The sequence below is a fragment of the Microbacterium oleivorans genome, from assembly GCF_001691565.1.
Lineage (GTDB): Bacteria > Actinomycetota > Actinomycetes > Actinomycetales > Microbacteriaceae > Microbacterium > Microbacterium oleivorans_B.
On the sequence record NZ_MAYO01000003.1, the window covers coordinates 1,947,559 to 2,002,723 of the forward strand.

At 70.5% G+C, this 55,165-nt stretch carries 62 protein-coding genes and 1 tRNA gene (1 of these 63 cut by a window edge); 41 read left to right on the forward strand and 22 right to left on the reverse strand.

What is annotated here, in order from left to right:
* The 4 genes from BBA86_RS14700 to BBA86_RS12070 all read left to right on the forward strand — a co-directional run.
* On the forward strand, positions 1-834 hold an 834-nt coding region (locus BBA86_RS14700; protein WP_223247087.1), incomplete at its 5' end, for an alpha-galactosidase.
* 50 nt (positions 835-884) lie between these two features.
* On the forward strand, positions 885-1,478 hold the full coding sequence (locus BBA86_RS12060) for a molybdopterin-dependent oxidoreductase (RefSeq protein ID WP_065571786.1): 594 nt from the start codon (positions 885-887) through the stop codon (positions 1,476-1,478).
* Positions 1,475-2,209 carry an FAD-binding oxidoreductase gene (locus BBA86_RS12065; protein WP_317614751.1) on the forward strand — a complete coding sequence of 245 codons (735 nt, stop codon included), beginning with the start codon at positions 1,475-1,477 and terminating at the stop codon, positions 2,207-2,209. The genes BBA86_RS12060 and BBA86_RS12065 overlap by 4 nt, the downstream gene beginning before the upstream one ends.
* Positions 2,206-2,493, forward strand: coding sequence for a DUF6510 family protein (locus tag BBA86_RS12070; RefSeq protein WP_065571787.1), 288 nt, complete (start codon positions 2,206-2,208; stop codon positions 2,491-2,493). The genes BBA86_RS12065 and BBA86_RS12070 overlap by 4 nt, the downstream gene beginning before the upstream one ends.
* Here the strand turns inward: BBA86_RS12070 and BBA86_RS12075 are convergent.
* Positions 2,462-2,890 carry a BLUF domain-containing protein gene (locus BBA86_RS12075; RefSeq protein ID WP_065571788.1) on the reverse strand — a complete coding sequence of 143 codons (429 nt, stop codon included), beginning with the start codon at positions 2,888-2,890 and terminating at the stop codon, positions 2,462-2,464. The two genes, BBA86_RS12070 and BBA86_RS12075, sit on opposite strands and share 32 nt — an antisense overlap.
* Positions 2,891-3,027: 137 nt before the next feature.
* On the opposite strand from BBA86_RS12075, the gene BBA86_RS12080 reads away from it, so the two are divergent.
* The 14 genes from BBA86_RS12080 (at position 3,028) to BBA86_RS12145 (ending at position 12,790) form a co-directional block, all read left to right on the forward strand.
* Positions 3,028-3,360 carry a DUF3140 domain-containing protein gene (locus tag BBA86_RS12080; protein WP_065571789.1) on the forward strand — a complete coding sequence of 111 codons (333 nt, stop codon included), beginning with the start codon at positions 3,028-3,030 and terminating at the stop codon, positions 3,358-3,360.
* Between the two features lie 71 nt (positions 3,361-3,431).
* Positions 3,432-4,427 carry a metal ABC transporter solute-binding protein, Zn/Mn family gene (locus tag BBA86_RS12085; RefSeq protein WP_189318463.1) on the forward strand — a complete coding sequence of 332 codons (996 nt, stop codon included), beginning with the start codon at positions 3,432-3,434 and terminating at the stop codon, positions 4,425-4,427.
* Positions 4,424-5,236: a metal ABC transporter ATP-binding protein gene (locus tag BBA86_RS12090; RefSeq protein ID WP_065571790.1), complete on the forward strand. Its 813-nt coding sequence runs from the start codon at positions 4,424-4,426 to the stop codon at positions 5,234-5,236. The genes BBA86_RS12085 and BBA86_RS12090 overlap by 4 nt, the downstream gene beginning before the upstream one ends.
* The gene (locus BBA86_RS12095) at positions 5,233-6,132 is read left to right on the forward strand and encodes a metal ABC transporter permease (protein WP_065571791.1); all 900 of its coding nucleotides are present in this window, start codon (positions 5,233-5,235) and stop codon (positions 6,130-6,132) included. Before BBA86_RS12090 ends, BBA86_RS12095 begins: the two co-directional genes overlap by 4 nt.
* Positions 6,133-6,142: 10 nt before the next feature.
* Positions 6,143-6,571, forward strand: a complete 429-nt coding sequence (locus BBA86_RS12100) for a Fur family transcriptional regulator (RefSeq protein ID WP_065571792.1) — start codon at positions 6,143-6,145, stop codon at positions 6,569-6,571.
* The gene (locus tag BBA86_RS12105; RefSeq protein WP_065571793.1) at positions 6,561-7,592 is read left to right on the forward strand and encodes a permease; all 1,032 of its coding nucleotides are present in this window, start codon (positions 6,561-6,563) and stop codon (positions 7,590-7,592) included. The genes BBA86_RS12100 and BBA86_RS12105 overlap by 11 nt, the downstream gene beginning before the upstream one ends.
* A 4-nt stretch (positions 7,593-7,596) precedes the next feature.
* On the forward strand, positions 7,597-8,355 hold the full coding sequence (locus BBA86_RS12110) for a TIGR03943 family putative permease subunit (RefSeq protein WP_065571794.1): 759 nt from the start codon (positions 7,597-7,599) through the stop codon (positions 8,353-8,355).
* Positions 8,345-9,733 carry a hypothetical protein gene (locus BBA86_RS12115; RefSeq protein WP_223247088.1) on the forward strand — a complete coding sequence of 463 codons (1,389 nt, stop codon included), beginning with the start codon at positions 8,345-8,347 and terminating at the stop codon, positions 9,731-9,733. The genes BBA86_RS12110 and BBA86_RS12115 overlap by 11 nt, the downstream gene beginning before the upstream one ends.
* Positions 9,730-10,395 carry a DNA-3-methyladenine glycosylase gene (locus BBA86_RS12120; RefSeq protein ID WP_065572294.1) on the forward strand — a complete coding sequence of 222 codons (666 nt, stop codon included), beginning with the start codon at positions 9,730-9,732 and terminating at the stop codon, positions 10,393-10,395. Before BBA86_RS12115 ends, BBA86_RS12120 begins: the two co-directional genes overlap by 4 nt.
* A gap of 96 nt (positions 10,396-10,491) precedes the next feature.
* Positions 10,492-11,118 carry a HEAT repeat domain-containing protein gene (locus BBA86_RS12125; protein WP_065571795.1) on the forward strand — a complete coding sequence of 209 codons (627 nt, stop codon included), beginning with the start codon at positions 10,492-10,494 and terminating at the stop codon, positions 11,116-11,118.
* A gap of 177 nt (positions 11,119-11,295) precedes the next feature.
* Positions 11,296-11,532: a 50S ribosomal protein L28 gene (rpmB, locus tag BBA86_RS12130; protein WP_018187658.1), complete on the forward strand. Its 237-nt coding sequence runs from the start codon at positions 11,296-11,298 to the stop codon at positions 11,530-11,532.
* Positions 11,532-11,702: a 50S ribosomal protein L33 gene (gene rpmG / locus BBA86_RS12135; protein WP_005051772.1), complete on the forward strand. Its 171-nt coding sequence runs from the start codon at positions 11,532-11,534 to the stop codon at positions 11,700-11,702. The genes rpmB and rpmG overlap by 1 nt, the downstream gene beginning before the upstream one ends.
* A 4-nt stretch (positions 11,703-11,706) precedes the next feature.
* Positions 11,707-12,012 (forward strand): 30S ribosomal protein S14, encoded by a 306-nt coding sequence (gene rpsN / locus BBA86_RS12140; RefSeq protein WP_018187657.1) that lies wholly within the window; start codon positions 11,707-11,709, stop codon positions 12,010-12,012.
* A 190-nt stretch (positions 12,013-12,202) separates the two neighbouring features.
* Positions 12,203-12,790 (forward strand): GrpB family protein, encoded by a 588-nt coding sequence (locus BBA86_RS12145; RefSeq protein WP_065571796.1) that lies wholly within the window; start codon positions 12,203-12,205, stop codon positions 12,788-12,790.
* A 39-nt stretch (positions 12,791-12,829) separates the two neighbouring features.
* Here BBA86_RS12145 and BBA86_RS12150 read toward each other — a convergent pair whose 3' ends face one another.
* Together BBA86_RS12150 and BBA86_RS12155 are read right to left on the reverse strand one after the other, a co-directional pair.
* Complete coding sequence (locus BBA86_RS12150; RefSeq protein WP_065571797.1) at positions 12,830-14,044, reverse strand: MFS transporter; 1,215 nt, start codon at positions 14,042-14,044, stop codon at positions 12,830-12,832.
* On the reverse strand, positions 14,041-14,640 hold the full coding sequence (locus tag BBA86_RS12155; RefSeq protein ID WP_317614752.1) for a winged helix-turn-helix domain-containing protein: 600 nt from the start codon (positions 14,638-14,640) through the stop codon (positions 14,041-14,043). The genes BBA86_RS12150 and BBA86_RS12155 overlap by 4 nt, the downstream gene beginning before the upstream one ends.
* 102 nt (positions 14,641-14,742) lie before the next feature.
* Here BBA86_RS12155 and BBA86_RS14325 point away from each other — a divergent pair, with 102 nt between their 5' ends.
* The 5 genes from BBA86_RS14325 to BBA86_RS12175 all read left to right on the forward strand — a co-directional run bounded on the left by BBA86_RS14325 (position 14,743) and on the right by BBA86_RS12175 (position 20,761).
* Positions 14,743-15,048, forward strand: a complete 306-nt coding sequence (locus tag BBA86_RS14325; RefSeq protein WP_083199649.1) for a biopolymer transporter Tol — start codon at positions 14,743-14,745, stop codon at positions 15,046-15,048.
* 917 nt (positions 15,049-15,965) lie between these two features.
* A complete protein-coding gene (locus BBA86_RS12160) occupies positions 15,966-17,000 on the forward strand; it encodes an alpha/beta hydrolase (protein WP_065571799.1) in 1,035 nt (344 codons plus the stop codon).
* 133 nt (positions 17,001-17,133) lie between these two features.
* Positions 17,134-18,069, forward strand: coding sequence for an alpha/beta fold hydrolase (locus tag BBA86_RS12165; RefSeq protein WP_317614753.1), 936 nt, complete (start codon positions 17,134-17,136; stop codon positions 18,067-18,069).
* A 339-nt stretch (positions 18,070-18,408) separates the two neighbouring features.
* Positions 18,409-18,687: an HU family DNA-binding protein gene (locus BBA86_RS12170; RefSeq protein ID WP_018187642.1), complete on the forward strand. Its 279-nt coding sequence runs from the start codon at positions 18,409-18,411 to the stop codon at positions 18,685-18,687.
* Positions 18,688-18,769: 82 nt separating this feature from the next.
* Positions 18,770-20,761: a cytochrome c oxidase assembly protein gene (locus BBA86_RS12175; RefSeq protein WP_065571800.1), complete on the forward strand. Its 1,992-nt coding sequence runs from the start codon at positions 18,770-18,772 to the stop codon at positions 20,759-20,761.
* A gap of 6 nt (positions 20,762-20,767) precedes the next feature.
* Here the strand turns inward: BBA86_RS12175 and BBA86_RS12180 are convergent, their stop codons facing one another.
* Positions 20,768-21,892 carry a hypothetical protein gene (locus BBA86_RS12180; RefSeq protein WP_065571801.1) on the reverse strand — a complete coding sequence of 375 codons (1,125 nt, stop codon included), beginning with the start codon at positions 21,890-21,892 and terminating at the stop codon, positions 20,768-20,770.
* A 35-nt stretch (positions 21,893-21,927) separates the two neighbouring features.
* On the opposite strand from BBA86_RS12180, the gene BBA86_RS12185 reads away from it, so the two are divergent.
* The 3 genes from BBA86_RS12185 to BBA86_RS12195 all read left to right on the forward strand — a co-directional run bounded on the left by BBA86_RS12185 (position 21,928) and on the right by BBA86_RS12195 (position 25,536).
* Positions 21,928-23,319: an ATP-dependent RecD-like DNA helicase gene (locus BBA86_RS12185; RefSeq protein WP_065571802.1), complete on the forward strand. Its 1,392-nt coding sequence runs from the start codon at positions 21,928-21,930 to the stop codon at positions 23,317-23,319.
* 91 nt (positions 23,320-23,410) lie between these two features.
* Complete coding sequence (locus tag BBA86_RS12190; RefSeq protein ID WP_223247089.1) at positions 23,411-24,664, forward strand: serine hydrolase domain-containing protein; 1,254 nt, start codon at positions 23,411-23,413, stop codon at positions 24,662-24,664.
* Positions 24,661-25,536, forward strand: a complete 876-nt coding sequence (locus BBA86_RS12195; protein ID WP_083199574.1) for an EamA family transporter — start codon at positions 24,661-24,663, stop codon at positions 25,534-25,536. Before BBA86_RS12190 ends, BBA86_RS12195 begins: the two co-directional genes overlap by 4 nt.
* Before the next feature lie 19 nt (positions 25,537-25,555).
* Here the strand turns inward: BBA86_RS12195 and BBA86_RS12200 are convergent, their stop codons facing one another.
* From BBA86_RS12200 to BBA86_RS12230, 7 genes are all read right to left on the reverse strand, one after another.
* Positions 25,556-26,251, reverse strand: a complete 696-nt coding sequence (locus BBA86_RS12200; protein WP_065571804.1) for a sirohydrochlorin chelatase — start codon at positions 26,249-26,251, stop codon at positions 25,556-25,558.
* A complete protein-coding gene (locus BBA86_RS12205) occupies positions 26,248-27,396 on the reverse strand; it encodes a uroporphyrinogen-III synthase (RefSeq protein ID WP_065571805.1) in 1,149 nt (382 codons plus the stop codon). Before BBA86_RS12205 ends, BBA86_RS12200 begins: the two co-directional genes overlap by 4 nt.
* A complete protein-coding gene (gene cobA, locus BBA86_RS12210; RefSeq protein ID WP_065571806.1) occupies positions 27,393-28,628 on the reverse strand; it encodes a uroporphyrinogen-III C-methyltransferase in 1,236 nt (411 codons plus the stop codon). Before cobA ends, BBA86_RS12205 begins: the two co-directional genes overlap by 4 nt.
* Complete coding sequence (gene nirD, locus BBA86_RS12215; protein WP_065571807.1) at positions 28,625-29,005, reverse strand: nitrite reductase small subunit NirD; 381 nt, start codon at positions 29,003-29,005, stop codon at positions 28,625-28,627. Before nirD ends, cobA begins: the two co-directional genes overlap by 4 nt.
* A complete protein-coding gene (nirB, locus tag BBA86_RS12220) occupies positions 29,002-31,578 on the reverse strand; it encodes a nitrite reductase large subunit NirB (protein WP_189318464.1) in 2,577 nt (858 codons plus the stop codon). The genes nirD and nirB overlap by 4 nt, the downstream gene beginning before the upstream one ends.
* A 74-nt stretch (positions 31,579-31,652) precedes the next feature.
* Positions 31,653-32,525 (reverse strand): formate/nitrite transporter family protein, encoded by an 873-nt coding sequence (locus BBA86_RS12225; protein WP_065571809.1) that lies wholly within the window; start codon positions 32,523-32,525, stop codon positions 31,653-31,655.
* Positions 32,526-32,668: 143 nt separating this feature from the next.
* Positions 32,669-32,998, reverse strand: coding sequence for a hypothetical protein (locus BBA86_RS12230; protein WP_065571810.1), 330 nt, complete (start codon positions 32,996-32,998; stop codon positions 32,669-32,671).
* Positions 32,999-33,130: 132 nt separating this feature from the next.
* Between BBA86_RS12230 and BBA86_RS12235 the strand changes: the two genes are divergently transcribed.
* The 4 genes from BBA86_RS12235 (at position 33,131) to BBA86_RS14615 (ending at position 34,803) form a co-directional block, all read left to right on the forward strand.
* A complete protein-coding gene (locus BBA86_RS12235; protein ID WP_065572297.1) occupies positions 33,131-33,664 on the forward strand; it encodes a MarR family winged helix-turn-helix transcriptional regulator in 534 nt (177 codons plus the stop codon).
* Between the two features lie 76 nt (positions 33,665-33,740).
* Positions 33,741-34,100 (forward strand): hypothetical protein, encoded by a 360-nt coding sequence (locus tag BBA86_RS12240; protein ID WP_065571811.1) that lies wholly within the window; start codon positions 33,741-33,743, stop codon positions 34,098-34,100.
* Positions 34,101-34,203: 103 nt separating this feature from the next.
* Positions 34,204-34,548, forward strand: a complete 345-nt coding sequence (locus BBA86_RS12245; RefSeq protein ID WP_065571812.1) for a hypothetical protein — start codon at positions 34,204-34,206, stop codon at positions 34,546-34,548.
* Between the two features lie 99 nt (positions 34,549-34,647).
* Positions 34,648-34,803 carry a hypothetical protein gene (locus BBA86_RS14615; protein WP_189318465.1) on the forward strand — a complete coding sequence of 52 codons (156 nt, stop codon included), beginning with the start codon at positions 34,648-34,650 and terminating at the stop codon, positions 34,801-34,803.
* A gap of 10 nt (positions 34,804-34,813) precedes the next feature.
* Here BBA86_RS14615 and BBA86_RS12250 read toward each other — a convergent pair whose 3' ends face one another.
* Positions 34,814-35,110 (reverse strand): YrhK family protein, encoded by a 297-nt coding sequence (locus tag BBA86_RS12250; protein WP_065571813.1) that lies wholly within the window; start codon positions 35,108-35,110, stop codon positions 34,814-34,816.
* A gap of 70 nt (positions 35,111-35,180) precedes the next feature.
* Here BBA86_RS12250 and BBA86_RS12255 point away from each other — a divergent pair, with 70 nt between their 5' ends.
* From BBA86_RS12255 to BBA86_RS12265, 3 genes are read left to right on the forward strand one after another with little or no spacing between them, the layout of a single operon-like run.
* Entirely contained in the window at positions 35,181-36,068 is an 888-nt protein-coding gene (locus BBA86_RS12255; protein ID WP_065571814.1) for a hypothetical protein, read from the forward strand.
* A 7-nt stretch (positions 36,069-36,075) separates the two neighbouring features.
* Positions 36,076-36,885, forward strand: coding sequence for a hypothetical protein (locus tag BBA86_RS12260; protein WP_065571815.1), 810 nt, complete (start codon positions 36,076-36,078; stop codon positions 36,883-36,885).
* A 34-nt stretch (positions 36,886-36,919) separates the two neighbouring features.
* Positions 36,920-37,390, forward strand: coding sequence for a hypothetical protein (locus BBA86_RS12265; RefSeq protein WP_065571816.1), 471 nt, complete (start codon positions 36,920-36,922; stop codon positions 37,388-37,390).
* 34 nt (positions 37,391-37,424) lie between these two features.
* Here the strand turns inward: BBA86_RS12265 and BBA86_RS12270 are convergent.
* The 4 genes from BBA86_RS12270 to BBA86_RS14710 all read right to left on the reverse strand — a co-directional run bounded on the left by BBA86_RS12270 (position 37,425) and on the right by BBA86_RS14710 (position 39,141).
* Positions 37,425-37,498: transfer RNA gene (locus BBA86_RS12270), tRNA-Gly, on the reverse strand.
* Between the two features lie 62 nt (positions 37,499-37,560).
* The gene (locus BBA86_RS12275; RefSeq protein WP_065571817.1) at positions 37,561-37,914 is read right to left on the reverse strand and encodes a hypothetical protein; all 354 of its coding nucleotides are present in this window, start codon (positions 37,912-37,914) and stop codon (positions 37,561-37,563) included.
* Between the two features lie 28 nt (positions 37,915-37,942).
* Complete coding sequence (locus BBA86_RS14705; protein WP_223247090.1) at positions 37,943-38,632, reverse strand: hypothetical protein; 690 nt, start codon at positions 38,630-38,632, stop codon at positions 37,943-37,945.
* Positions 38,569-39,141 carry an MFS transporter gene (locus tag BBA86_RS14710; protein WP_223247091.1) on the reverse strand — a complete coding sequence of 191 codons (573 nt, stop codon included), beginning with the start codon at positions 39,139-39,141 and terminating at the stop codon, positions 38,569-38,571. The genes BBA86_RS14705 and BBA86_RS14710 overlap by 64 nt, the downstream gene beginning before the upstream one ends.
* 42 nt (positions 39,142-39,183) lie before the next feature.
* Here BBA86_RS14710 and BBA86_RS12285 point away from each other — a divergent pair, with 42 nt between their 5' ends.
* Together BBA86_RS12285 and BBA86_RS12290 are read left to right on the forward strand one after the other, a co-directional pair.
* Complete coding sequence (locus BBA86_RS12285) at positions 39,184-40,068, forward strand: LysR family transcriptional regulator (RefSeq protein WP_065571818.1); 885 nt, start codon at positions 39,184-39,186, stop codon at positions 40,066-40,068.
* Positions 40,069-40,098: 30 nt separating this feature from the next.
* A complete protein-coding gene (locus BBA86_RS12290) occupies positions 40,099-41,148 on the forward strand; it encodes a zinc-binding dehydrogenase (RefSeq protein WP_065571819.1) in 1,050 nt (349 codons plus the stop codon).
* On the opposite strand, the gene BBA86_RS12295 is transcribed toward BBA86_RS12290, so the two are convergent.
* Positions 41,132-41,722: a TetR/AcrR family transcriptional regulator gene (locus BBA86_RS12295; RefSeq protein ID WP_065571820.1), complete on the reverse strand. Its 591-nt coding sequence runs from the start codon at positions 41,720-41,722 to the stop codon at positions 41,132-41,134. The two genes, BBA86_RS12290 and BBA86_RS12295, sit on opposite strands and share 17 nt — an antisense overlap.
* Before the next feature lie 60 nt (positions 41,723-41,782).
* Between BBA86_RS12295 and BBA86_RS12300 the strand changes: the two genes are divergently transcribed.
* Complete coding sequence (locus BBA86_RS12300) at positions 41,783-43,807, forward strand: beta-galactosidase (RefSeq protein WP_065571821.1); 2,025 nt, start codon at positions 41,783-41,785, stop codon at positions 43,805-43,807.
* A 134-nt stretch (positions 43,808-43,941) separates the two neighbouring features.
* Complete coding sequence (dcd, locus tag BBA86_RS12305) at positions 43,942-44,547, forward strand: dCTP deaminase (protein ID WP_018187610.1); 606 nt, start codon at positions 43,942-43,944, stop codon at positions 44,545-44,547.
* A 6-nt stretch (positions 44,548-44,553) separates the two neighbouring features.
* Here dcd and BBA86_RS12310 read toward each other — a convergent pair whose 3' ends face one another.
* Positions 44,554-45,045: a hypothetical protein gene (locus BBA86_RS12310; RefSeq protein WP_065571822.1), complete on the reverse strand. Its 492-nt coding sequence runs from the start codon at positions 45,043-45,045 to the stop codon at positions 44,554-44,556.
* On the opposite strand from BBA86_RS12310, the gene BBA86_RS14620 reads away from it, so the two are divergent.
* Positions 45,044-45,532 (forward strand): MarR family winged helix-turn-helix transcriptional regulator, encoded by a 489-nt coding sequence (locus BBA86_RS14620; RefSeq protein ID WP_223247092.1) that lies wholly within the window; start codon positions 45,044-45,046, stop codon positions 45,530-45,532. The two genes, BBA86_RS12310 and BBA86_RS14620, sit on opposite strands and share 2 nt — an antisense overlap.
* A 70-nt stretch (positions 45,533-45,602) precedes the next feature.
* Positions 45,603-47,369, forward strand: a complete 1,767-nt coding sequence (locus BBA86_RS12320) for a BCCT family transporter (protein WP_083199578.1) — start codon at positions 45,603-45,605, stop codon at positions 47,367-47,369.
* A gap of 21 nt (positions 47,370-47,390) precedes the next feature.
* On the opposite strand, the gene BBA86_RS12325 is transcribed toward BBA86_RS12320, so the two are convergent.
* The 4 genes from BBA86_RS12325 to BBA86_RS12340 are packed head-to-tail and all read right to left on the reverse strand — an operon-like array spanning position 47,391 to position 53,176.
* Positions 47,391-50,339, reverse strand: coding sequence for a glycoside hydrolase family 2 TIM barrel-domain containing protein (locus tag BBA86_RS12325; protein WP_065571823.1), 2,949 nt, complete (start codon positions 50,337-50,339; stop codon positions 47,391-47,393).
* Positions 50,336-51,094 carry a glucosamine-6-phosphate deaminase gene (locus BBA86_RS12330; protein ID WP_065571824.1) on the reverse strand — a complete coding sequence of 253 codons (759 nt, stop codon included), beginning with the start codon at positions 51,092-51,094 and terminating at the stop codon, positions 50,336-50,338. Before BBA86_RS12330 ends, BBA86_RS12325 begins: the two co-directional genes overlap by 4 nt.
* Positions 51,091-52,038, reverse strand: a complete 948-nt coding sequence (locus BBA86_RS12335) for a BadF/BadG/BcrA/BcrD ATPase family protein (RefSeq protein WP_065571825.1) — start codon at positions 52,036-52,038, stop codon at positions 51,091-51,093. Before BBA86_RS12335 ends, BBA86_RS12330 begins: the two co-directional genes overlap by 4 nt.
* The gene (locus BBA86_RS12340) at positions 52,031-53,176 is read right to left on the reverse strand and encodes an ROK family transcriptional regulator (protein ID WP_065571826.1); all 1,146 of its coding nucleotides are present in this window, start codon (positions 53,174-53,176) and stop codon (positions 52,031-52,033) included. The genes BBA86_RS12335 and BBA86_RS12340 overlap by 8 nt, the downstream gene beginning before the upstream one ends.
* Positions 53,177-53,275: 99 nt before the next feature.
* On the opposite strand from BBA86_RS12340, the gene BBA86_RS12345 reads away from it, so the two are divergent.
* Together BBA86_RS12345 and BBA86_RS12350 are read left to right on the forward strand one after the other, a co-directional pair.
* Positions 53,276-54,262, forward strand: coding sequence for an aldo/keto reductase (locus BBA86_RS12345; protein WP_065571827.1), 987 nt, complete (start codon positions 53,276-53,278; stop codon positions 54,260-54,262).
* Positions 54,259-55,165, forward strand: the 5' portion of a protein-coding gene (locus BBA86_RS12350; protein ID WP_065571828.1) for a glycosyl hydrolase family 95 catalytic domain-containing protein. 1,439 nt of this gene lie beyond the right edge of the window; the window shows 907 of its 2,346 coding nt (coding positions 1-907); the start codon lies at positions 54,259-54,261; its stop codon lies beyond the right edge, outside the window. Before BBA86_RS12345 ends, BBA86_RS12350 begins: the two co-directional genes overlap by 4 nt.

The following is a 55,165-nucleotide window of genomic DNA, read 5'->3' on the forward strand; positions in this document are numbered from 1 at the left end:
GACATCCTCGCGGCGTATCCGATCTCGTACATCAAGTGGGATCACAACCGGGACCTCGTCGACGCCGCCGCCGGCCCCGGCGGCGCCGCCCGCGTCCACGCGCAGACCCTCGCCGTCTACCGCCTCATCGACGAGCTGAAGGCCGCCCACCCGGGCCTGGAGATCGAGAGCTGCGCCTCGGGCGGGGCGCGCGTGGACCTCGGCATCCTCGACCGCACCGACCGGATCTGGACCAGCGACTGCCTCGACCCCATCGAACGCCTCGAGAACCAGCGCTACACCGCGCTCGTCGTCCCGCCCGAGATGATGGGCATGCACCTGACCACCCCGCACGTCCACTCCACCGGGCGCACCGTGACCCTCACCCTCAGCGGCGCCGTCGCCCTGTTCGGCCACTTCGGCATCGAATGGGACGTCACGACCCTGTCCGAGACGGATGCCGCTGCCGTCGGCGCGTGGGTCGCGCTCGCCAAACGCGTCCGCCCCCTCGTCGCAACGGGCCGCCTGGTGAACGCGGACGTCGCCGACCCCGGGCTCGATGTCCGCGGCGTCGTCGCAGCAGATGCGGCATCCGCGTTCTTCACGATCACGCAGACCCAGACGCTTATCTCCTCACCCACCGGCCGCGTCCGGCTGCCGGGACTCACCCCCGACCGCGTCTACCGCGTGCAGCTCGTCACCCCCGGCGGGATCGTCGACACCCCCGCGCAGTCACCCCTCGAATGGGCTCACCACGACACCGTGCTCACCGGACGTCAACTCGCCGTCGTCGGCCTACGCCCACCGGTGCAGAACCCCCAGCAAGCCGTCGTCATCGAGGTCACCGCGGTCTGAGGCTCGAACCGCCGTTGACGCGACGATGCCGGGAGCGATAGGCATCTCCCATGGCGATCATCAATCGCGGGTTCGGCGGTCGACGCGGCACGAGTGATCCCCGGTTGCCACCGGGTCAGACGCTCGTCGGCGACTGGCCCGTTCTGACGGCCGGCCCGACTCCGGACATCTCGACGGACGAGTGGTCTTTCACGATCACCACCGAGACGGGCGTCCAGCATCGCTGGGACTGGGGCACCCTGCACGAGGTCGGCGTGGAGGACGTCGTCACCGACATCCACTGCGTCACCCACTGGTCGCGGCTCGGGATGCCGTGGCGCGGGGTCTCCGTGGACAGGCTGTTCGAGGACGTCGAGACATCCTGCGACTTCGTCATGGTGCGCACGCATGACGGATACACCACGAATGTGCCCCTCGACGATCTGCTGGAGGGTCAGGCGTGGATCGCGACCGAGGCGGACGGCGAGGCGCTGACGGCGGAGCACGGCGGCCCGGCGCGGCTGCTCGTGCCGCACCTGTACTTCTGGAAGAGCGCGAAGTGGGTCGCCGAGATGCGGATGATGCCCACCGACCAGCCGGGATTCTGGGAGCAGAACGGCTACCACCTCCGCGGGGATCCGTGGCGGGCGGAGCGCTACTGGTGACGGCCGGCTTCCGAGCGGCATGGCACGTGGGCCGCGTCGTCTCTCGGCGCGCCGAGACCCGCTCCGCCGTCCGCCTCGAGATCGAGGTCCCGACGTGGCCGGGCAATCACGCCGGCTCGCATCTCGACATTCGACTGACCGCGCCCGACGGCTATCAGGCGTCGCGGTCGTATTCGATTGCCTCGTCGGGACCGGCCACGCGGGTCGTCCTCGCGGTCGACGAAGTCCTCTCGGGTGAGGTCTCGCCGTACGTGGTCCACGATCTGCGAGAGGGTGACGAGCTGGAGGTGCACGGACCGCTGGGCCGGTACTTCGTCTGGACGCCGGAGGACCCCGACCCCGCGCCGGTGCAGCTCATCGCGGGCGGCTCCGGCGTGGTGCCCCTCTTCGCCATGGCCGACGCGCGGGAACGGCAGCCCCACGGGACGGACTTCCGGCTGTTGTACTCCGCCCGCACGCCCGACGACGTCTTCTTCGCGAGCGAACTGGGCGCGTTGACGAAGACGCGGGTCGATATCGTTCACACGCGCCGTTCTCCGCTCGGATCACCGCGTCCGCCGGGCCGACTGACCCAGGAGTCACTGGCCGAGCTGACGTTCCCCGCGGGGGTGGCACCGCGCATCTTCGTCTGCGGGCCCACCCCGTTCGTGGAGACCGTCTCCCGGTGGCTCTTGGAGCTCGGGCAGGACCCCGCGCGGATACGGACCGAGCGCTTCGGAGGCAGCGGATGACGCACGTGGACGGGAACGCACTGGCCGGGACGCTCGTCGACGTCCTCGGCTTCGACTCGACCGACGCGATCGGCGAATGCGCGGGATGCCGCCACCGGTCCGAGCTCGCGAGGGCGCACGCCTTCGTGACGGCGATGGGTGCGATCGTTCGGTGCGAGGCCTGCCAGGGAGTGCTCGCGGTCGTCGTCCGCACGCCCACGGATGTGCACGTCAGCCTGTCCGGACTGGCGCGTGTGTCGATCGCGCGACGGGTCAGTCGCGCTCCGCGCCCGCCTTCTCCCTGAACCACCCGCCGAGGGCGTCTGTGGACTCGCGCGTCGACGCGTCGTCGGTCGCCGATTGGGCGGCAGCGACGGCGGCATCGGCGCCGTCCCCCGGAGTCGTCGGTTCGTAGCCCATCGACCACGTCGAGTACTTCCGCTCGCTGACCTGCTCCTCGAGGAGGACCCGGACGTCCGTGTGCCGGGGATCGCGACCGATGCGCTCGAGGAGCGCTCGGACTGCGGCATCCGGTCCTTCGAGGATCTGGATGAAGTCGGGATCGCTGTAGACGAGCATCCCGGTGATCCCATCGCGCTCATTGTTCGCGCGGCTCTCGGCGAGGAGCTCGACGAGGCGCGCATGGTCGAACGGTTCGGTGGCGCGGCTCGCGTAGGCAATGAAGGTCAGCTGATCGGTCATGCTCGAGCTCTCCCGGAGTAAGGCGCCGAGTCGTTCGGATGCCGCTCGGTCCGACGACAGTAACACCGGGTGAGAAGCGGTTCCGCCCCTTGCGCAACCCCTTGGAAGAACTCCGTCATGACGGGCACCGTCGAGGAATGGACGCCGACGAGCAGCAGCAGATCAAGAAGGACTTCGATGATGCGGTCAATATGACGGCCGCCGAGATCGAGAAATGGCTCGACACCGACGAGTCGAAGGACGTGGGTCAGAAGTCCGGGGGAGGCGAGTCCACCGGGCATGCCTCCGGACGCCGGATCGTGAAGATCCTGCGCAAGAAGAAGGACGATCTGACGGATGCCGACTACGAGCACATGAAGAAGGTCCACGGATACGTCGCTCGGCACTCGAAGCAGCGGCCGGAAGGCGACGTGACCGACACCGATTGGCGCTACTCCCTCATGAACTGGGGCCACGATCCCAAGAAGTGATGGTGATGGATCGCCTGTGGGCTGGCCGCTGAGTTTGAGAACCGTTATCAACAGGACGTAGACTCGCGGCCATGACCTCTCGCGTGCCCGCCCTCGCCGCTCTTGCGGCGGGTTCCGTCCTCGTCCTCGCCGGCTGCTCCACCGCGACCAGCCCCACCGCGTCCTCGGGTGACGCGGCGCCCCTCAAGATCGTCGCGTCGACGAACGTCTACGGCTCGATCGCCGAGGCCATCGGCGGGAAGGACGTCGAGGTCACGTCGATCATCGACTCTCTCTCGCAGGACCCGCACTCGTACGAGGCGTCCGCGCGAGACCAGCTCACCGTGTCGCAAGCCGACCTCGTGATCGAGAACGGCGCAGGGTACGACGCATTCCTCGACGGACTCATCGAGGCGAGCGGAACGAAAGCTCCGGTCATCACAGCCGTCGAGTATTCGCACGACTACCCCGGCAATGAGGGACACTCCGACGACGCGCACGCCGAGGGTGGAGAACACGATCACGCCGAGAACGGTGATCATGCGGGGCACGACCACATCGAGGGGTTCAACGAGCACGTCTGGTACGACCCGCACACTGTGGAGCATGTCGTCGAGGACATCGCTCACGAACTGGGTGAACTGGATGCCGCCAAGGCCGACACCTTCGAGGCGAACGCCAAGAAGCTCATCGATGGCATCGCGGGGCTCGAGACCTCTCTCGAAAAGATCTCGGCCGCACACGCGGGCGAGAAGATCTTCGTCACCGAGCCCGTGCCGCTGTACCTCACGGCTGCGGCCGGTCTCGAGAACGCGACGCCCGGGGCGTTCAGCGAAGCGGTGGAAGAGGGTCAGGACGTCCCGCCCGCCACGCTGCTCGAGGCGACGAAGATCCTCGACTCCGGAAAGGTCCGAACCGTCATCGTCAATGCCCAGACCGGCGGTGCCGAGACCACCGAGGTGATCAAGCTGGCCGAGAAGAACGACATCCCCGTTCTGAAGTTCACGGAGATCCTCCCGGAGGGTCTGACCTACGTCGAATGGATGCAGAAGAACATCGACGAGCTGGCGGGTACGCTGACCCGGTGACCCGGCACGCACCAGCTCCTCTCGAGATCCGGGGCGCCGCGTTGCGTCGCGGCGGTCGCGAACTCTGGAGTGGACTCGATCTGACGGTCGAACCCGGCGAGCTGATCGCCGTCCTCGGCCCCAGCGGTTCGGGCAAGACCACTCTGCTGCGCGCGATCCTCGGACTCGAGGACCTCAGCGAGGGAACGGTCGAGGTCGACGGCAAGCGCGTCCGCCGTCCGGGCAACCGGGGCATCGGCTACCTGCCGCAGACCCGACCGCTCCCGCGCGACACCGCCCTCCGCGGGCGCGACCTCGTCGCCCTCGGGGTCAACGGCCACCGGTTCGGCCCGCCGATTCCGCGCCGGAAGGACCGGCAGCGGGTCGACGAGCTCATCACGCAGATCGGTGCCACCGAGTTCGCCGACCGCCCCGTCGGCATCCTCTCCGGCGGCGAACAGCAGCGCCTGCGCGTCGGACAGGCGCTCGCCGACGACCCGCGACTGCTGCTGTGCGACGAGCCGCTGACCAGCCTCGACCTCGCCAACCAGCAGGCGGTCGTCGGTCTCATCGACCGGCATCGGCGCAGCGGAGCCGCGGTCCTGCTCGTCACCCACGACATCAACCCGCTGCTCGGCAAGGTCGACCGCATCCTCTACATCGCGAACGGCCGGTTCACCCTCGGCAAGCCGAAAGACGTGCTGACCTCCCCAGTCCTCACCGATCTGTACGGAGCGCCGGTGTTCGTCCTGCGAGCGGGCGATCGGCTGGTCGTCGTCGGCGCGCCCGACGCAGAGGCATCCCATCACCATCACGAGGACCACGCATGAACTGGGACGACATCGCGAACGCCATGTTCGGCGGTGTGCCGGTCTACGGTCAGATCCTCGCGCTCGTGCAGAACTCGGTGTGGGCGGGTGCGATCCTCGGCCTCGTCGGCGGGCTCATCGGCGTCTTCGTGCTGCAGCGCGACATGGCCTTCGCGGTGCACGGCATCAGCGAGCTGTCGTTCGCCGGTGCGGCGGCGGCGCTCCTGATCGGCGCGGACGTCGTCACTGGGTCGATCGTCGGTTCGATGGTGGCCGCGGCGCTGATCGGCTGGCTCGGCTCGCGCGCCCGCGACCGCAACTCGATCATCGGCGTGCTCATGCCGTTCGGTCTGGGCCTCGGCATCCTCTTCCTCGCCCTCTACAACGGGCGCAGCGCCAACCGGTTCAGCCTGCTGACGGGACAGATCGTCTCGGTGCAGTCCGACCAGCTCACCTGGCTGATCGCGATCTCCGCCGTCGTGCTCGTCGCGCTGCTGCTGATCTGGCGGCCGTTGCGCTTCGATTCGCTCGACCCGCAGTCCGCGGCGGCGCGCGGCGTCCCGACAGGACTGATCTCGCTCGCGTTCATGCTGCTGCTGGGTCTCGCGGTCGCCGTCGCCGTGCACATCATCGGCGCGCTCCTCGTCCTCGCGCTGCTCGTGACGCCCGCTGCTGCGGCGGCCCGCATCGCGAACGGGCCCGTCGCCGTGCCCCTGCTCGCCGCACTCTTCGGTGTCGTCTCGGCCGTCGGAGGCATCCTGCTGGCGGTCGCCGGCACCCTGCCGGTGAGCCCGTACATCACGACGATCTCGTTCGCCATCTACCTCGTCTGCCGCGTGGTCGGCGCTCGTCGGGGTCGGGTGCAGCGGACGGATGCCTCGCGTCGCACCCAGCCCGTCGCTAGCGTCCGCGCGTAGAATCCGGCCCATGGCCCAGCGCAACACCTGGCAGCGCGAGCGTGTCCGCTCGGCGCTGTCCGACGCCCCGGGATTCGTGAGCGCCCAGGATCTGCACGCCGCCCTCCGCGACGAGAACACCGGGATCGGCCTCGCGACCGTCTACCGGGCTCTCGCCACCCTCGCCGCAAGCGGCGAGGCGGACCAGCTGCAGTCACCCGAGGGCGAGGCGATCTACCGCGCCTGCGCGAGCACCGGCCACCACCATCACCTGATCTGCCGGGTCTGCGGAAAGGCCGTCGAGATCGAAGCGACCGAGGTCGAGACCTGGGCCAAGCGCACGGCGGCCGCGCACGGCTTCACCGACGCCGAACACGTCGTCGACATCTTCGGCACGTGCGCCGAGTGCACCGCCCGGATCGCGCAGGGCGACGACCGGCCCGAGGCCCGTGCGGACTGAGGTCCGCCCCGCGGCATCCCGCACGTCGTCGACCTCCGCGCCGGGGTCGGCCGCGCGCGGCGCACTCTGGCTGGGGCTCGGATTCATCGCGGTCCTGGCGCTCATCGGGGTGGCGCTGTGGAGCCCGTCGCCGGAGCTCCCCACGCGGGCGCAGGACGGCCTGACCCTCGCCCTGAGCGTCCTGATCGAGTCGCTGCCGTTCGTCATGCTCGGCGTGATCCTCTCGATCGTCGTGCAGGTGTGGGTCCCGCCGGGGGCCATCGAGCGGTGGATGCCGCGCAACCCGTGGGGGCGGCGAGCCGTCCTGTCGCTGCTGGGCATGCTGATCCCGGTCTGCGAGTGCGGCAACGTCCCCTTCGCGCGCGGGCTCATGATGCGCGGGTTCTCGGTGGCCGAGACCCTGACGTTCCTCGTGGCGGCTCCCATCGTCAATCCGATCGTGATCATCACGACGCATCAGGCGTTCGGTTTCGACGACGGTATCCTCGTGGCGCGTCTGCTCGGGGGATGGCTGATCGCGAACGTCATCGGATGGCTGTACAGCCGGCATCCGGATCAGGATTCCCTCATCACCGATCGCTTCCGCGACGCGTGCCTGGCCGAGCAGGGTGTCACGGGCGACCGCGGACGGCGCAGCCTCGCGCAGTTCGTCGTCGAGCTGCGCGCCGTCATGCCCGCCCTCGTCATCGGGTCGGCCGTCGCGGGTGCCGTGCAGGTCATCGTGCCGCGGGATGTCCTGCTCTCGATCGGCTCGAATCCCGCGCTGTCGATCGCTGCGATGATCCTGCTCGCGATGATCGTGTCGATCTGCTCCAACGTCGACTCGTTCTTCGCGCTGTCGTTCGCCTCGACCTTCACTCCGGGGGCCATCGTCGCGTTCCTGCTCGTCGGGCCGCTCGTCGACGTGAAGATGCTCGCGCTCCTGCGCACCACCTTCCGCACGCGCGTGCTCGGCGTCCTGGTCGTCGCGGTCGTCCTCGCGGCGGCCGCGATCGGAGGGGTGGTGAACCTCCTTGCGTGACAATGTGTGGTTCCGGATGCTGGGCGTCGGCGCGGTCGCACTGATCTCGGCCCTGACGATCGCCCTCGCACTGACCGGCCGACTCGGGCTCTACATCAACCCCGAATCCTCGTGGTTCGCCGTGACGATGGCCGCCCTCGCCCTCGTCGGCAGTGTCGTCAGTTTCCTGCTGCCCCTCGGCGCGGCCGAGGACCACGGTCACGACCACGGCGACGCACCCGCCGCCGACCACGACCACGACCACAACCGCGTGTCGCGGACGCCGCGTCAGCTCGCCGGTACGGCGGCGACCGTGGCGGGGGGAGTGCTCGCGCTCGGGCTTGCGGGGACGATGGTGGTCGTTCCGCCGGCGACCCTGTCGGCCGAGCTGGCGGCGTCCCGCACCACCGGCGCCGCGCCCCTCTTCCAGAACGCCGACACCGTCGCGCTCGCCATCACCGGCAACACGGCCTCGTTCGGCATCGGCGACTGGGCGAGCGTGTTCGCGACGGCGACCGACCCCGAGGTGTTCGACGGCACCGAGATCTCGCTGACCGGCTTCGTCGCGCCCGGCCAGGAGGGCTTCGCGCTGACCCGGCTCATCATCACGCACTGCGTCATCGACGCGCAGCCGGCGAGTCTGCCGGTGGCCGCAGACGACATCCCCCGCAAGGGTCAGTGGGTGAAAGTCTCGGGCACGATCCGCGACGTCGAAGGCCAGCTGCAGGTGAAGGCGGCGTCCGTGACGCCGATCGACGAGCCCAAGGACCCGTATGAGTTCTGACACCCGACGCGCGCAGCGTCAGCGTCGGCAGGCCCGCGGATTCTCGGTGCGCGTGATCGCCGTCGTCGCGGTCCTCGGGCTCGTCGCGCTCGCCGCCGGGGTCGTCACGACACTGCAGGGCCCCCGGGTCACGTCGGTCGAATCCGATACGACTGCCGCCGTCAGCTCCCCCGGTTCCCGCGTCATCTTCGAGACGACGCAGTCGCTGCAGAAGGTGGATGCCGCACAGGTCACCATCACGCCGAAGGCGGCCTTCAGCGTCGACACCTCGGGGCGGAGCGTCGGCATCCGCTTCACCGATCCGCTCTGGGACGAGACGACCTACACGATCCGCATCGACCGGCTCGCAGGTCTCGGGGGCGGCCCTACCTCGACCGTCGAGGAGTCGTTCGCTACGCCGAAGCTCCACTCGTACGTGCTGCAGCGGAGTGAGGGCGGCGACAAGATCTACCGCGTCGACCTCGACGGCAACACGGAGCCCGTGTTCGAGCACGATCACATCGAAGACTTCCGCGCAACGGCCGCTCACCTCGTCGTCTCCACGCTCGAGAACGGGGTCTCGCACCTGATCGTCACGCGCACCGACGGCTCCCACCCGAGGGAGCTGGCCCTCCCCGGAAAGGGCGTCGTGACGAACCTGCAGAGCGCGGAGCGGGGCAACACGATCGGGTACACCTTCACGGATGCCGACATCTCGGCATCCGGGGGACGCGAGAGTCTGCTCTTCACCGGGTCGACCGCGGACCCGGGGGCCACCCCCGCCGAGATCAAGGTCACCGGGGCCGATCCGCGCGTCGAGGACTGGCGTTTCGTTCCCGGGACCGACACGATCCTCATGCTCACCTTCGACGGCGCGCTCAGCCTCGTGTCGTCGGCGGGGGCGCCGCCCGTCGAGCTCGGCAACGCGATCGGAATCGACGACATCGCGGGGACGACGGCCTACATCGAGCGCGTCGACGGACCGGCGATCGTCGACCTCGCCTCGGCGAAGGAGAAGGCCATCCCTCCGACGGCGGGCGAGCTCGGTCAAACCGGCTCGGTCCTCGCGATGGCCGACGGATCGACGCTTCGCGCCCTCACCCCGTTCGACGGGCTGAACCCGCTCGGCACGAACATCCTGCGGGTGGATGCCGCTGGCAAGACGAGCGTAGTCGCGAAGGTGGACCCGTCCGACGGGCTGCTGCAGACCTGCGTCTCGCCGAGCGGCCGGTACGCGGCACTCGTCATCGCGCCTGACGCCGTCGACAACCCCTACGACGGGTACACGCTCCCGCTGCCCAAGAAGCTCGAGACGCGCGTCTACTCCCTCGACGGGAAGCAGGTCACGGTCATGGAGGGGTTCGACGTGGCGTGGTGCCGGAAGGCCCCGTCGCTGTGACGACCCTCGTCGCTGCGACGCGTGGCGCCCTGGCGGGACTCCCTGCCGAGGTGGCGCCGACTCTGCTCGGCGGAGAGCTGCGCGTGACGACGGCGACCGGCCCCGTCGTTCTGCGGATCACCGAGGTCGAGGCCTACCACGGGCGCGGCACCGGGCCGCAGGCGGACCCGGGCTCGCACGCCCGCATGGGGCCGACCGCCCGCAACGCGACGATGTGGGGCGAGCCCGGCCATCTGTACGTGTACCTGAGCCACGGCATCCACTCCTGCGTCAACGTCGTGTGCGGTCCCGAGGGTGTCGCCGGCGGAATCCTGCTCCGGGCCGGCGAGGTCGTCGACGGAGCGGATGCCGCGCACGCGCGCCGGCCCGCGGCGCGCACCGCACGCGACCTCGCCCGCGGACCGGGCCGCCTCGGCGATGCGGTGGGGCTGCGGCATCCGATCCACGACGGCATCGACGCGGTCACAGGGGAGGAGCAGGCCGGCGCGAGCGCGCGGCTGTTCCTGCGCGCCGAGCCCCTGACCGAGATCGCGACGGGCCCCCGGGTCGGCGTCGCGGGCACCGCCGGGACGGACGCGTTCCCGTGGCGCTTCTGGATCCCCGGAGACCCGACGGTGTCGGCGTTCCGCTGGGGGAGAGGGGCACGCGAGGCCGCGGGCTGACCGCGACTTTGCGCCGGGCGGGGAACACCCGCGCGCCCCGGGGCGTTGCAGACCAGGTGGGATGCCGCGTCCCGCACGACCCCGTGAGGTGACCCGATGACCGAGACCACCGCCGCAGACCGCCTCGAGACGGCTCTCGCGTCGCTCGACCCGTCAGCGCGGGTGCAGGCCGCGATGACGGCCGGGACCCACCCGCGCTCGGAGTACATCCCGGTGCTCGTGGCGCAGTGCCGTATCGAGCCGCAGTTCCTCGTGCGCGAGATGTTGACCTGGGCGTTGACCCGCCACGACGCCGACGAGGTCATCGACCGGCTTCTCGTCGAGCTCGGCTCGCGCGGTGCGCAGATCCGCGCGCAGGCGCTGCACACGATGTCGAAGATCGGCGGGCCGCGGGTGTGGCCGGCGATCACCGACGACCTGCTGAAGGATGCCGACGACACGGTCGCGCGCACCGCGTGGCGGACCGCGGCGCGGCACGTGCCGGTGGCCGAGGCATCCGCTCTCGCGACGACCCTGGCGACGCAGTTCGCCCGCGGCGAGCAGGAGACGCAGCGGAGCCTGAGCGAGGCGTTCGCGACGCTCGGCGAGCCCGCGCGGCCGCAGGTCGACTGGGCGCTGGCGACGGGCGGCCCGTACACGCGCGCGCACGCCGCCGTGACCGCGCGACTGATGGACGACCCGGAGGCGACGTACGACGAGGCCGTGGCCGCCGCATCCGCCTGAGTCACAGCGACGCGACACGCCCGGCCATGCTAGACTGACTCTTCGTCTGCGCGCACTCCAGCACGCAGTTCGCATCCCACCCTCGAAAGACGGCCTACAGCCGTGTCCGGGAGCGGGGTGCAGACAAGGGATCTTGGGTGGCACCGTCCGGTGTCACGGTACTAAGGAGACATAACCATGGCAGCAGTGTGCCAGGTGACTGGAGCTGTTCCCGGCTTCGGTCACAACATCTCGCACTCGCACCGCCGGACGAAGCGTCGCTTCGACCCGAACGTGCAGAAGAAGACCTATTTCGTTCCTTCGCTTGGTCGCAAGATCACGCTGAACGTCTCGGCTAAGGGCATCAAGGTCATCGACGCCCGCGGCATCGAGTCGGTCGTGAAGGACCTCCTCGCGAAGGGTGTGAAGCTCTAATGGCGAAGAAGGCTCAGGACGTTCGTCCGATCATCAAGCTGCGTTCGACCGCCGGCACGGGGTACACCTACGTGACGCGCAAGAACCGCCGCAACAACCCCGACCGCATCGTGCTCAAGAAGTACGACCCGGTGATCCGCAAGCACGTCGAATTCCGAGAGGAGCGCTGATCGCATGGCGAAGAAGAGCAAGATCGCGCGCAACAACCAGCGCGAGGTCATCGTCGCCCGTTACGCCGAGAAGCGTGCCGAGCTGAAGAAGACCCTCGTGGACCCGAACGCGACCGACGAGGCCCGCGAGGCCGCCCGCGTCGGCCTGCAGAAGCTTCCCCGCAACGCGTCGCCGGTCCGCCTGCGCAACCGCGATGCCATCGACGGACGCCCCCGCGGCCACCTGTCGAAGTTCGGCATCTCGCGTGTCCGCTTCCGCGAGATGGCGCACCGTGGCGAGCTGCCCGGCGTGACCAAGTCGAGCTGGTAAGCACCACTTCCGCACGAAGCCCCCGTCCCCGGACGGGGGCTTCGTCGTTTCCGGGCGCATCGCGGCCGGAGGATCGAGCGGTGATAGCGTGATGGGCTGACCTTCGTGGCCCGAGACGCGGGCCGAGGTCGGGGTGTCCACGCGAGCACGGCTCGTGGCTGACAGGCGACACACCGATCAAAGGATTCCCATGCCACCGTACGAGTACGATCCGGCCGAAGACGTCACTGACCTCGAGCTGATCGGCGGTGTCGAGCCGTTGTCCACCGGGCTGCGTGAATACGATCCGCGCTGGCGCGACGTCTTCGACCATCACGCCGCCCTGATCAGATCTGCCCTCGGCGCCCGAGCACTGATGGTCGAGCACATCGGTTCGACGTCGGTCGAGGGGCTCGTCGCGAAGCCGATCGTGGACATCGCGCTGGTGGTGGCCCGTATCGGAGCCGAGGATGCGTACCTGCCGGACCTTCTCGCGGCCGGCTACGAGTTGCGCACTCGGGAGCCGGGTCACCGGCTGGTCCGCACGCCGGCCCGTGACGTGCACGTGCACATCTACCCTGTCGGGGCTCCCGCCGTAGATGAATACCTGCTGTTCCGCGACCGCCTGCGAGAAGACTCGTCGGACCGCGCACTCTACGGCGACCTCAAGAGGCAGCTGATCGCCCGCCCGTGGACGGACTCGAACCAGTACGCGGACGCGAAGAGCCAGGTGATCGGGGAGATCAAAGAGCGGGCTCGTGCGAGCCGGCCGGCGGGGAGCCGTTTCCCCCCGTCTTAACCCACCGGTCCAGCGCTGTCGACCCGACCCTACTGACATTCAGAAGTCGCGCCAACGCTTGCCGAATCCGGTAGCGAGGATGACCGCGATGTACACCGCGGCCGTCGCTGCGAGCGTCGGCTGGAGACCGATCGCGGTGACAGCCGCGCCTGCGACGAAGCTCCCCACCGGCATGCCGGCTGCGACGCCCGCACTGATGGCGCTGAGGACTCGCGCGCGGATGGCGGCGGGAATGAGGCGGAACAAGGCGGAGTCGATGAGCGGGTTGAGGGGCCCCATGGCGAGCCCGCACGTGAAGAGCACGACGAGAAGGACGGGAAGCGGGGGTGCGACTGCGAGGGCGATGGAGGGGATGACCCCGGCGATCACGAACAGTGCGACGTACAACGGATGTCGCGGAAGGCGATCGCCGATGATGCCGTACATGGCGGCGCCGATGAGCGCACCTCCCGCCGAGCAGGCGATCATCAGTCCAAGCGCGGATCCGTCGCCGGTGCTCGCCGCGTACAGCGGCTTCAAGACAGTGAAACCCGCGGTATCGATGGCGTTGGTGAGCAGCACCATCATGACCACCGCGAGGACGAGCGGCGTGCGGGCGATGAATCGGAAGCCGGCGATGAGGCCGGCGAAGCCGTCGGCAGTGTCGGTGTCGGGGCCGGTCTCGAGCTCCAGGCGCGGGACCAGCGTGATCGTGAGAGCGAGCGCGATGGCGAAGGAGCAGGCCGTGGCGTACAGCGCCGCGTCGGCGCCGACCACGGCGACCAGAAGACCCGCAACCGATGCGCCGACAAGGCTCGCTGTTCTCGAGACCGTCGCCTGCGCGGCGGCCGCGCGAGCAAGCGAGACGCCGGCAAGGGCGCACAGTTCCGGGATCTGACTTCGCCGAGCCGCATTGCCGGGGGCGTCGAGCAGATTCGATGCGAAGACGAGGAGCAGAAGGGCCCACAGCGGGAGCAGACCCGTCGCGCCGAGGGTCGGCACCGCGAGCACGGTTGCTCCGCTCGCGGCGTCGGCAACGATGCTCGCCCGCCGGAAGCCGACGCGATCGACCAGTGCGCCGCCCAGCGCACCGCCGATCACTATGGGCATCGTGGCGGCGACGCCGGCAGCCGCCACAGCCCACGGGGTACCCGCTATCTGCAACGCCAGCAGCGGGACCGCGACAACTGTGACCGCGTTGCCCACCCGCGAGGATCCGTCGGCGGCGAGCAGAGCGATCAACGGAGTCCGTCGTCGCCGATCGACGATCGTCATGGCTTGCGGTATGCGGCGTAGACGATGTTCACCGGGGCGGCGTCGGGACGGTCGCGGTCTCCTCGCGCTTGCCACTTCGCCGCGACCGCCTCGAGCTCGTCGCTCAGTTCACGCAGTTCCGAGGGCGTCAGCCAGGAATGATCGTCGCCCATGGTGGCGCCGGCGATCCACGCGGAGGGAAGCGTCTCTTCGAGCTCGAGGTAAGCCAGTTGATCGGCGGCATAGCGTTGCACCAGAGCTTGGCGCATCACGCGTCCGGCAACCCGTTGACCGGGGTCCTGCTGCAGGTCGACCGGCTCGAATGACGTGACGTCGGCTGAGGCCCGCCACCACCGCTCTCGGCCATCCCTTGCGAGTTCAGGCGCCTGTGCGACGAACCCGTGCCGCTCGAGGGTTCCGAGGTGATAACTGATCGACCCCGGGGCGGCGTCCAGATGCTCGCCCAAGGCGCCGACCGTCTGCGGTCCTTCGGTCCTCAGCAGTCCCAGCACCCGGAGGCGAAGAGGGTGTGCGAGAGCTCGGAGTGCGGATGGGTCGGACACGTGCACGCGAGAGCGAGATGGCGACGACATGTCTCGACCGTATATGTACAACATTACTTGTGCAACACATCTTGTTAAATTGGATCAGCGCGAACATGGGTGCAACCCCGGTGTGCCATGCGACGGTTTCACCGAGCCCGACCGAAAGGCCTGATGATGGCGGATGACGCAGTTTCCGACGACGAGCGCTGGCTCACCATCAACGGGCGTCGATGGCGGCGAACAGACCCGTCCTTGCCCGCGGACGTCGTGGCGGCGCTCACCTCCCATCTCGGGCGCGGACGGTCAGGTGTGCGCCGCGCTCAGGGCGACCCGGCCGCCACATCAGCGGCCCGCCGACGGGTCGATCTTGCAAAGCACGGACTCGGCGAGCGGGGCCCCTACTGGTGGGACGAGCCGGAAGACGAGCGCCTGCGCCGAGCCAGGCAGGCACTCCAAGAGCTGGAGGAACTCGAGAACTGAGAGGCCTCGGCCCGTCGAGACGGCCACCGACGGGCCTCATTCATCGAGTGTGGCGGGTACTGGGGTGAAGAAGTCGCCGGGAGCGGTCATATTCGGCGCTCGATGCTGCCGAAGCGTTCACTCGTTCTGATCGGCGGGCCACGCAGTCGGAATCTCGCCGCCGGTTCCTGCTGGGATCCAGCCGTGGAAGGGCGTTATCGTCTCCCACCCATCGTCTCCATCGTGAAGGAAGAGCACCACCTGGCCGGCGTCCGCTGCAGGGGCCATGTTGTCACCGGTTCGTCCGCAGCCTTCGGGGACCGAGGTGACGATGATGGTGCGCGACCCTGCGTCACCTTTGATCCAGTCGTCGACTCTGACGTTCCATTTGGTCGCCGCAAGTTGCAGGTACGTCGTTGATGCGTGCTGCCCACGTACCGTTCCGAGGACGACTGCGTCAGCGCCAGTTTTCGCATCCGCAGGGCTGTCGAAGTGCGCCCAGTCGATACACACTGAGACTGTGGGTGACGCGGGACTCGAGCACCCGGTCATCAAGAGCGGCGCCGCTAGTCCCAAGGTCGCAAGCGGAGCGGCGCACCATCGATGAGTCATATCGTGATCATTACAGACCAGCTGTTTGTCACACCCCACGTTCTGAGAGCGAACCTGCGCTGCTTCGCGTTTGCCTCCAGCGGGCCGCGGCACAAGGCAACCGGCGGCCGGCGCTGCCCGCCGAAAACGATCGTTTGCGGCCGGCGGCCGGGTGCGGCCTCGCGGACGCCCGACATCCCGCGAATTGTCCCGCCGAAACCCCCCGCCGGAACCCGCATGCGCCGAAACTCCGCCCCGACGTTTTCGGCGAGGTTCCGCGGGCGCACCCCGGTGCCGGCTGAGCGCGTCCCGCCCGGCGTTACGCTCGACTGGTCGGAGGGAGCCGCATGCCGCTGGATCCGTTCTTCCGCGAGCGCCTGCGGACGCATCGTCGGTACCTCGCGAAGAAGGCGTGGACCGACCTGACCGCGCGGTTCCGCCGCGAGGCACCGGCAGCACCGGCATCGGCGAAGGCCACGAATGCCGCGAAGTCCCTCACGCCGCGCGAGCGGCATCGCCGCGCCGCGCTCAATTGGGACCGCATGGAGCTTCGGACCGCCGGCATCCCCGGTCCCCACATGGAGACCACCGACGTCACGGTGCCCGTTGACGGCTACCCGGACGTCCGTATCCGCATCTACCGCCCCTCCTCTGCCTCGACCCCGGCACCCGCCTGTCTCGTGATCGGCGGCGGGGCGTTCCGCATCGGCGGCATCGATTACCCGACGGCGGATGCCGCGTGTCGCCGTCGCGCCGACCGGTCCGGCGTCGTGCTCGTCACCGTCGGGTACTCGCTCGCGCCGGAGCAGCGCTATCCGACGCAGATCGAGCAGGTCCACGCTGCGTGGACGTGGTTGCACGCGCACGCGGAGGAGCTCGGGATCGACCCGGACCGGATCGGTCTGAACGGTGCGTCGGCGGGCGGATGCCTCGCGGCATCCCTCACTCTCCTCAATCGCGACCGCGGCACACCTCAAGCGACGCTCCAGATCCTCGAGGTTCCGGTCACCGACCTCACCGGCCGGTGGATCGACCTGCGCGCGACGTACGCGCTGGGCGTTCCCGCGTTCATCGCGCTGCGGGAGCTCCGCTCCGTCGCGAGCACCTACCTCGGCGACCGGTCGCGGGCACGCGAGCAGTACGCGTCGCCCATGCGTGCCGCCTCGCACGCGGGGCTTCCGCCCGCCGTCGTGCTGACGGCGGAGTACGACCCGCTCCGTCGCGACGGCGCGACCTACGCGGCGAAGCTGCGGGACGCCGGCGTCGACGCGAGCGCGACCCGGTACCTCGGCGTCACGCACGACACCCCTCTCTATGTGGGGGCTCTCCCAGCCGCACGCCGCTGGGAGGACGACGTCATCACCGCGCTCCGGCGGATCTGAACGCCTCGAGGGCTCCGGATTCGGAGACCTGTCTCGGATTCGGAGGCGCAAGCGCTGTCGCATCCGAATCTCGCGACATCCTCCGAATCAGATGATGGATGCCGAGATGCACCCGCCTGGTAGCGTCCGTCGCGTGCACCCCCCGATCGAGCCCCACGCCTCCGGCATGCTGGAGCGCCCGGACGGCGCCCGACTCCACTACGAGGTCTCGGGCTCCGACACCGGCCGCGGCGCGCTGTACCTGCACGGCGGACCCGGCGGTGGCCTCGGCAAGGGCGGCTACCGACGCGTATTCGATCCCGACCGGTACCGCATCGTCGGTCTCGACCAGCGCGGATGCGGCGCGAGCACGCCCTGGGCGATCGACGACCTTGTGCACCTCGACGCCAACACGACTCCCGCGCTGATCGCCGACATCGAGGGGCTCCGAGAACACCTCGGCATCGACCGCTGGCTGGTCTACGGCGTCTCGTGGGGCTCGACCCTCGCGCTCGCCTACGCGCAGGAACATCCCGAGCGGGTCAGCGAGATCATTCTGCTCGCGGTGACCTCGGGTGCGCGCGACGAGATCGAGTGGATCAGCGACGGCGTCGGCCGTATCTTCCCAGAGGCCAGGGCGCGGCTGGGCGAGCTCGTCCCGCCCGAGGAGCGGGTCGTCGACGCCTATGCGCGGATGCTGCGAGACCCCGACCCCGCGGTCCGGACTCGGGCAGCCGACGCCTGGGATGACTGGGAGTCCTCGCACGTCGGCCTCTCGCCCTGGGCGGAGCCCGGGCCGTTGCACGAGGACCAGCGCATGCGGGAGAACTTCGCCACCCTCGTCACGCATTACTGGTCGCAGGACTGCTTCCTCGACGCGCCGATCCTCGAGCGGATGGACCGACTGACCGGCATCCCGGGCGTCCTCATCCACGGCCGGCGCGACGTCAGCGGACCAGCCCTGACCCCATGGCTGCTGCACACCGCGTGGCCCGGCAGCCGTCTGCACATCCTCGAGGAGGAGGGCCACGGCGGCCCGGCCTCCGCGCAGCTCGCCTGCGACGCTGCCGACGGGTTCGCGCGCAGGTGACGCCGGACTCGGAGAAGCGCTCCGGATTCGGACGCGCAAGCGCTGCCGCATCCGAAACCGACGACGCCGTCCGAATCCGGCGACGGATGCCGTCGGCACAACTACCCCGAAAAGCAACCCCCTCCGCGGAAATCCGCGGAATCCCGCCGAAACGGCCTCATTCGCCCCAAAAGTCACATCTGACACGCGACACGCCGCCCGATTACGGCTCAGATGACCCAAAATCCGCGGAAACACGCGGTTCGTGGGTATATTCGGGACCGGTCGCAACGACCAGCCGGCGGTCACCCCGTCGGTCCGAGTAACTGAAGACGGCGATCCGCCGTCTGGAGGAGCACCATGGCCATCACCAAGACCGAACTCGTCGCCAGCATCGCCAGCGCCACCGGCGAGAGCCAGGCCACCGTCTCGCGCGTCGTCGACGGCCTGTTCGCGTCCGTGTCCGAGGCTGTCGCCAAGGGCGAGAAGGTCTCGATCCCGGGCTGGATCGCGTTCGAGCAGGTCGAGACCTCCGCTCGCACCGGCCGCAACCCGCAGACGGGTGCCGAGATCAACATCCCCGCCGGCAAGCGCGTCAAGGTCAGCGCCGGCTCGAAGCTGAAGGCTGCCGTCAAGTAAGACGCTGCAGTCGTACGAAGGGGGATGCCGAGAGGCATCCCCCTTCGGCGTTCCCCCACCTGCCCGCGCGTAGGCTTGCAGGGTGAATCCGCGCGCTCTCCGCTTCGCCGGGCCGGCGATCCTCGCGGGCGCGGGTCTGATCGCGCTCCTGCTGGGTCTGGCCTACGGCGGCGGCGCCGCGCCCCTCGTGATCGGCGACCCCGGCCCCGTTGTGCGCTGGGCGCTCCCGGTGGCCGAGCTGACGGTCAACCTGTCGGCGGCCCTCCTCGTGGGTTCCCTCGTCCTGGCGCTCTTCTCGCTGGTCGCGGAGTCGAAGGAGTTCGACTTCGCCCTGGATGCCGCCTCTGCGGGAGCGGCGATCCTCACCGTCGCGAGCGCCGTCACCGGCTACCTCACGTTCCTCAAGGTCCTCGGCGCCACTCCGAGCGCCGATGCCGCCTTCGGCGAGCAGCTCGGACGCTTCCTCGTCGAGACCGACCCGGGTCGCGCCTGGCTCATGACGACCGTCGCCGGCGCGGTGCTCACCGTCCTCGCCTTCGCCGTCCGCGGCTGGCTCGCAACGCTGCTCGTGGCGCTGCTCGCGATCGCGTCGATGGTCCCGATGGCGACCGCCGGCCACACCGGCAGCGAAGCGAACCACAACATCGCGGTGACCTCGCTCGCCCTCCACATCATCGCCGCCGCCGCCTGGCTCGGCGGCCTGCTGATGCTCCTGCTCCTGCGTCCGCTCCTGTCGAGCGATCGGCTCGCCACGGTCCTGCAACGGTATTCGAGCATCGCCCTCGCCGCTTTCGTCGTCGTCACCCTGTCGGGCATCGCCCGGGCGGCCATCGGCATCCTCTCGTTCCAGAACCTCTTCTCGGCGTACGGCGCCCTCCTGATGGTGAAGGTCGTCGCCCTCCTGGCGATGGGCGTGCTGGGGGCGTTCTATCGGCGTCGACTGATCGCCGGCATCCGTGACACGGCCGTCGCGGCTCGCTTCTGGACACTCGTCGCGCTCGAGGTCGTGTTCATGGGGATCGCCTCCGGTGCCGCCGTCGCCCTCTCGCTCACGCCGCCGCCCGTCGACACCACGCTGCCGTTCGACCAGACCCCGGCCGAGGTGCTGACGGGCTCGCCCCTGCCCCCGGAGCTCACGGTCGACCGGTTCTTCACGACCTGGGACATCGACCTCATCTGGGCCTTCGCCGCCGGATTCGGCCTCTTCTTCTACCTCGCGGGCGTGCGACGGCTCCGTCGCCGCGGCGATACCTGGCCCGTGGGACGCACGATCTTGTGGGTCACGGGTCTGGTGCTGCTGGTCTACGTGACGTGCGGGCCGGTGAACGCGTACCAGGACTACCTGTTCAGCATGCACATGACGGCGCACATGCTGCTGTCGATGGCGATCCCGATGTGTCTCGTGTTCGGTGCCCCCGTCACGCTCGCCTCGCGCGCCATCCGCAAGCGCGACGACGGGACGCGCGGCGGCCGCGAGTGGATCCTGTGGGCGGTGCACAGTCCGTACGCCAAGGTGATCACGCACCCCCTCGTGGCGGCCGCGCTGTTCATCGTGTCGCTCTGGGCCTTCTACTACACCGACCTCTTCCGGTGGACCCTGTACGAGCACCTAGGGCACGAGTGGATGGTGATCCACTTCCTGACCGTGGGCTACCTGTTCGTGCTGTCGCTCGCGGGGATCGATCCGGTGCCCTACCGGCTTCCGCACGCCGGCCGCCTCCTCACCCTCATCGGCATCATGGCGATGCACGCGTTCTTCGGCATCGCGATCATGATGGCGTCGGGGCTCTTCGTGGCGGAATGGTTCGGGTCGATGGGACGCACCTGGGGCCTCGACCCGCTCGCGGACCAGTACACGGGCGGCGGTATCGCCTGGTCGATCGGCGAGATCCCGACGCTCATCCTCGCGATCGTCGTCGCGGTCCAGTGGAGCCGGTCGGACGAGCGCCGTCAGCGCAGCAGCGACCGCCACGCCGACCGGTCGGGGGATGCGGAGCTCGAGGCCTACAACGCCCGCCTCGCGGCGATCGCCGCGCGCGACGAGCGGGATGCCCGGCGGCAGGCCGCGCGCTGAGACCGGTCAGTCCGCGGCCGAGACGGCGATCGACGCCGTGCCGTCGGGGAGGATCGTGATCTTGCCGGTGAGGAAGAACGGGACGAGTTCCTCGACGTCGTAGACCGAGCCGTCGAAGATCGACCGGATCTGCACGTTGATCTTCGCGACCGCCTGGGTGCGCGTGATGGCCCAGCCCGCGCCGTCGGGCTCGAGCGTGACGACGGGGTTCTCTTCGATCTTCCACGTCGGTGGTTCGACGATGCGGTTGCGCACGTAGTACCCGAAGGGGCAACCGGTCGGTTGGAGGACCTTCTGCGTCGCGCACTGAGCGAGGAAGTCGTCCACCTCCTGCTGCACGACCCCGATGAACTTGTCGGTCGGTTCGGCCTGGAACGACACGGGTATCGCGGCGAGGGGGGTGTCGGAGAGGACGGCGACGCCCGGGCTCGTGGTCGCCGCGGTGTCGACCGTGATCGAGTACAACCCCGGCGAGAAGGCGAGCAGCGGAAGGGGCTCGAGCGGGTCCGCTCCGGCACCGTCGGACGAGACCTGTCGCTTGTCGACCGAGAAGCCGTTCACCTCGAACTGCATCGAGCCGCGCACCTCGAGCTCGATGACGGCGAGAGGGCTCTCGGCGAAGCGCCAGCGGGGCAGGAGCGCGCCGTCGTCGTCGCGCTCCACCTCGAAGGTCGTCGTGCCGGAGTGGCCGCCGACGCGATAGGTGACGGTGACCGTGGTCGTGCCCTCGGCATCCGTCGTCTCGGATACCGCTTCGACGTCCGTCAGGTGGCTGAGGGCGTTGCCGCGCAGGAGCGCGCCGCTCGCGTCCGCCGGGAGCTTCGCCGCCGCGAGTTCGGTCGACGACGCGGAGACGCCCGGAAGGCGGAGGGCGTCCGTCGCCCTCCCGTCGGCGAGCAGGTGCAGGTAGTCCAGGACGAAGGCGGTCGGGCTGTAGAGCTGCCGGTAGAGCACGGCGCCGGTCGCTCCGATCGCGCCGATCAGGAGGATGCCGATGACACCGAGTGCTGTCAGATCGACCGCGAGCCGGCGGCGGCGGCGCGGCCCGGCGACGGTCTCGGTCCGGGTGGGGGCGACGGGAACGTCCGACTCGGCGGCATCCGCCGTCACATCGCCCCCGTCGTGTTCCACGTGCCCAGTCTAGGAAAGGCCGGCTGGTAGCTAGCATGGTTCCGGTGAGCCTGCCGCCCCTGTCTCCTGAACAGGACGCGCTCTTCCGCCTGATCGAGGACACGCGTGAGCACGTGTTCGTGACCGGTCGCGCCGGCACCGGCAAGTCGACGCTGCTGCAGCACCTGTCGTGGAACACGAACAAGCAGATCGCGGTCTGCGCGCCGACGGGCGTGGCCGCCCTGAACGTCGAGGGGCAGACGATCCACTCGCTGTTCAAGCTCCCGATCGGGCTCATCGCCGACAGCGAGATCGAGCAGACCGACGCGACCCGCAAGATCCTGAACGCGATCGACACGCTCATCATCGACGAGGTCTCGATGGTCAACGCCGACGTCATGGACGCGATCGACCGGTCGCTCCGGCAGGCGCGTCGCAAGCGCGCCGAGGCCTTCGGCGGTGTCCAGGTCGTCATGTTCGGCGACCCGTACCAGCTCTCCCCGGTTCCGCCGCGGGGCGACGAGCTCCGCTACATCCAGGACCACTACCGCTCGTTCTGGTTCTTCGACGCGCAGGTCTGGGCGGGCCCTCGAGCGGATGCCGGTGCCATCCGCTCCGACGGACTGCTCGATCTCGGTCGGGTCGGCGCTCCGCTGCACATCGCCGAGCTCCGCAGCATCCACCGACAGTCCGACGACGCCTTCAAGGCGATGCTGAACGCGGTGCGCCACGGGATCGTGACCGCCGACATCGCGGGGGCCCTGAACGCGGCCGGTGCGCGGAAGCCGCCGGAGCCGGCGCCGGGCGAGGTGCCGATCATCACCCTCGCGACCCGCAACGACATCGTCTCCCGCATCAACCAGCGTCACCTCGATGCGCTGCCGGGGCCGGCCCAGACCGCGCGCGCCGAGATCAGCGGCGACTTCGGCCGCGGCGACGCCTACCCCGCCGATCAGGAGTTGCAGCTCAAGGTCGGCGCTCAGGTGATGTTCCTGCGGAACGACATCGGCGGTTTCGGCGGCGACGGCCCGCGCTGGGTGAACGGGTCGATCGGCACCGTGACGCGCATCGCGGGCGGCACCGTCCGCGTCGAGCTCGACGGTGAGGAGCACGACGTCGAGCCCACGGTCTGGGAGAAGTTCCGGTACGCCTACGATCCCGGGACGCGCAAGCTGACGCGCGAGATCGTGGCCGAGTACACGCAGTTCCCCCTCCGGTTGGCGTGGGCGGTCACGATCCACAAATCGCAGGGCAAGACCTACGATCGTGCGATCGTCGACCTCGGCAACGGGGCGTTCGCCCCCGGCCAGACCTACGTGGCGCTCTCGCGACTGACCTCGCTCGACGGGCTCTACCTCTCGCGCCCACTGCGACCGGCCGACATCCTCGTCGACCGGGACGTACGCCGCTTCATGGCGGGGGTGCGGGCGGCGCAGAACGCGGGCTGACCCCCGGCATCCGTCACCGCGCGAGGCGCAACCGGGCAGATGCGAGGGGTGTGCTGTAATCGTTGAGACGAAAACCGGGGGTGGTCTGCGCGTGGCTGGACGTGTGTCGAGGCGAGTGATCGCTGCAGTGACGGCGCTCGGCCTCGCGATCGGTCTCGGCGCATGCGCTCCGACGCCGGAGCGCATCGACATCGGTGTCGACCAGGTCGACGGCGCACTCCCCGCGGATCTCGCGACGCAGATGCAGACGCTCACCGAGACGGCGATGACCTCGGTCGGCGCCAGCGGTGCGATCGTCTCGGTCTCGGTCCCGTGGTCGGGTGAATGGGTCGCGGGCCTCGGCACCTCGGGTGCCGGGGGCCCCAAGGTCGACCCGTCGATGACCTTCAAGAGCGCCAATGTGACCCGCGCCATGACGTGCGACCTGCTGTACGCCCTCGTGAAGAAGGGCACCGTCCGCCTCGACGACACCGTCGGCGACTGGCTCGACGCGTACCCCGGCCAGGCGTCGATCACGCTGGGTGACCTGTGCGACGGCAGGAGCGGTCTGGCCGGCTACATGAGCCGGATCTTCTCCCGCGTCGTCGCGGCCCCGGACCGCGTGTGGAACCCGCGCGAGCTGGTCGCCTACGGCATCGCGCGGCCCACGACCGCCCAGCCGGGAGCGGAGTTCGGCGACTCCGACACCGGCTACGTGCTGCTCGGGCTCGCCCTCGAGCGCGCGGGCGGAGAATCCCTCGCCGACCTGTACCGCGAGTACGTCTTCCAGCCCCTCGGGATGTCTTCGAGCTCGTATCCCGCCGGTGTCGGCGGCGGTGACCGTCTCACAGGCGGGTACATCCCCAACGGCAAGGATCGGAAGCCGGAGTGCAGTGAGCCGACCGACGTGACCGCGGTCACCTCGAGCGTCGGCGCCGCCTCCGGGGGCGTCGTCTCGACGGTGGGTGATCTGTCGACGTACGTGCGCGCTCTGGCTGTCGGCGCCCGACCGTACGATGCGGATACGCGTTACGCCGACCCCCGCCCGGCGAACTCCGATCAGCCGACATGGTTCACGGCGGACGGCGGCACCTACCAGGCCGGCAGCCTCGTCGGACAGTTCGGCTCGCTCGCCGGCTACATGGTCGCGGCGTTCGCCGACCGGACGACGGGCATGTCCGTCGTGGTCGTGCTCAATGACTCGCGCGCATCGGCGAACGCCGTGCGCGTGCTCGCCTGGCAGCTCGCGGCGCTGGCCTCGAAGGCCCCCGCCGCGGACGGACGGACGGCGCCCGAGATGGGCCTGCCGTGGACGGCGGAGAGCCTCGCTCCCGAGCTCGCCCGCTACGCCATCTGCGGAGGGTGACCGCCCGCAGCACGTCGATGAGTGCGGTCACGCTGGTCGTCGTCGGCCTGTGCTGTCAGGAGGTCGGCGCCTCGCTCGCGGTGTTCCTGTTCCCCGAGGTCGGACCGCTGGGCATGGTGATGCTGCGCCTCGTGTTCTCCGCGCTCATCCTCGGGCTCATCGCGCGACCTTCGTGGCGCGGCCACACCCGCGCAGCCTGGGTCGCCGTCGTCCAGCTGGGTGTCGCGCTGGCGGTCATGAACGGGTTCTTCTACCTCGCTCTCGAACGCCTCGCCCTCGGGGTGACGGTGACGATCGAGGTGCTCGGTCCGCTCGCCCTGTCGATCATCGCGAGCCGGCGGGCGTCCGCCTGGGTCTGGGCGGGGCTCGCGCTCGTCGGCGTGTTCGCGCTCGGCGGCGGAGGTCTCGACCGGCTCGATCCGCTCGGTGTCCTCTTCGCCCTCGGGGCCGCCGTCAGCTGGGCGTTCTACATCCTGTCGTCCGCGAAGGTGGGCGCCGCATTCCCCAAGCTCGACGGATTGGCGCTCGCGATGGCGGTGGGCGCGGTCCTCTCACTGCCGTTCGGGATCGCGGATGCCGGGAGCGCGCTTCTGCGTCTCGACCTCATCGCACTCGGTGCGGCCGTCGCGCTCCTGTCCTCGACCGTTCCGTACGCCTTCGAACTGATCGCGCTCCGACGCCTTCCGGCGGCCGCATTCGCGATCCTCATGGCGCTCGCTCCCGCGACGGCGTCGCTGGCGGGCTTCCTCCTGCTCGGGCAGCACCTCACGGTTCTGGAGGTCATCGGCATCGCGCTCGTCATCGCGGCCTCGATCGGTGCCGTCCGTGCAGCGGGCCGCCGCGCGGACGAGGTCGTCGAGCCGCTCGGCTGAGTCTGTCGGCTGAGGCCCCTCAGGCCGCGATCGCGAGGCGGGCGGTGGCGGCGAGGTACCGTTCGACGACCACCGCCGCGACGGCGTCGTCGGGCGCGAGCGGCGCGGTGACCACGTCGGCGCCGGCGCGGGCGATCACGTCCGCGAAGAATCCTGGCGCGAGGACGTAGCTGGCGGCGACGACCCGCGTCGCCCCCGCGTCGCGCGCGGCGGCGACGGCGGCGGCGATCCGGGTTCCGGCGCCCGCGGCGAAACCGACCGAGAGGGGAGCGTCGATCCGCGCCCGCAACAGGTCCGCCACCTCCGCGACGTCGACGGATGCCGCCGGATCGCTCGATCCCGCCGCGGCGAGCACCACCGCATCGCCGGGCGCGAGGCCGACTCCGCGCAGTCGATCTGCAAGCAGGTCGGCGAGGAGGGGGTGCGGCCCGAGGGCGGCGGTCGCGACCGCACGGGACCCGGCATCCGTCACCGCGCGGGCGATGTCGACCTTCGTGTGGAACCCGGTCGACAGCAGGAGCGGGACGACGACGGTCGGGCGGGGTGCGGTGGCCCGTACGACATCGTCGATCTCGGGCTGCTGCACGTCGACGAACGCCTCCTCGACGGCGACGTGGGGCAGGAGCAGGCGCACCTTCTCGACGACGGCCGAGATGGCGGCGCGGCCTTCGAGCGAGCTGGTGCCGTGCGAGCAGGCGACGAGGACGGGGGTCACGGTGTCTCTCCCGGGGTGAGGACGTCGAGGCGGTAGCCGCGTTTGACGACGGTGCGGATGAGGGTCGGGATGCCGACGGCCTCGCGCGTGCGCGCGATCGCGACGTCGACCGCGTGGGTGCTGTCGCCGGCTCCCGAGCGGGGCAGGGCCTCGGCGAGCTCGGCGCGGCCGACCACCCCGCCGCGGGCAGCGAACAGAAGCGACAGGATGGCCGCGGAGGTGGGGGAGAGGGGGAGGAGCGATCCGCTCAGGACGGCGGCTCCGCTGCGGAGTTCGAGTCGGCCCGCCGTGGTCTCGAGTGCGGGAGCGCCCCCGCCGCCGAAGTGCGTGACGACAGCGCGGACGAGGGAGCCGAGACGTCCGCGCTCGGCGATCAGGGGCGCCGCTCCCACCTCGACGAGCGGGCCCGCCGTGATCGGGCCGACCGCGGCGAGAAGGAGGGTGCCGTCCAGGGAACGCCGCACGATCGCCTCGAGCGCCCGCTCCCGGCGGGCGGTGGCGAGCCATTCGGCGGCACCGGGCGCCGAGGTGAAGAGCACGGCGTCGACCTCGCCCTGCGCGGTCTGGGCGACCGAGCGTGCGACGGCGGCGGCATCCGGCGGAGGTCCCCAGCGGTAGACGGTCAGGCTGACGACCTCGGCGCCCGCGGCCGAGAACAGCTCGTCGAGCCCGTCCGCGCCCGACCCGTGGTGCTGAACCGCGACCCGTCGACCGGCCACGCCCTCAGCCAGCAGGAACGCGCCGAGCTCCTCGGAGGTCTCGGACTCGGCGACCCAGTCGGCGGTCAGGCCGGCCTGCTGGATCGCTCCGCGTGCCTTCGGTCCGCGCGCGACGATCTGCGCACCCGCGAGCGCATCGTGGAGCCCGCCCTGCAGTCCCGCCTCGTCGGCGGCTTCCATCCAGCCGCGGAATCCGACTCCGGTGGTGGCGACCACGACGTCGGGCGGATCGGCGATCAGTGCGCGGGTCGCGCCGATGAGCGCGTCGTCGTCGATGTGCGACTCGATCGTGAGAGCCGGTGCGTGGCGCACCGTCGCCCCGTGCCGTTCCAACGCCGACGCGAGCTCGGACGAGCGACGATCGACGGCGATGACGATCGTGCAGCCGCCGAGCGCGGCGGAGAGGGCGGGGCGGACGGCGGTCACCGGGGCGGATCCCCCGTTCCCGCGGCGACGGGCTCCGGCAGCAGGAGACCCGCGGCGGCGACGTCGCCCACCACGATGACGGCGGGATTGCTGACACCCGCGGCCGCGGCATCCGTCACCGCGTCGGCGAGGGTCGTGCGGGTGGTCCGCTGCGACGGCGTGTGGCCGCGCTCGACGATCGCCACCGGACGATGGGCGGGCGCGCCGGCCGCGAGCGCGGCGGCGACGAGCTTGGGAAGCGCCGCCACCCCCATGAGGATGACGGTCGTGATCGTGTCGTCCGCGAGGGCTGCGCGGGTGGCTGCGGTGACCGGGCCCTGCCCGATCGCGACGTGGAGACCGGCCGCCGTGCCGCGGTGGGTGACCGGGATGCCGGCGGCCTGGGGGACCGAGACGACACTCGTCAGCCCGGGCACGACCTCGACCGGGACGCCCGCCGCGAGGCACGCGGTGACCTCCTCGCCGCCGCGTCCGAAGACGAACGGATCGCCGCCCTTCAGCCGCACGACGCGCTTCCCGGCTTTCGCGTGGGCGACGAGGAGGGCGTTGATCTCCTCCTGCGGCACGGGGTGGTTTCCGGGAGCCTTGCCGACGTCGATCACCTCGACGTCGGGGTCGAGTTCGCTGAGTACGTCGGTCGGGCCGAGACGATCGGCGACGACGACGTCGGCCTCGGCGAGCAGTCGGCGGCCGCGGACGGTCATGAGGTCGGCGGGTCCGGGACCCCCGCCGACGAGGTCCACGCGCCCGGCGCTCCTTCGGCGGCGGCGGAGAGGCAGCATCCCGTCGCGCAGCGCCGCCCCGATCGCATCGCGCAACCGGGCGGACCGTCGCGGATCGACTCCGGCGTCGGAGGCCACCCCCACGATGACATCGCCCGAGCGGGTCTCGGCCGTCAGCCTCGCCGTCCCGTGGGCGCCGTCGGAGGTGTTCACGCAGAGCACGCGAGCCGCCTCGCACCACGCCGCGACGGTCGCGTCGACGGATGTCCGGGCTGTCGCCGTGTGCACGAACCAGGCATCCGCCACATCGGCTTCGCGGGCCGCGCGGGCGATCCACGTGACGCGACCGGCGTCGACGAGCTCACGCATCGCGGAGCCCACCTCCGGGGCGACGACGGTCACGAGGGCGCCCTCGCCGAGGAAGCGGCCGACTCGGCGGGCGGCGACGTTACCGCCGCCGACGAAGACGACGCGACGCCCGGTGAGGGACAGCCCGATCATGGTGGTCATCGCTGCTCCTCCCGGAGGTAGACGATCCCGTCGGCGACGGCTGCAGGCCAGACGCGCAGGGCCCGCGGCTCCTTGCCGTTCGTTTCGAGGCAGACGCCGGTGCGGAGGTCGAAGACCTGCTTGTACATCGGGGAGGCCACGGTGGGCACCTCGCCGCGGGTACCGACGATCCCGCGCGAGATGACGTGGGCTCCGCTGTACGGGTCGAGGTTCTGCACCGCATGCACGCGCCCGGCGTGGGTGAGGAACAGTGCGACCTGCGTCTCGCCGAGGAGGGCGGCGCGACCGCGTTCGGTCTCGAGGTCGGTCACCGCGCACACCGCCGTCCAGTCGGCGGGCGCAGCCGCGGCATCCCTCTCGTGCGTCACGATCGTCATCGCCGCACCTCCAGAGTCGTGCCGGCGATGAGAACTCCCGCGTCGCGGTCCTCGGCCGTGGCCGGACGCGCCTGGCCGCGCTCGGCGGTGTACGCGAGCGACGGGTCGGGAGTCGTGGGGGCGTTGACGAACGAGGCGAACCGGCGGAGCTTCTCGGGGTCGTCGAGGGTCGCCTTCCACTCGTCCTCGTAATTCTCGACGTGGCGCGCCATCGCGGCATCCAGGTCGGCGCAGATCCCGAGCGAGTCGTCGAGGATCACGCGGCGCAACTCGTCGATACCGCCCTCGAGATCTTCGAACCACGGGGCCGTGCGCTGCAGCCGGTCGGCGGTGAAGACGTAGTACATCAGGAAGCGGTCGATCGCCTGGAGCAGCCCAGCGTCGTCGAGACCTTCGGCGAGGAGAACCGCGTGGCGCGGGGTGAAGCCGCCGTTGCCGCCGACGTACATGTTCCAGCCCGCCTCGGTCGCGATGACGCCGACGTCTTTGCCGCGGGCCTCGGCGCACTCGCGCGCGCAGCCCGAGACGCCGAGCTTGATCTTGTGCGGCGATCGCAGCCCCCGGTAGCGGAGCTCGAGCTGCACCGCCATGCCGACCGCGTCCTGCACGCCGTAGCGGCACCACGTCGAGCCGACGCACGACTTCACGGTGCGCAGCGACTTGCCGTAGGCGTGGCCAGACTCGAACCCCGCATCGACGAGCCGCTTCCAGATGTCCGGCAGCTGCTCGAGACGCGCACCGAACATGTCGATGCGCTGTCCGCCGGTGATCTTCGTGTACAGGCCGAAGTCCTGCGCGACCTGTCCGATGACGAGCAGGCCCTCGGGGGTGATCTCGCCGCCGGCGATGCGAGGGACGACCGAGTAGCTGCCGTCTTTCTGCATGTTGGCCATGACGTGGTCGTTCGTGTCCTGCAGGGTCGCGTTCTCGCCGTCGAGCACGTGGCGACCGGTGAGGGTCGACAGGATGCTGGCGAGCACCGGCTTGCAGATGTCGCAGCCGCGGCCGGTGCCGAAGCGATCGATGACTGCGCTGAAGGTCGACAGCCCCGAGACGCGGACGGCGTCGAAGAGCTGGCGGCGCGACATCGCGAAGTGCTCGCAGAGGGAGTTGCTGAGGGCGGCGCCGGTCTTCGCGAGCTCGCTGCCGAGGAGCTTCGTGATCATGCCGACGCACGATCCGCACGCCGCTCCCGCCTTCGTGCAGGCCTTGATCGCCTTCACGTCCGAGCAGCCCTCGTCGTGGACGGCGGAGCGGATGCCGCCGGCCGTGACGCTGTTGCAGGAGCACACCAGCGCCTCGTCCGGCAGTTCACCCGTCGGAGCGGCGACGCCCTCTCGCGGCATGAGATAGGCGACCGGATCGCCGCCGAGCGCGCCGCCGACGAGGGGGCGGAGCGACCCGTAGGCCGAGGCATCGCCGACGAGGATGCCGCCGAGCAGGGTCTTCGCGTCGTCCGACAGGACCAGCTTCTTGTAGACACCCGCCACCGGGTCGGCGTAGACCACGTCGAGCGCGCCGGGCGTCTCGGCGAAGGCGTCGCCGAAGCTCGCGACGTCGACGCCCGAGAGCTTGAGCTTCGTCGAGACGTCGAAGCCCCCGAACGATGCCTCGAGTCCGAGCAGCCGCGCCGCCGCAACCTCGGCCATCGCGTAGCCGGGAGCGACGAGCCCGACGCACTGGCCGCCGAAGCTCGCCACCTCTCCGATCGCGAGGATGCGCGGGTCGGACGTGTCGCAGCCGGCATCGATGGCGACTCCGCCACGCGCATCCACCGTGAGCCCGGCCGCGCGGGCGAGCTCGTCTCGGGGACGGACGCCGACGGTGAACACGACGACGTCGGTGCGCTCCCACGAGCCGTCGCGGAACTCGAGGCCGATCACCCGACCGCTGCGGTCGGCGTCGAGCCGCGTCGTCAACGCCGAGGTCCGCACGCCGATGCCGCGCTGCTCGATGAGGCGCCGCAGGGCGTCGCCGGCGGGCAGGTCGAGCTGGGCGGACATGAGGCGGTCCGAGGACTGGATGACGGTGCAGTCGACATCGAGGCCCTGCAGGGCGCCGGCCGCTTCCAGGCCGAGGAGCCCGCCGCCGATGACGGTTCCGGTGAGTCGGCGGCCGAGCTCGGCGGAGCGTCGCTCGACGAAGCGCTCCAGGGCCTCGACGTCGTCGAGGGTGCGGTAGACGAAGCATCCGTCGTGGTCATAGCCGTCCACGGCGAGCCGGGCGGCATACGAGCCGGTCGCGAGGACCAGCCGGTCGTATCCGATGCGCTCGCCGCGGTCGGTGACGACCTCGGCTCGGTCGCGGTCGATGCGCGTGACCGTCGTGCCGCGCTGGAAGCGCACGCGCTCGTCGGCCAGCGGCGACGCGTCGAGTTCGAGGTCTTCTGCGGACGCGCCGGCGAAGAACGAGGTGAGGCCGACGCGGTCGTACGGATGCCGCGGCTCCTCGCCGATCACGGTGACCCGCCACGCGTCGTCGGTGCGGCTGAGCAGGCTCTCGACGAACCGGTGGGCGACCATCCCGGCGCCCACCACGACCACGTGGGGCGGGGTGGGGCCGGTGGAGCTCATGTCGTGAACGTATTCGGGCGACGTTGCAGCCGAGGTCCCGTCGTGTTGCGGGCTCTTTACGGGGCGCACGGTGATCACCGGACGGCGACGGGCGCGTCCGCCGCGGCGGCGCGGGCGGCATCCTCACGGCGCGAAGCGCGCACGCGGCGGGGGGCCGCGGGGCGTCCGTACGTGAAGAACAGCGGGAGCCCCACGAACAGCAGTCCCCCGACGAGGTTGCCGACCACCGTCGGGATCTCGTTCCAGATCAGGTAGTCGCCGATCGTGAAGTCGCCGCCGAGCAGCAGGCCCGAGGGGAACAGGAACATGTTCACGATCGAGTGCTCGAAGCCCATGAAGAAGAAGAGCATGATCGGCATCCACATCGCGACGATCTTGCCGACGACGTCCTTCGACACCATCGCGAGGACGACCCCGGTGGCGACCATCGCGTTGCAGAGGACGGCGCGGACGAAGAGGGTCAGCATGCCGTTCGCTCCGTGCTCGGCGTAACCCACGGTGCGGCCCTCACCGATGTGGCCGATCGCCTGACCGACCTCGTTCGGCGGGGTCGAGAATCCGTTGGTGAACACGATCGCCATGAGCACCGCGATCGCGAACGCGCCGATGAAGTTGCCGAGGAATACGAGTCCCCAGTTGCGGAGGATGCCGCCGAGCGTGACGCCCGGGCGCTTGTCGAGCCAGGCGAGCGGTGCCAGGACGAACACGCCGGTCAGCAGGTCGTAGCCGAGCAGGTAGAGCATGACGAAGCCGATGGGGAACAGCACGGCGCCGAGGATCGGGCTGCCGGTGGTGACGCTGATGGTCACAGCGAAGGCGGCGGCGAGGGTGAGGATCGCGCCGCCCATGATCGAGCGGATCAGGGTGTCGCGGGTCGAGAGCATGACCTTCGACGCGCCGGCGTCGATCACGGTCTGGACGAGTTCGGTGGGCTTGACGTACGTCATCGCAGTGCCTTTCAGTCGTGGAGCCGGGTGTGAGGCTCGACGCTAAAGGGCGGGTGTTTCCCCCGACCGCACGGGGATCGACCGCTTTGGTTACCTCTTCCTCTCAACCGAAGAAGGCGCGATGTGAGAACGGATGCCCGGGGTCACTCCTCGTGGCCGACGGAGCGGGCTTCGAGGTACGCGCAGAGTTCTGCCGCGACGGCGAGTTCGGCGGCCATGCCGTGGAGCTGGTGGCTGTTGAGGATCGTCGTGTCGGGCTGCGGTTCGAACATCACGCGCCACGAGGTCTCGCCGATCTGCACGGGCTCCATGGAGATCGCAACGGTCGCATTCTCGAGGGGGACGATGACGAGCCCCGTGTCGGATCCGTCGGACCCGTCCTGGACGATCACCTTGATGCGGTCGCCCGCGCCCCGGGCGTCGTGGAACTCGGACACCCACGTCTCGAGGGTTTCTTTACTGCGGAACGGCATCGGGACTCCTCCCCCGGGTCGCGAGGAGGGTAGCGGATCGGCGGACACGTGGCCACAGGCATCCCTGCACCCTCTCTCATCACCTATTCTCGACGAGATCGCCGTGAACGGCGTCATTACCGGGGAGTGAATGTGGCGGACGTCGACGCGCAGACCAGCGAGGAGCCGCCAGCGACGGCCGGGTACTGGTACGACGAGTCGCCCGGCCAGCGCGAACGTGCCCGCCGCGTCCTCGAGGCCCTCCGCACGTACCGTGCTGCCGAGTCCGCGATGCGTCGGCGTACGCGGGACTCGATGTCCATGGGTGAGAACGAGCTGCTCGCCCTGCGCTACCTGCTCCGCCAGCCCGGCCACTCCGCTCGTCCCGCCGAGCTCGTGAAGTACCTCGGGGTGACGTCGGCCTCGATCACGACGATGCTCGACCGGCTCGAGAAGACCGGCCGTATCGAACGGCTGGCGAATCCGGCGGATCGGCGAAGCATCTTCGTGAAGGCGACGACGCACGCGAACGAGGAAGTGCGCGAGACCCTCGGCCGCATGCACGGGCTCATGTACGACGTCGCTGTCGGGATGAGTCCCGAGGCGCAGGAGCACGTCGTCGACTTCCTGCGTCGGATGTCGGATGCCGTCGACGGTGTCGACCCCGTCGTCGTCGAGGAGCCCTGACGCACTCGCCGTACCTGGCTCGGGCGCCGAAAGCAACTGGTCGGTCGAAACCGGGCTCGCCACCCATAGTGGTCACATGAGATGCATCACCTACGCCGGCGAGACCGTGGTCACGACCGATGACGTGGCGGAGGCTCTCGTCACCCTGACCGCCGCCGTCGCCGAGGTGGGACGCGCCGACGCGGTCACGATCCCCATCGTCTTCGAGAAGAACGGCGAGATCGGCGAGGCATCCCTCGTCATCGGCGTCGGCAACGACGTCCTCTCCGTCGCGACCGACTGGGATCGACCCGAGCCGGACTTCTCCTTCGCCGCGGCGCAGTTGCGGAGGCACCCGCACTTCCCGCGCGACGACAGCGGATCGGCGGAGGTCGTGTACGACGATGGGCCGGAAGCGTACTGGGACCCGGACCTCGACGGTTTCGGCCGTAACTGACGTCCCGATAGGTCGTGTCACCTGGGGGTGTTACCCTCGCGGCAGAGCTCGATATCGTCCCGCCGGAAACGTCCGGTGCGCCTGTCGCGCGAGAGAGACGACCATGCCGTACCGCAGCCGCGCCACCCTCCAGCAGTGGCTGGACGAGTTCATCGCCGCGCACGGGGGCGGAGACCTGATCAAGGTCGTCATCCAGGACGATTCCTGGGGTGACGACGGCGGGCTCGTCGTCGTTCCGCTGCGGAACGCCTCGACCACCGTCTACGTGCGGCCGCCGATGGGCGGCGACTCCCGGTGGCGCGTGGTCTTCGAGCCGCAGCTCCACGAGGTCGCGTTGACGGCCGAAGACACGGCCGCGCTCGTTGCCGAGCTCGGAACCGCCGCCGAGCTGTGCGGGTACCTCGAGGTCCGATCGGTCGCCCACATCGAAGCAGCGCCCACGGCCTGACGGTCCTCCGGCCACTCGATGCGCCGTCCATCCTCCTGAGGGTGCGCGGACTCGTGCCCCGAGGTCATGCGGTCGCGCCGCAGGCGAGGCCTGCGAAGGATGTCGCGCACACCGGGAAGGATCAACCCGGCGTGGGTCGAGGTGCTGATGGCGACGGCCAACTCGCCACCCGGCCTGTACATCGTGCCGGAACCGGATCCCGCGGAACCGGTCGACCCGATCGCCGAGGCAGCCTGGCCGGCGACGAGGGATTGATTCGGGGCGGTCAGAAATCGCGGGCCGAATCTCCCGGCGCACCGCCGCCGAGTCGACGCAGGTGCACGTGCCGAGCGAGTCGGATTAGAGGGCGGATGAGCAGTTGGATGCTGCCGAGCAAGAACAGCCAGGTGCCGATCGTCGTCGTCGATTCCGAGAAGAACAGGATGCTGCCGACGATGAACCAGCCCGCGACCATGACGTCGTTGAGGATGCTGGCCACCTCGTACTTCCGGCGGATGACGATCTCATCCCGTCCGATGGAGAATCGGATGGTCCGGTCGTCGGATGCGTCGCGCGATGCCATGCTTCCATGACATCAGGGATGTGCGGCGGTGTGCGACCGCGCAGGGTGAGCGAGGAGCCGGGGGGCGACGATGTCGAATCAAGCTGCGGGGAGGGCCGCCGCGATCCTGGCGGTCGCCATCGGGACGATCGCGCTCTCGGGCTGCATCTCGCTGGGGCCGAAGACGGTGGACGACACACCCGATGGAGTGCCGTCGCCGGCGTCGACGGAGACCGCCGGGTCTCCCGCCCCCGACGATCTGATCGTCCGGACGGCCGACACCGAGCTGCGACTCGATTCCCTCCCCGCGGAGGCCGGATACGAGGGCATGCCCGACGACGTGCCCGCCATCACGGGCGATGACCTTTACGTGTTCGTTCGACAGGACGGGTGGATGCTGTTCGCCGAGCAGCGGGGCGGCGACGTCGTCGGTTGCGGCATGGATGTGTCCGAACCCGAGATCACCGACCTCGGGAAGGGGTGGTGGAAGGTCGCGAACCGGTCGGAGGCCGACACGTACGCGCTGTGGCTCCAGGCTGCGAGTGGTCCCGGTCTCCCCATCGGGGGCACCGTCGGGTCGTCTCAGGCGTACGTGAAGTGGACCACGGAGACCACCTTCGGCGTGCCGGCGACCAGCTCGCTCGACCTGACGCGGAACTCCGACGGCGACGGTGGTTCCGTCGAGCTCCACCTCCGTGATCTGACCACTCCGTTGAACGCCGTGAAGGCGACCGTGGCCCTCGGAGGTGGCGAAGAGAGCGTCGATCTCCCGCTGTCCATCCCGGACTGGGCGTGCGACCAGCCCGGTGACCTCACCCTCTTCTCCCGTCTCTCCCCGGAGCAGATGGCGACTCTGGGCACGGACGATGCGGTCGACTACGACGTCGAGCTCTTCCTCGACGGAACCACGTACACGGCGGCCGGAACGGTGGACGCGGCATCGAGCGCAGAGCCGACGTGGACTCCGGCTCTGCCGTGATCGACGCATGAGCTTCGTCGACGACAGCGCGATGTTCTCGCGGACCGCGAGGATCGCCGGGCCGATGACGCCCGACGACACCCGGCGATTGGCCGGCGCCGGATACGAGGGCGTTCTGCTCGATCACGGCGCGGGGGACGCGGCATCCGATCTCCGCTGGATCGCCGACGTACCGTCGTTACGATTCGTCGAGGTGACCGGCAAGATCGCCACGCCGTCGCTCGCGGTACTGGAGGGGACGAGCGTTCGGTCGCTGATCGTCAGCACGAATCAGGCGCGCCCGGTTCCGACCGGAGACCTGCACTGGGCGGAGCACATCCACTCGGAGTCGTTCGGCTTCGCGGCGGGCGGGTGGGTCGGGCTCCCCCGGCTGGGGAATCTCGTCCTGGGTCGGGTCGCCGGCGAAACCGTCACCGCGGGGGACGGATGCGCAGCGCTCACGTCGCTCACGCTGCAGGGCAAGGGGCAGACCTTCCTTTTCGAGTGGGAGAGCCCGCCGGCGAAGCTGGAACGGATGCACCTAATCCGGTTGCGGTGTCGGGAGGTGACCGCGGTGTCCGCATGCCGAGCGCTGCGGAGCCTCCACATCGACAACTCGGCTGTCCTCACCGGAGGGGAGGTCCTCGACGTCTCTCCGCTGGCCGGCCTGCCGGATCTGGATAGCCTGGGGATCGCGGAGAACCTCCCCATGAGAGGAGTGCCGCGGCTGCTCGAGAGTCGGGCGCCGTTCGGCTGGCTGCCGGTTGCGAAGGGGCTTCACGACGGCGATCCGGCGCACCCCCGCCTGCGAGAGTTCGTCTACCGCACCACGACCTGAAGGGGGACGGATGCCGAGAAGAGGTGTAGCGGCGGTGGTTCTCGTCGCTCTGATGCTCGTGCTCTCGAGCTGCAGTCTCGTGACGTCTGCCTACGTGGTGCGCACTCCATCGGGTGGATATCAGCTGGTCGTGCCGCCGCAATGCTCCCTCACGATCGTGTCGGTCGTCGTGAAGCACTCCGGCGACCCGGACGATGACGTCGGGTTCGATGATCTCGAGACGATCTGGGCGGCCAGGGCGGACGGAGCGGGACGCGAAGCGGTCACTCTGCTCGACGAGAACGACGGGTACACGAGCGAGTGGTCGGCTCGTGGGGTCGCTGCCGACGCTCGCGTGGTCATCGGGTGGGCGGAAGTGCACTCCGACGGCGATGTATCCAGCAACTCGCTCGCCGGCACCCTTGCCGACATGGGCGAGGGCGACCTGCTCTGGTATGACGGCGTGACCAGCCGCGATGAATACGACCGGGCCGTGAGATCGCCTTCGGGTCGGTTCAGCTGTTGACCGAGAGTGTCGGAACCAGCTTGAGAAGTGATAGTGGAGGGGCTGACGGGAATCGAACCCGCGCTATCTGCTTGGGAAGCAGATGTTCTGCCATTGAACTACAGCCCCAGTGCGCCCGGAGGCGCCTCGTAAGCCTAGCAAGGCTCAGAGGCGTTCGTCCGTTGCGGCCCTCAGTCGTTCGTCGGAGGAGTCTGAGGCGGACCGCCCAGCGGCGGCTGACCGGGACGCGGCGGCTGTCCTCCCTGCGGCGCCTGGCCGGGGTACGGCGGCTGGGCGCCGGGCTGCGCGTTCCCGGGGTACGGCGGCTGAGCGCCGGGCTGTCCGCCTCCGGGGTACGGGGCGCCCGGCCGCGGAGCGAAGATCATGCCGCTCTCCTGCATCGCGCGGAGCATGCCGTTCTTCACCGCGGTGCGCTGGATGAGGTACCCGATCCAGATCGCCAGAGCGAAGAAGCCGATGTAGAGGATGATCCCGAAAATGATGACCCCGGCGCCAAGCCCGGCGTAACCCCCGTAGTTGTCCATGCATCGCACTGTATCGAGCGCGGAGATGTTAGTCCCGCACCTTGACGGAAGCGCCCACGACCAGCAAGCCGAGCGCAGCGACGAGCCCGGCGAGCGCCATCCACCCGCCCGCCGTCCATGCCGCCGCGCCGATCGTCCCGATCGCGCTCGAGCCGACGTAGTACGCGACGCTGTACAGCGCGACGGCGTGCTGCCGACCGGAGCCACCCGCCCGCGCGGTCGCGGCGTTCGCCGTCGCATGGGCGAGGAACATCCCCGCCGTGATGAGAACGATGCCGAACACGATGAGGGCCACGGGCGATGCGAGGGTGATGAGGGCGCCGACCGACATCGCGACACCGCCGGCGACCAGCGGCATCCGTGTTCCGAAGCGTCGCACCAGGGCCCCCGACAGCCGCGAGGTCACCGTGCCCGACAGGTACGTCAGGAACACGAGCGAGACGGCGGTCGCCGATAGGAAGTACGGCGCCGCCTCGAGACGGAAGCCGAGGGCGTTGAAGACCGCCACCATCGCCCCGACCACCATCGCCCCGATCGCGTACAACGGCAGCGCTCGCCGGTTCACGGCCTGCCGCCCGAGGGTCCGCAGGCTGATATCCAACGGCACCGGACGATGCTCGTCGGTCGGCGGCAGCAGCACCGCGAACAGCGCCGTCAACGCCGCCGCGAGGATCCCCAGCACCTCGAGCGACAGCCGCCACCCGACGAGCTCGCCCACCGGCGCCGCGACGATCCGCCCCGCGAGCCCGCCGACGCTCGTCGCCGCGACGTACGCGCCCGCCGCGATCCCGGCGCGCTGCGGGCCGGCGGCCTCGTGCAGGTAGGCGACTGCAAGAGCCGGGATGCCGCCGAGCGCGAGCCGAGCAGGAATCGGCCGACGAGCAGCCCGGCGAACCCGGGCAGCAGCGGCGATGCGACGGCGATGACCGCCGCGGCCACGGCGGCGACGCGCAGCATCCGCCTGCGCCCGAAGCGGTCGGCCGCCAGCGCCCACGGCAGGATCGCGAGTGCGAGTCCGAGCGTCGCAGCCGACACGACCCACGACGCGTCGGCCGCGGTGAGCCGGTACGTTTCGGCGATCCCCGTGAGCAGGCCCTGCGGCGCGTAGAGCACCCCGAACGTGGCGATCCCGGTCGTCCACATCGCCGCTCCGAGGCGGCGCGGCGACGCGGTGAGTGGGGGGATGCCGACGGTCGTCACCCGCTCCACGGTAGGCATCTGTCGCATACAGATCCAATACCCATACGCGTGGAGCGATAGCGTTCTTGCATGAGTCGTGATCGCCTGGCCGAGCTGCTGCCGCATCTTCCGCTGCTCGACGCGCTGGGAGACGACGAGCACGTCACCCGCGCGGCCGAGGCCCTCGGCGTTCCGCAACCGACCGTGAGCCGCGCGCTCCGCCAGCTCGAGTCGCGGCTCGGTGTCGCACTGGTCGCGCGGGACGGCCGCGGCATCCGGCTCACGGACGCCGCGCGTCGGATGCTGCCGGGCGTCCGCGTCGCCCTCCGCGCCGCGCAGGACGCGCTCGATTCCCTCGACGACGCGCGCTCGACCGTCGGGCTCGCGTTCCAGAACTCGCTCGGTGAGAACCTCGTCCCTCGGCTCGTCCGTCGACTGCGCGAGGAGCGCCCCGACATCCGGGTGCAGCTCTGGCAGGGCGCGCGCGATGCCTGCCTCGCCGAACTCGACTCCGGACGAACCGACCTCGCGATCGTCTCGGGGGCCGCCGCGACGCATCCCTCCGGAGAAACGCTCCACCTCTACGATGAGCCGCTCGTCGTCGTGGTCCCCGAGGGGCACCGGCTCGCGACGGCCGCGCGGGTCTCGCTCGGGGACGTCGCCGGTGAGACGCACGTCACGCTCAAGCCGGGGTACGGGCTGCGCCGCACGCTCGAGCAGATCTTCGCCGCCGAGGGCGTGCCGCTCGACATCGCCTTCGAGGGCGACGATCTGCGGACGCTCCACGGCCTCGTCGCGGCAGGTCTCGGCGTCGCGATCGGCCCGGAGGTGCCGCATCCCCTCGACGGGTGCGTGCAGCGGCCCATCGACGATCCGCGCGCGGCGCGCGACATGGGCGTGGTTTTCCGGGCCGGACCGCGCCCGACCGCAGTGGACGACGTCATCGCCGTGCTCCGGGAGCTCACTCAGTCCTGACGGTCGGCCCTCGCGCGGCAGAATCGGAGGATGCGCGCGATGGTGATGGAACAGATCGCAGGACCCCTGGTCGTCACCGAGGTCGCCGATCCGGTAGCGCCTGCGGGCGGCGCCGTCATCGAGGTGCACGCGACCGGTCTCTGCCGCAGCGACTGGCATGCCTGGGTCGGACACGACGACATCGCCCTGCCCCACGTTCCCGGACACGAACTGGCCGGTGTCGTCGTCGAGGTCGGCGCGGGCGTCGAGAACTGGTCGGTCGGCGATCGGGTGACGGCGCCGTTCGTCTGCGGATGCGGCCGGTGCGAGTGGTGCCGCAGCGGCAACGCTCAGGTGTGCCCCGAGCAGCAGCAGCCCGGCTTCACCCATTGGGGCTCGTTCGCCGAGCGGGTCGCACTCCACGCCGCCGACCGCAACCTCGTCGCCGTGCCGGAGTCGATCTCCTTCGCCGCTGCCGCCGCACTCGGATGCCGCTTCGCCACCGCCTACCGTGCACTCACCGCTCGCGCGCACCTGACCGCGGGGGAGTGGGTCGTCATCGTCGGTGCCGGCGGGGTCGGTCTCAGCGCGGTCATGATCGCGAAGGCGCTCGGTGCGAAGGTCGTCGCCGTCGATCGTTCCGACGCGGCACTCGACGTCGCCCGCACGCTCGGCGCGGACGAGGTCATCGTCGCGGACGGGCGCGACGTGCCCGAAGCCGCCCACGCGGTCACGGGCGGCGGTGCCCACGTCTCGATCGACGCCGTCGGCAGTGAACAGACCTGCGCGGATGCCATCCACAGCCTGCGTCGCCGGGGGCGGCACGTGCAGATCGGGCTGCTGCCCTCGGTATCCGGCCTCACCCCTGCGCCGCTGGCGCGCGCCATCGCGTGGGAACTCGACATCCTCGGCAGTCACGGCATGGCGGCCGAGGATTACCCCGGGATGCTGGAGCTCATCGCCCACGGCGCGCTCCGCCCACAGGACCTCATCGAGCGGACGGTATCGCTCGAGCAGGCCGCCGAGCTCCTGCCGGTCCTGGACTCGGCCTCGCCGGCGGGGATGACGATGATCGACCCGCGGCTCACTCCCGGGGTGTGAGCAGAGCGTCCAGCGCGACGCGCATCGCGGCGACGGGATCCGTGTCGTCGGCGAGCCAGCGCACCTGGATGCCCTCCCACGTCCCGATGACGAGGTCGGCGAGCATCGTGGCATCCTCGGTCGTCGCGAGGCGGCCCGCGGCGCGGTCGTGCTCGATCGCGTCGCGGTAGTCGGGGATGACCGACGCGTAGCGCTGTCGCAGCCACTCGTGCGCCTCGTGGCCGGCGTGCGTCGCCTCGGCCTGCACGACCGTGAACATGCGTACGAGCTCGCGCCGCCCGATGTTGCGCTCGACGATCGCGAGCACCGTCGGGATGAACCCGTCGCGTGCCGAACGCTCGAGGAAGTCCGTGTCAGCGGCATCCTCCTGCGCGAGCACGGCAGCCAGCAGCGACACCTTCGTGGGGAAGTGGTGCATGACGGTGGTCAGGCTCAGGTCGAGCTGCTTCGCGATCTGGCGCAGCGACCCGCCTCGGTACCCGTGCGTGCCGAAGACGGCCGTCGCCGTTGCGATGATCTCGCTGCGACGCGCGGCGGACTTCGCGTACGGTCCGCGGGCCGGGGCATCGGTCATAGTCGAACAGTAGATCACGCGAAACCGTGCAGGTGCACGTATTTGGGCTAGCGTGGTCGCGTGCAGAACTATCGCTGGGTGAAGGACGGCTCGCAGGAGCCCGGGACCATGCGCTACGGCGCCGACTACAACCCCGAGCAGTGGCCGCGCGAGGTGTGGGATGACGACATCCGGCTCATGCGCGAGGCCGGCGTGAACATCGTCTCGCTCGGCATCTTCTCGTGGGGGCTGCTCGAACCGCGCCCCGGCGAGTACGACTTCACGTGGCTCGACGAGATCATCGAGCTGCTGCACGCCAACGGCATCGACGTCGACCTCGCGACGGCGACGGCCTCGCCGCCCTCGTGGATGGCCCGCCGGCATCCCGAGATCCTGCCGCAGACCGTCGACGGCACGATCCTCTGGCCCGGCTCCCGCCAGCACTGGCGACCGACCTCGCCCGTGTTCCGCGAGTACGCGCTGCGCCTGGTCCGAGCGCTCGCCGAGCGCTACGGCGGCCACCCCGCCCTGGTCGCGTGGCACATCTCCAACGAGCTCGGATGCCACAACCTCTACGACTACTCCGACGACGCCGCTCGCGCGTTCCGCGTCTGGCTCGAGGCGCGCTACGGCACCATCGAGGCGCTCAACGACGCCTGGGGCACGGCGTTCTGGTCGCAGCACTACGAGGAGTGGGACGAGATCCTGCCGCCGCGCTCGGCGCCCACGATCCGGAACCCCGGACAGCAGCTCGACTTCGAGCGGTTCTCGTCCGATGCCGTCCGCGACCACCTGCGCGCCGAGGCGGCGGTGCTCGACGAGGTGACCCCCGGCATCCCGCGGACGACGAATTTCATGGTTGCGCAGAACGTCCGCGACATCGACTACCCGTCATGGGTGGACGACGTCGACTTCGTCTCGAACGACCACTACCTGCGACCCGGTGAGTTCGGCCGCGACGACCTCTCGTTCTGGGCGAACCTGACGGGCAACATCGCCCGCGGGCTGCCGTGGTTCCTCATGGAGCACGCGACGAGCGCCGTGAACTGGCGCGAGGTCAACCCGCCCAAGCGGCCGGGCGAGCTCGTGCGCGACGCCCTCACGCACGTCGGTCACGGAGCCGATGCGGTCTGCTACTTCCAGTGGCGGCAGTCGCGCGCCGGCGGCGAGCGGTACCACTCCGGCATGGTGCCGCACGCGGGCGAGAACAGCCGCGTGTTCCGTGACGTCGTCGCCCTCGGCGGAGCGCTCCGCGACCTGTCGGCCGTCACCGGCTCGCGCCGCGAGAAGGCGCGCGTCGCGATCGTGGTCGACTACGAATCGTGGTGGGTCAGCGGACGCGATGCCCACCCGTCGGACTCGCCCGCCTACGACGACGAGACCCTCGCCTGGTACCGGGCGCTCCTCGACCTCGGCGTCCGCGCCGACGTCATCCCGGTCGGCGCGGCGTTCGACGGCTACGAGGTGCTCATCGCCCCGATGCTGCACGTCGTGCCCGACGCCCTGCGGTCGCGTCTCGAGGCGTACGCGGATGCCGGTGGCCACCTCGTCACGACCTACTTCTCGGGCATCGTCGACGAGAACGACCGCGTCTGGCTCGGCGGCTACCCCGGCGCGCTGCGCGAGCTGCTCGGCGTCACGGTCGAGGAGTTCGTGCCGCTGCTGCCCGACGAGCGCATCGCCCTCGACTCGGGAGCCGTCGCGCACGGCTGGACCGAGCGGATCGTGCACGTCGGCGACGACGTCGGGGTACTCGACACCTACGCCGACGGCGACCTCGCCGGTGCGCCGGCGGTGACCCGCCGTCGCCTCGCGGGCGGCGGCAGCGCGACGTACGTGTCGGCCGACATCGGCCGCGACGGCGTCCGCGCGGTGCTCACGGGGCTCGAGCTGAATGCGCTGGCCGGCGACCCGCGGTCCGCGGAGGGACGGCTCGACGTCATCGAGCGCGGCGACGGCGAGGCTCGGTACGTGTTCCTCTCGAACCGCACCGACGACGAGGTCGCGGCGCCGGTGGCCGGCGACGTGCTCGTCGGCGCAGCCGCGGCATCCGGCGTCGTCACGGTGCCGCCGCGGAGTGCGGTGGTCGTCCGCGTCGCGCGCTGAGGGTGCGGATGCGGTGACGAACGCACGACCGGTGGGGCTGGTGTCGACTCGCGCAGGCGGGGAGGCAACAGCAGCCCCGCCGATCGTGCATCCGTCGCGCGAGGGAAGGCCCGGGCGGCCAGTAGGCTGGCCGCGTGCTGCTCAGCGACCGCGACATCCGAGGCGAGATCGACGGAGGCCGCATCGGCCTCGACCCGTGGGACCCGGCGATGGTCCAGCCATCGAGCGTCGACGTGCGGCTCGACCGGTACTTCCGGCTGTTCGACAACCACAAGTACCCGTTCATCGACCCGTCCGAGGACCAGCCCGAGCTGACGCGCCTCATCGAGGTCGCGCCCGACGAGCCGTTCATCCTGCACCCGGGGGAGTTCGCGCTGGGTGCGACGTTCGAGCAGATCACGCTGCCCGACGACGTCGCCGCGCGCCTCGAGGGCAAGAGCTCGCTCGGTCGCCTGGGTCTCATCACGCACTCGACTGCGGGGTTCATCGACCCCGGCTTCTCGGGTCACGTGACGCTCGAACTCGCGAACGTCGCGACGCTCCCCATCAAGCTGTGGCCGGGTATGAAGATCGGCCAGTTCTGCTTCTTCCGCCTGAGCTCGCCGGCCGAGAACCCGTACGGCACCGGCTCGTACAAGAACCGGTACCAGGGGCAGCGGGGGCCGACGGCATCCCGCTCGTTCCAGAACTTCCACCGCACCGACGTCGGGACGACCGACGCCGGTGCGAAGGGGAACTGACCGCGCTCAGTCGCGCTGCGCCTGCTCATAACCGCGGGTGAAGCCGCGCTCGAAGGCGTCGGCGACGGCGGCATGCTGCGCGAAACCACGCCGCTCGCCGTGGCCGTGCCCGTGGGTGCAGTCACGCCGCCGCTCGCCGTGCCGGTCGCCGTGGCCGAAGCCGTGGCCGTGGCCCTCAGCGTGGCCGTGCCCGAAGCGGTGGCCGCGGCCGAACCCGCGGCCGAAGCCGCGGCGACGGTGGCCGCGTCCGGGGCGGGGCGGCATCGGCTGCGACTCGTCCCAGCCGAGTTCCCGCGCGATCGCACCGAGCGAGCGCAAGAAAGTGTCGTAGTCGTCCTCGGGGACCGCGGCGGCCACTCGGGCCTGCACGGCGGCGACGATGTCGTCGCGTCGGGCGTCGGGCTCGGCCTGCTCGGCCTGCTCGCGGAGCGCGCGCGCCATCAGGCGATGGGCGAGCTTCAATCGGAATCCGAGGGTGTCGTTGATGGAGGTGTTCATGGGGTGTCCTTCCGAGACGTCGCGCGGACGCGGCGCCCCGCATCGGCACCACCCCGGCGGACCGCATGCGCACGGTCCGCACTCCGACGGCAGCGCCCCGCCCTGGATGCGCGGCGAACGCGGTTTCGGTCCCGGCGCGCGGCTCGCGGGTGCCCCCGCCCGCATCCGTCTGCTCGATGCCCTCGTCCACGCGCCGAACCCGCTCTCGGTGAGCGAGATCGCCGAGGCGATCGGCGTCGACCAGCCGCGCGCGTCGCGCCTCGTGCAGCAGGCCGTCGAACTCGGACTCGCCGCGCGCGAGGCGGACCCCGACGACGCGCGGCGCACGCGCATCGCACTCACTGCTGAGGGCAGGCGGCGCGCGGGGGACTTCCGGGGGGAGCGCCGCGAGCGGCTGTCCCGCGCGCTGGCCGACTTCACCGACGCGGAACGCGCGGAGCTCGTCCGGCTGCTGGGCAAGCTCGCGGCATCCTGGCCCCGCGACTGACTCCGTAACCCGGCCGACGTCCTGCGCGCAAGAAGGTGACCGGATCGCCGCTGGATGTCACCCTGGAACGGTGAGCACCGAGCAGCAGCAGTCCTCCACGGAAGCAGAACAGCCGTCCACCTCGACGACCGTCGTCCCCAACGAGAACGGCAAGGGGACGAGCCCCGCGGGCTTCACGCGGGCGATCGCCCCCTGGGTCTTCTGGCCTGCGGCGGTCCTGATCGTCGGCTTCAGCTTGTTCGCCATCCTGCTTCCCGCGCAGGCGGAGGCGTTCTTCGGCGGGGTGCAAACGACGATCGTCAACGCCTTCAACTGGTACTACGTACTGATCGCGGCCTTCTTCGTCGCGTTCGCGGTTTTCATCGGCTTCAGTCGATTCGGTGACATCAAGTTGGGTCGCGACGATGACGAGCCCGAGTTCTCCACCGGTGCGTGGTTCTCGCTGCTGTTCGCCGCAGGCATGGGCATCGGCCTCGTCTTCTACGGCGTGAGCGAGCCGCTCAGTCACTTCGTCACTCCACGTCCCGGGGTCGAGGGTGACAGCGCCCAGCTCGCGAGCGCGGCACTCACCCAGACCTACCTCCACTGGGGTGTGCAGGCGTGGGCGATGTACGTCGTGGTCGGCGTCGCGCTCGCGTACGCCATCCACCGGCGCAAGCGCCCTATCTCGATCCGATGGGCGCTCGAGCCTCTGCTCGGCAAGCGCGTGCACGGCGCGGCCGGAAACGTCATCGACGCGGTCGCCCTCGTCGGGACGCTCTTCGGCGTCGCCACCTCGCTCGGTCTGGGTGTGACGCAGATCGGATCCGGCTTGACGGCCGCAGGGATGCCGGAGCTCAACGAGTTCACCGAGATCATCCTCATCTTCGTCATCTCGCTTTTCGTCCTCATGTCCGTCATCTCGGGTGTCACCAAGGGCATGAAGTGGCTCTCGAGCCTGAACCTCATCCTCGCGGGGATCCTCCTGCTCTTCCTGCTGTTCGCCGGCAGCACCGAGTACCTGCTGCGCGAATGGGTCCAGTCGATCGGCGCCTACATCCAGAATTTCGTCGGACTCTCGTTCACCGTGAGCGCCTTCCAGGGCACCGCGGGCGAGGAGTGGCAGGCCTCCTGGACGTCGTTCTACTGGGGCTGGTGGATCTCGTGGGCGCCCTTCGTCGGGATCTTCATCGCCCGCGTGAGCAAGGGGCGCACCGTGCGGCAATTCGTGGCCGGCGTGCTGCTCGTCCCGACGCTCGTCGGTGTGATCTGGTTCGCCGTCCTCGGCGGTTCCGCGATCCTGAAGGAAACGACGGACCCCGGTTCGATGCTGGGCGCCGACGGCAAGGTCGACCTGCAGGGCGCGCTGTTCCAGCTGTTCTCGTACCTCCCCGGTGGTGCCGTCCTCACCATCGGCGCGATCGTCCTGATCGCCGTCTTCTTCGTCACCTCGGCTGACTCGGGGGCGCTCGTCATGGGCATGATCGCGTCGGGTGGCAACCCCGAGCCCAAGCGCTGGGTCCGCGTGTTCTTCGTCGCCCTGACCGCGGTCCTGGCCAGTGCGCTCTTGCTCGCGGGTGGCCTCGAGGCATTGCAGACGGCTGCGATCCTCATCGCACTGCCGTTCTCGGTCGTCATGCTGCTGATGTGCTGGTCGACCGTCCTCGCGTTCCAGCGAGAGCGGGCGGCGTACGCGCGTGCGGAGCGTCGACGCTTCGTCGCCGACATCGGCGACCACTACGGCCTCGAGGTCGAGGAGCCGAACGAGCGCGGGCTGAGCCTGCCGGCGTTCGTTCGGCGGGCGATACCGGTCAAGACCCCCCGAGGTGACGCGGAGGGCCGGAAGCGGGTCGACTGACCCGCCCCGGCCCGGCCGGGATCAGACGGCTTCGAACAGGAGCGCGAACGATGCGTCGCGCGCGGGCAGACGGTGGCGCGGCAGCACACCCGGCCCGCACGTGGCGGTGCCGACACCGGATTGAGCGATGTCGATCGACACGTGCGTCGCGGTCGGGGCGGGCAGCAGCGAGGCGTGCGACGTCGTGCTGAGCGTCGTCCGGTCCCACGGCGAGACGGTCAACGCGACACCGGCGTCGAGCGCTTCTCCGCCGACGACGCTCACGCGCACGCCGCCGTCGGTGGTCCGGATGACGGCGGTGCGCACTCCGCGCCGCGAGCCGCTCTCCTGCGGCCGGACGTGCGGGGTGACGAGTTCGTCGGGCCCGGCGGCGAACCACCCGAAGTGGACGCCCGACGCGGTGTCGGGGTAGCTGGGCCCGGGGCCGAGGCCGGCGAACTCCATCCCGACGGGTGCCCCCGCGAAGGTCACGTCGATGCCGAGGCGCGCCCAGTCGACGGTCCACGAAAACGGCGCCTTCTCGATCCAGGAGTTGTCCCACGAGCCGATGCTCCGCAGGTCCAGCTCCAGCAGCAGTCCTTCAGGGACGGTCGACCAGCGCCACAGCGCGTCGACGCCGCTGTCGAACGACGGTGCGCCGACGCGGGTGTCGACGACCAGGGCCGCGGCATCCGCCTCGACGCTGCGGACTCGGGTCTGCAGGCGGTCGATCCGGGCCAGCGCCCAGCGCTCCGCCATGGGCGGCAGGGTCGGTTCGTCCCAGCCGGGGAAGAGATCGTTGTCGGTCGGCGCACGCCAGATCCCGATGCCGGGACCTTCGACGACCTCCAGCGAGCCGAGCCGCAGCGGCCGTCCGCGTCGGTCGAATCCGTCCGCGTCCGGGGCGGTCGCCGCGCCCACCCGGGGAGCGCCGGCGGCGACGTGCTGACCCGTCGCGACGACGTGCCCCGACGGAGCCCAGTCCGTCGCGTGCCGCAGCACGGCGTCGATCGTCAGCGCGTCGGCCACGGTCGCCTCCGATACGGCGCGCGCCTCGTCGGGAAGCTCGATCCGCGCGTGCTCGCGCGGACCCACGGCGGGGACGTCCAGCTCGCCGTGCGCGACGACCTCGCCGTCGACCTCGCGCCGCCACCGGAACGCGAGGTGGCTCGTATCGACGTGGTCGTAGCGGTTCTGCAGCCGGATCCGGCGACGGTCGGCATCCACCTCCATCACGACGGGAGCGATGATCGCCGCGTAGTCGACGAGACCGGGGCGGACGTCACGGTCGGCGCTGATGAGGCCGTCGATGACGAAGTTGTGGTCGTGGACGGACTCGCCGAAGTCGCCGCCGTAACGGAACGCGCGACGGCCGTGCTCGTCCTCGATCGCGATCGCGTGCTCGATCCACTCCCAGATGAAGCCGCCGGCGAGGCGCGGGAAGCGCTCGTACAGGTCCCAGTACTCCTTGACGCCGCCGGGGCTGTTTCCCATCGCGTGACCGAACTCGCAATGCACGAAGGGCAGCGAGCGGCGGCGCAGCTCGGCCGCGCCGATGTCGGCGGGCGCGATCTCGTCCGCCTCCTCGCCGATGCGTCGGACCTCGTCGTGCGAGGCGTACATCCGCGAGTACACGTCGGTGTCGCGGCTGGAGTGGTCGCCCTCGTAGTGGATGAGACGGGTGTCGTCGTTCTCGCGCACCCACCGCGCCATTGCACGGATGTTGCAGCCCGCGCCCGACTCATTGCCGAGCGACCACATGATGACGCTCGGATGGGTCCGGTCGCGCGTGACGGTTCGGCGGATGCGATCGACGAAGGATGCCTCCCACGCCGGGTCGTCGCTCGGGTTGCCGCGCCACGACACGTACTCGTACTCGTGGGTCTCGAGGTCGCACTCGTCGATGACGTACAGGCCGAGCTCGTCGGCGAGGTCGAGCAGCTCGGCGTGCGGCGGGTAGTGCGACGTGCGGATCGCGTTGATGTTGTGCTGCTTCATGAGCACCAGGTCGCGCCGGGCGAGCTCCGTCGTGTGCACGCGACCCCGGTCGGGGTCGTGCTCGTGACGGTTCACGCCGCGCAGCATGATGGGGCGACCGTTGAGCGTGAGCACGCCGCCGTCGGCGCGGACGCGACGGAACCCGATGCGTACAGAGACGGTCTCGGATGCCGTGGCGAGGGTCGCGTCGTAGAGGCGAGGGGTCTCGGCGGACCAGGGCTCGACGCCACCGGCATCCACCGTCGTGCGGCCTGCGGCGACGTCGACGCGGATGCCCAGCTCGGGCACCGCGAGCACGGCGTCGATCGAGGTGGTGACCGCGACCGAGCCGTGCCCGGTCTCGTGGTCGTAGTCGCCGGTGAGGACCGCGTCGTCGATGCCGCCGGCGGGACGAGCGAGGAGGGCGACGCTTCGGAAGATGCCCGGCAGCCACCACATGTCCTGGTTCTCGAGGTACGTGCCGTCCGAGAACTGCGCGACGCGGACCGCGACGACGTCGCCTTCGCCGGTGAGCTCGTCGGTGACGTCGAACTCGTGGGTCAGGCGGCTGCCGCGGGTCGAGCCGAGGCGTACACCGTTGACGAACACGTCCGCGGCCGACTCGACCCCGTCGAAGCGCAGGAGGACGCGGCCCCCGGCATCCACCACCTGCCGGATCGCGTCGTCGACGTCGATGCGGCGCACGTAGTCGCCGACGGGGTTCTCATCGGGCGGGTAGGGCGGATCGATCGGGAAGGGGAACTGCACGTTCGAGTACGCCGGGGTCCCGAACCCGCTCATGTTCCAGTGCGCCGGGACCGCGATCTCGTCCCAGCCCTCGGTCTCGCCGGCGGTCCAGCCGTCGTGCGGCGCGAGCGAGGGGGACGGCGAGAGGCGGAAACGCCAGCGGCCGTCGAGAGACTGGGTGGGCGCGTCGGAGCGGAGCCGCGTGCGCGGGGGGATCGAGCCGTCGCCGGGACCGATGCGGGCGACGTCGAAGACGGGCGCGGTCATCGGGTGACCTCCATCGGGAGCGAGGCGGGACCGAGACGCGAGGCCGCGGCCGCGTCGAGCACGAGCGTGACGTGGGCGTGGCGTTGCAGGAAGGATGCCGGGAGGTCCGCCGTCTGAGGGCCTTCCACCGCGCGCGCCACGGCGTCGGCCTTCGACTCGCCCCACGCGACCAGCACGATCTCGCGGGCGTCGAGGATCGTGCCGATCCCCTGGGTGAGCGCATGGGTCGGGACGCGACCGGCGTCGCCGTCGAAGAACCGGCTGTTGTCGGCGACGGTCCGCGGCGCGAGCTCGACCACCCGCGTGCGGGAATCGACCGCGGAGCCGGGCTCGTTGAAGCCGATGTGGCCGTTCGCACCGATGCCGAGGATCTGCAGGTCGACGCCGCCGGCGGCCGCGATCGCCGCTTCGTAGCGCGCGGCGGCTTCCGCCGGGTCGGCGGAGTCGCCCTCGGGGACGTGCACGCGGGCGGGGTCGAGGCCGAGCGGTCCGGTCACCTCGCGGGCGATGACGGAGTGGTAGCTCTCGGGGTGGCCGACCGGCAGACCGACGTACTCGTCGAGCGCGAACGCCGCGGCGCGCGAGAGATCGAGGCCCGCCCGGACGCGCGCCGTGAGTGCCCGGTAGAGCGGCTGCGGGCTCGACCCGGTCGCGACACCGAGCACGGGAGCCGGGCGACCGCCCACAGACTCGGCGACGAGTGCCGCGGCGATCTCGCCGGCGCCGGCGGCATCGGGGGAGAGCAGGATCCTCACGAGAGCACCTTTCGGGGGGAGGGGGCGTCGGAGTGCGCGATCGCGAGGGCGAGCGCGCCGGCGACAGGGGGTTCGTCGAGCACGTGGAAGCGCAGCGTCGCGTCGCGGGTGTGCAGCTCGGCTCGGAGGAGCTCGGCCAGCAGTGGCTGCGCCGTCATGACGCCGCCGGCGGCGATGACGTCGGTGCCCTGCGCGCCGCGTCCGCGCACGGCGGTGACCGCGTCGGCGAGATGCGACGCGGATGCCGCAACGACCTCGCGGGCGATCGGCGAGCCTTCGGCGGCCGCATCGAAGACGTGCGGGGCGAATCCGCCCCACGCCGCCTCGCTCGCGTCGGCCTGGAACCGGAGGGCGAGGTCGACGTGGTCGAGAGCATCGAATGCGGCGAGGAACCGTGCCGCGAGCGGGTCGCTCATCGCGGCCCCGCCTTCGCGGTCGACGGTGCGGAGCAGTGCGACGGCGGCGCGCCGCGAGATGCCGGGCGCGCTCGCGTCGTCGGCGATGAGCCAGCCGTAGCCGTCGGCCGTCACTGGCTCGCCGTCGAGATCGAACCCGACGATCGCCGAGCCCGTGCCCGAGATGACGCAGACGGCCGCGTCGAGACCCATCGCGGGGGCGAGGAGCACGGCGTCGTTGACGACGGCGACGACCCCCGGCATCCGCTCGTCGAGCAGGTCGGTGGCCTGTCGGCGCTGCCGCGTGCTGTCGATGCCGTGCGCGCCGACGACGGTCACGTCGGGCGCCGCACCGACGGTGTCGACGACGAGCCGGGCGAGGCGGTCGAAGTTCTGGACGTCGTCGAAGATGGCGCCCGCCCGCCACAGGTCGCTCGGCACGATGCGGTCGACGACCTCGCCGTCCACGAGCGCGCGCAGGTGCGTCTTGGTGCCGCCGACGTCGACGCCGACGATCGCGCCGGGGGTCGGGTACCGGGTCTCAGGCAAGGTAGACCGCCCCTTTCACGTGCTCGATGATGAGCTGGCCGATGCCGACGAGCGCCGCGTCCTCGCCGAGCTCCCCGACGACGAGGGACGGCGGACGGGGGATGCGGCCGCCCAATCGTCGCGTGACGCCGTCGATGAGCCGGTCGGTCCGTCGCGGCAGGCGACCGGCGAGGATCACGACGCGGCAGTCGAGAATGACCGCGAGCGCTGCGACCGACATCGCGATGTGATCGAGCAGCCGCTCCGCGCGGTCGTCGTCGCCCTGGTCGAGGACGGCCATCGTGGAGGAGTCGTCGGCCGAGGCGGCGCCGAGCGCGAGCACGCGGGTCTCGAGGTCGCCGCCCGTGTCGTGGTCCTCTGCGAACGCGGTCGGTTCGGTGATGAGGTAGCCGATCTCGCCCGCGGCGGAGCCCGCTCCGCGCACGAGGCGGTCGCCCGAGACGATCCCGGCGCCCACTCCAACCCCGAAGACGAGAGCCGCGAGGTCTCCCGTGCCCTGCCCGGCGCCGCGGGTCCACTCGCCGATCGTGACGGCGTTGGCGTCGTTCTCCACGACGACGGGGAGCCCCGTGCGCTCGCGCATCACATCGCGGGCGGCGACCCCGTTCCAGTCCAGCTCGACCGAATCGCCGACGGAGCCGTCCGGGTCGACGACGCCGGGGACGGACAGTCCGATCCCCTGTGCCGGGGTCCCGAGCTCCGCCGCCGTGCGGATGAGTCGATCTGCGAGGCGCCCGATGCCTTCCAGGCGAGAGGATGCCGACAGTCCGCCGTCCTCCGCGTGGAGCGCTTCGCGGGTCTCGTGGCGGATGTCGCCGTTCAGATCGATGAGTGCGCCGCGGGCGACGCCGGAGGTGACGTCGAGGGCGACGACCGTGCGCGCCTCGCCGAGGGGACGGTAGCGATGCGTCGGCCGTCCGATCCCGCTCGCGTCGCGTTCGACCGCGAGGAGCCCGTCGGCGACCATTCCGGCGCAGAGGCGATGAACCGTCGCGGACGCGAGGCCGGTCGCCTCGATCAGCTCCGCGCGGGTGAGCGGGCCGCCGGCTTGGAGGGCGTCGAGGATCGCGGTGCGGTTGATGCGGGTGACGTCGGCGTTGGTCGCCGTGCCTCTGCTCGCCGCGCGTTCGCCGCTCATCGTTCCCTTCGAACCCTTTTCGTCTTACTCTGAGATAAAACCAGACGGATGCCGCTCCCGCAAGGTCGCCGGCATCGCCCCCCTCGCATCGGAGCAGCTGTGACCCCCGCCTCGTCCTCGCCCACCGAACTCCTGCGTCGCGCCGGCCGGTTCGGCCTCGGCGCCGCACCCCTCGGCAACCTGTTCCAGGCGATCGACGACGCCGAGGCGGCGGCGATCGTGCACGGTGCGTGGGACAGCGGCATCCGCGTCTTCGACACCGCCCCCCATTACGGGCTGGGCCTCAGTGAGCGACGGCTCGGCGCGGCGCTCGCCGGTCGGCCGCGCGACGAGTTCGTGCTGTCGACCAAGGTCGGGCGGCTGCTCGAGCCCGACCCGAGCGGTGCCGGTCGCCTCGACGACGAGGGGTTCGTGGTCGAGGCGACGACCCGGCGGCGGTGGGACTTCACGGCCGACGGTGCCCGCCGCTCGCTCGAGGCATCGCTCGATCGTCTCGGAATGGACCGGGTCGACATCGTCCACCTCCACGACCCCGAGGGGCGCGTCGAGGAGGCGATCGAGGGGGCGCTGCCCGCCCTCGTCGCGCTGCGTGAGGCGGGTGTCATCTCGGCCGTCGGCGTCGGCTCGAAGGACCCCGCCACCCTCGCCCGCATCATCGAGACCGGCATGGTCGACGTCGCCATGGTCGCGGGGCGGTACACGCTTCTCGAGCAGCCCGCCGCCGTCGACGTCCTGCCCGCAGCGCTCGAGCACGGTGTCGCCGTCATCGCCGTCGGCGTCTACAACTCGGGGCTGCTCGCGACGCCGCATCCCGACCCCGCCGCCCCCTATGAATACGGCTCCGCGCCCGAAGCCGTCTATCGTCGAGCTGTACGGCTCGCGGACGCGTGCGCGGCGCGTGGAGTGCCGTTGCCCGTCGCCGCCCTGCACTTTCCGCTGCGGCATCCGGCTGTGGTCAACGTGACGGTGGGGCTCGGCAAGGCGGCGCACGTCGCGCAGACGGCCGGATACATGAACGAGCCGCCGACCGAGAAGTTCTGGCGCGGTCTCGAAGAGGAGGGCCTGGTGCCCGGAGGAGAACGATGACCGAGCACGTCTTGTGGTACCGCCGACCCGCGGAGACCTGGAACGAGGCGTTGCCCCTCGGCAACGGCGGACTCGGAGCCATGTGCTTCGGCGGTGCGACGGATGCGCTCCTGCGCCTCAACGACGAGACCCTCTGGTCGGGCAGCCCCGCCAGTGAGCTCGCCGCCCCGGTCGTCACCGCGGACGAAGCGCGCGACGCCCTCGCCGAGGCTCGCGCCGCGGTCGCCGAGGGACGCGAAGAGGATGCCGACCGTCACGTCCGTCGGCTGCAGCACCGCCACGCGCAGTCGTTCCTGCCCTTCGCCGACCTGCGCGTCCGCATCGACGGGGCGACCCCCGACCAGGTCGAGGACTACCGTCGCGAGCTCGACCTGACGACGGCGACCCACGTCGCCACCGCCACGCGCGCCGGGGCGGGGCTGAGCCACCGCACGTGGATCAGCGCGCCGCACGGCGTGCTCGTCCACGAACTCGTGAGCGACGAGCCGATCGACGTCCGCGTCGAGCTCGACACGCAGCTGCGCGAACTCGGCCGCGTCGAGATCGACACTGCGACCACCCTGCTCGTGCAGGCACCCTCCGACGTGACGCCCCCGCACGACGAGGTCGACGAGCCCGTCGTCTACGAGGACGACGCCGTGTCGGTGCGGGGAGCCCTGCACGCCCGCATCGTCACCGACGGCACCCCGGTCCGCGGCGGACGCGTCCTGCGCGCGACCCGCGTGACCGTCGTCCTCGCCACGGCGACGACCTTCACCGGGATGGGACGGATGCCGGCCGGTACCGAACGTGCCGCGGCCCGCCGCGCGACCGGGCTCGTCGACGCCGCGATCGCGGCGGGGCTCGAGGACGTGCGGGCGGCGCAGCTCGCGGATCACGCCGCGCTCTACGACCGCACCGAGT

Coding starts and splice junctions, on each gene's coding strand:
- BBA86_RS12230 (WP_065571810.1), bottom strand. CDS start 32,998: ATGCCGTTCCGCAGTAAAGAAACCCTCGAGACGTGGGTGTCCGAGTTC.
- BBA86_RS12125 (WP_065571795.1), top strand. CDS start 10,492: ATGACCGAGACCACCGCCGCAGACCGCCTCGAGACGGCTCTCGCGTCG.
- BBA86_RS12340 (WP_065571826.1), bottom strand. CDS start 53,176: ATGAGCGGCGAACGCGCGGCGAGCAGAGGCACGGCGACCAACGCCGAC.
- BBA86_RS12085 (WP_189318463.1), top strand. CDS start 3,432: ATGACCTCTCGCGTGCCCGCCCTCGCCGCTCTTGCGGCGGGTTCCGTC.
- BBA86_RS12240 (WP_065571811.1), top strand. CDS start 33,741: ATGAGATGCATCACCTACGCCGGCGAGACCGTGGTCACGACCGATGAC.
- BBA86_RS12080 (WP_065571789.1), top strand. CDS start 3,028: ATGGACGCCGACGAGCAGCAGCAGATCAAGAAGGACTTCGATGATGCG.
- rpmG (WP_005051772.1), top strand. CDS start 11,532: ATGGCGAAGAAGGCTCAGGACGTTCGTCCGATCATCAAGCTGCGTTCG.
- BBA86_RS12155 (WP_317614752.1), bottom strand. CDS start 14,640: ATGTTGTACATATACGGTCGAGACATGTCGTCGCCATCTCGCTCTCGC.
- BBA86_RS12245 (WP_065571812.1), top strand. CDS start 34,204: ATGCCGTACCGCAGCCGCGCCACCCTCCAGCAGTGGCTGGACGAGTTC.
- BBA86_RS14710 (WP_223247091.1), bottom strand. CDS start 39,141: ATGCGACAGATGCCTACCGTGGAGCGGGTGACGACCGTCGGCATCCCC.
- BBA86_RS12060 (WP_065571786.1), top strand. CDS start 885: ATGGCGATCATCAATCGCGGGTTCGGCGGTCGACGCGGCACGAGTGAT.
- BBA86_RS12325 (WP_065571823.1), bottom strand. CDS start 50,339: ATGACCGCGCCCGTCTTCGACGTCGCCCGCATCGGTCCCGGCGACGGC.
- BBA86_RS12075 (WP_065571788.1), bottom strand. CDS start 2,890: ATGACCGATCAGCTGACCTTCATTGCCTACGCGAGCCGCGCCACCGAA.
- BBA86_RS12255 (WP_065571814.1), top strand. CDS start 35,181: ATGTCGAATCAAGCTGCGGGGAGGGCCGCCGCGATCCTGGCGGTCGCC.
- BBA86_RS12310 (WP_065571822.1), bottom strand. CDS start 45,045: ATGAACACCTCCATCAACGACACCCTCGGATTCCGATTGAAGCTCGCC.
- BBA86_RS12285 (WP_065571818.1), top strand. CDS start 39,184: ATGAGTCGTGATCGCCTGGCCGAGCTGCTGCCGCATCTTCCGCTGCTC.
- BBA86_RS12100 (WP_065571792.1), top strand. CDS start 6,143: ATGGCCCAGCGCAACACCTGGCAGCGCGAGCGTGTCCGCTCGGCGCTG.
- BBA86_RS12095 (WP_065571791.1), top strand. CDS start 5,233: ATGAACTGGGACGACATCGCGAACGCCATGTTCGGCGGTGTGCCGGTC.
- rpsN (WP_018187657.1), top strand. CDS start 11,707: ATGGCGAAGAAGAGCAAGATCGCGCGCAACAACCAGCGCGAGGTCATC.
- BBA86_RS14620 (WP_223247092.1), top strand. CDS start 45,044: ATGGGGTGTCCTTCCGAGACGTCGCGCGGACGCGGCGCCCCGCATCGG.
- BBA86_RS12290 (WP_065571819.1), top strand. CDS start 40,099: ATGCGCGCGATGGTGATGGAACAGATCGCAGGACCCCTGGTCGTCACC.
- BBA86_RS12260 (WP_065571815.1), top strand. CDS start 36,076: ATGAGCTTCGTCGACGACAGCGCGATGTTCTCGCGGACCGCGAGGATC.
- BBA86_RS12115 (WP_223247088.1), top strand. CDS start 8,345: ATGAGTTCTGACACCCGACGCGCGCAGCGTCAGCGTCGGCAGGCCCGC.
- BBA86_RS12250 (WP_065571813.1), bottom strand. CDS start 35,110: ATGGCATCGCGCGACGCATCCGACGACCGGACCATCCGATTCTCCATC.
- BBA86_RS12070 (WP_065571787.1), top strand. CDS start 2,206: ATGACGCACGTGGACGGGAACGCACTGGCCGGGACGCTCGTCGACGTC.
- nirB (WP_189318464.1), bottom strand. CDS start 31,578: ATGAGCTCCACCGGCCCCACCCCGCCCCACGTGGTCGTGGTGGGCGCC.
- BBA86_RS14615 (WP_189318465.1), top strand. CDS start 34,648: ATGTCGCGCACACCGGGAAGGATCAACCCGGCGTGGGTCGAGGTGCTG.
- BBA86_RS12185 (WP_065571802.1), top strand. CDS start 21,928: ATGGTTCCGGTGAGCCTGCCGCCCCTGTCTCCTGAACAGGACGCGCTC.
- BBA86_RS12160 (WP_065571799.1), top strand. CDS start 15,966: ATGCCGCTGGATCCGTTCTTCCGCGAGCGCCTGCGGACGCATCGTCGG.
- BBA86_RS12295 (WP_065571820.1), bottom strand. CDS start 41,722: ATGACCGATGCCCCGGCCCGCGGACCGTACGCGAAGTCCGCCGCGCGT.
- BBA86_RS12170 (WP_018187642.1), top strand. CDS start 18,409: ATGGCCATCACCAAGACCGAACTCGTCGCCAGCATCGCCAGCGCCACC.
- BBA86_RS12225 (WP_065571809.1), bottom strand. CDS start 32,525: ATGACGTACGTCAAGCCCACCGAACTCGTCCAGACCGTGATCGACGCC.
- rpmB (WP_018187658.1), top strand. CDS start 11,296: ATGGCAGCAGTGTGCCAGGTGACTGGAGCTGTTCCCGGCTTCGGTCAC.
- nirD (WP_065571807.1), bottom strand. CDS start 29,005: ATGACGATCGTGACGCACGAGAGGGATGCCGCGGCTGCGCCCGCCGAC.
- BBA86_RS14325 (WP_083199649.1), top strand. CDS start 14,743: ATGGCGGATGACGCAGTTTCCGACGACGAGCGCTGGCTCACCATCAAC.
- BBA86_RS12150 (WP_065571797.1), bottom strand. CDS start 14,044: ATGACGATCGTCGATCGGCGACGACGGACTCCGTTGATCGCTCTGCTC.
- BBA86_RS12145 (WP_065571796.1), top strand. CDS start 12,203: ATGCCACCGTACGAGTACGATCCGGCCGAAGACGTCACTGACCTCGAG.
- cobA (WP_065571806.1), bottom strand. CDS start 28,628: ATGACCACCATGATCGGGCTGTCCCTCACCGGGCGTCGCGTCGTCTTC.
- BBA86_RS12275 (WP_065571817.1), bottom strand. CDS start 37,914: ATGGACAACTACGGGGGTTACGCCGGGCTTGGCGCCGGGGTCATCATT.